The organism is Gilliamella sp. CG22, from assembly GCF_046635725.1.
Taxonomy (GTDB): Bacteria; Pseudomonadota; Gammaproteobacteria; order Enterobacterales; family Orbaceae; genus Gilliamella; species Gilliamella apicola_I.
Window position 1 is genome coordinate 230,686 of the sequence record NZ_JBIDFK010000003.1, and the last position, 57,671, is coordinate 288,356.

Consider the following 57,671-nt stretch of genomic DNA (forward strand, 5'->3'; position numbering starts at 1 on the left):
GGATCGGATTAGTAAGTTTTAAGTGTTTTTTAAAATCTTTATTACGTGCTTGTTTTGTCATGTTTGCTTTTAAATTTGATAAAATGATGCCGACTTAACGTCGGCAAACACATAGCAAAATGCTGATAGTTAATTAGCATTTTTATTGATGAGTATTATATTATTCGTCTTTGGTTAACGTTGCAACCATTACGGCTTTAATGGTATGTAAACGATTTTCTGCTTCATCAAAAACAATACTGTGTCGAGATTCAAATACATCGTTAGTCACTTCTAAACCATCTGTTAAACCATATTGCGCTGCCATTTGCTTGCCGACGGTGGTATTCATATCGTGAAAAGCGGGCAAACAGTGCATAAATTTCACATCGGGATTATGAGTAAGATTAATCACATTTTGATTAATTTGATAAGGCGCTAACAGTTTGACCCGTTCATCCCAAACGTCTTTAGGTTCTCCCATGGAAACCCACACATCGGTATAGAGAAAATCAACGCCATTTACACCGTCAGCGACATCATCTGTTAAAATGATTTTAGCCCCTGTCGTTTTTGCTATATCTTGGCACTGTTCGACCAGTTCCGATTCGGGTTGGCACGCTTTAGGCGCCACTAAACGAATCTCCATACCCATTAAAGCTGCGCCTTCCATCAACGAATTCCCCATATTATTACGCGCATCACCTAGATAGGCGAATTTGACACTGCTTAATGCCCGATTGCCGATATGTTCTTTCATGGTCATAAAGTCAGCTAAAATCTGTGTAGGGTGTGCCTCGGTGGTTAATCCATTCCACACAGGGACACCGGCATACTTCGCTAAGGTTTCGACAATATCTTGTCCATAACCTCGATACTCAATACCGTCATACATCCGTCCTAATACACGGGCAGTATCTGCAATAGATTCTTTATGGCCTATTTGGCTCCCACTTGGACCTAAATAGGTCACTTGGGCACCCTGATCAAATGCGCCCACTTCAAAAGCACAGCGCGTACGGGTTGAGTCTTTTTCGAAAATTAAGGCAATATTTTTACCCACCAGATGTTTTTTTTCAGTGCCTTGTTGCTTAGCGTGCTTTAATTGAATAGAAAGATCGATTAATTGATTAATTTCGCTTGGGGTGAAATCGAGTAAACGTAAAAAGTGGCGCTGATAAAAACCGTGCATGACAAGCTCCTAATCGAGATTATTATTCACGCCATTCTATTTGAATAATTATTCACTTTCAAGCTAAACATAATAATATCTTTGATAATTTATGTGATTCGTTACAAGTCTCAAAAATGAGACATTATTATTCAATTAATTTTAATAATATTGCTTTTTTTGTATAAAAAAGTGTAATAAAATGGCTAAATATTATCTTATCAAGATTAATAGCAATGAATTTTTATTCATATATAATGATTTTTTATTCTTAAAGGTCTTTTTAATCATGCAAACTTATGCCCTCCTTATATTACAAGACGGTTCACAATTTATCGGTACATCTATCGGCGCTGAAGGTCAAACTGTTGGCGAAGTTGTTTTTAATACCTCAATGACTGGCTATCAAGAAATATTGACCGATCCCTCTTACTGTGAACAATTAGTTACTTTAACTTATCCACATATTGGTAATGTGGGCACTAATGATGCAGATGCTGAATCAAATCAAGTTTACGCAAAAGGACTTATTATTCGTGATTTGCCACTATTAGCCAGTAATTATCGCTGTGAAAAAGATCTCTCCAGTTATCTAAAACAACACAATGTTGTTGCTATTGCCGATATTGATACCCGCCGTTTAACCCGTATTTTACGTGAAAAAGGCGCACAACATGGCGTTATTGTAACGGGCAAAGATAAACAGACTTTACTCGAAAATGCAGAAGCAACCAAACAAATAGCACTCAATTTTAAAGGATTAACCGGACTTGATTTAGCTAAAGAAGTAACGTGTGCTAAAAGTTATTGTTGGACGCAAGGCATTTGGACAAGACAAAATGAGCATCCAACACCAAAACCTGAAAGTGCTTTACCCTATCATGTTGTTGCCTATGATTTTGGTGTTAAACAAACTATTTTACGAATGTTAGTTGAACGGGGTTGCAAATTAACCATTGTGCCGGCTAAAACGAGTGCCGAACAAGTTTTAGCATTACATCCTGATGGTATCTTTTTATCTAATGGGCCTGGCGATCCAGCACCGTGTACGTATGCCATAGATGCCATTAAGCAGTTTTTAACCACCAATATTCCGATATTTGGCATCTGTCTTGGACATCAGCTGTTAGCGCTAGCATGTGGTGCGAAAACCATAAAAATGAAATTTGGTCACCATGGTGGAAATCATCCGGTTAAAGATCTTGAGCATGATCGTGTCATGATTACCGCGCAAAATCATGGTTTTGCCGTTGATGAACACAGTTTACCGGCTCACTTACGTGTTACGCATCAATCCCTATTCGACGGCTCATTACAAGGTATTCATCATAATCAAAAACCCGCTTTTAGTTTTCAAGGACATCCCGAAGCCAGTCCTGGACCACATGATGCCGCCCCGCTTTTTGATCACTTTATAGAGTTAATTAAATTTTACCAGCAGGAGCAATAACATGGCTAAGCGAACAGACATCAACACTATTTTAATTATTGGCGCAGGCCCGATTGTTATTGGTCAAGCATGTGAATTTGATTATTCAGGCGCACAAGCCTGCAAAGCACTACGTGAAGAAGGCTATCGGGTTATTTTAGTGAATTCTAATCCTGCCACCATTATGACCGATCCTGAACTGGCAGATGCAACCTACGTTGAACCTATTCATTGGACAACGGTGAGCAAAATTATCGAACAAGAAAGACCCGATGCGATTTTACCCACAATGGGAGGACAAACTGCCCTTAACTGCGCTCTGGAACTTGAAAAACGCGGTATTTTAAAACAATTTAATGTTGAGATGATCGGTGCCACTGCTGACGCCATTGATAAAGCCGAAGATCGCAAACGTTTTGATCAAGCCATGAAAAAAATTGGTCTTGATACGGCTCGTTCGGGTATCGCCCATTCACTGACAGAAGCTTATACCGTACTTGAACAAGTGGGCTTTCCTTGCATTATTCGTCCTTCATTTACGATGGGCGGTACCGGTGGTGGAATTGCTTATAATACTCAAGAATTTGATGAAATTTGTACTCGAGGATTAGATTTATCACCAACGAAAGAACTATTGATTGATGAGTCATTGATCGGTTGGAAAGAGTACGAAATGGAAGTTGTGCGAGATAAAAATGATAACTGCATAATTGTCTGTTCAATTGAAAATGTTGACCCTATGGGCATTCATACCGGCGATTCCATTACTGTTGCCCCTGCTCAAACCTTGACTGATAAAGAGTATCAAATCATGCGTAATGCCTCGATAGCAGTACTTCGTGAAATTGGGGTAGAAACAGGTGGATCAAATGTTCAATTTTCGGTCGATCCCAAAACAGGACGCTTGATTGTCATTGAAATGAATCCACGGGTATCACGCTCATCCGCATTAGCGTCAAAAGCAACTGGTTTTCCTATCGCCAAAATCGCCGCCAAACTGGCAGTTGGTTATACCCTTGATGAACTTGCCAATGATATTACAGGCGGTAGAACACCGGCATCATTTGAACCTTCGATCGATTATGTCGTTACTAAAATTCCACGTTTTAACTTTGAAAAATTTGCCGGTTGTAATGATCGGTTAACCACACAAATGAAATCAGTAGGCGAAGTTATGGCGATTGGGCGTACTTTTCAAGAATCATTACAAAAAGCACTGCGAGGACTTGAAGTCGGTGCGTGTGGTTTTGATCCGAAAATTGACAATTATGATGATGAAAAAAACCTCAATAAAATACGTTATGAGCTACAAGAAGCCGGTTCTGAACGAATTTGGTACATTGCTGATGCCTTTAGAGCCGGTTTCAGTTTAGACGACGTTTTCACATTAACCAATATCGATCGCTGGTTTTTAGTGCAGATTGAAGAACTTATCAGCCTTGAAAACCAACTAAAATCGCAATCATTCGCTAGCCTTAATTCAGAATCATTACGGCAACTTAAGCGTAAAGGTTTTTCAGATTTACGAATCGCTAAACTGCTGAATGTTAAAGAGCAAGACGTTCGTGATCGACGAAACCAATACCATATTCATCCGGTTTATAAACGGGTTGATACTTGTGCAGCAGAATTCTCAACCGATACGGCTTATCTTTACTCAACCTATGAACAAGAGTGCGAAGCCAAACCACAATTTCATCGCCCCAAAATTATGATATTAGGCGGTGGACCTAATCGGATTGGGCAAGGTATTGAGTTTGATTACTGTTGCGTGCATGCAGCACTAGCATTACGTGAAGATGGTTATGAAACCATTATGGTTAACTGTAATCCTGAAACGGTATCAACTGATTATGATATTTCAGATCGACTCTATTTCGAGCCTGTTACATTGGAAGATGTGCTAGAAATTGCCTACGTTGAAAAGCCAAACGGTGTAATCGTCCAATACGGTGGACAAACACCACTTAAATTGGCTCGAGCACTGGAAGCAGCAGGATTACCAATTATTGGTACTTCACCTGATGCAATCGATCAGGCTGAAGATCGTCAACGCTTTCAAGCCATTGTTGAAAAATTAAAGTTGAAACAGCCGGTTAATGCTACTGTAACTGACATTGAAGAAGCCGTCATTAAAGCCGAACAAATTGGCTATCCATTAGTGGTCAGACCCTCTTACGTGCTTGGCGGTCGGGCAATGGAGATTGTTTATAATGAATCCGATTTAAGGCGATATTTTAAAACCGCTATCAGCGAATCTAACAATGCGCCTGTATTGCTTGATCACTTTCTAGATGACGCAATTGAAGTTGATATTGATGTGATTGCCGACGGCGAACAAATTATGATCGGCGGCATTATGGAGCACATTGAGCAAGCCGGTATTCACTCAGGCGATTCCGCTTGTTCATTACCCACTTATACATTAAGTCCGGACATTTTAGACAAATTGCGCAAACAAGCCAAACAGTTAGCCTTGGAACTTAATGTTAAAGGTTTGATGAATGGGCAATTTGCCGTCAAAGATAATCAAATTTATTTGATTGAAATCAACCCTCGAGCTGCTCGCACCGTGCCATTCGTGTCAAAAGCAACAGGACTGCCACTTGCCAAAATTGCCGCTAGGGTCATGACAGGTCAAACACTTGCTAAACAAAACATGACCAGTGAGCTTATTCCACCTTATTACTCAGTAAAAGAAGTGGTTTTACCATTTAATAAATTTAGTGGCGTTGACCCAATTTTAGGGCCAGAAATGCGATCCACTGGTGAAGTAATGGGAATCGGTAAAACCTTTGCCGAAGCTTTTGCTAAAGCGCAACTAGGTAGCTTATCGAATATGAAAAAATCGGGGAAAGCGCTCTTATCAGTTCGTGATCAAGACAAAACTCGCTTGGTAGCGATCGCTAAACGACTCATTGCGCATGGGTTTAGTATTGATGCCACTTTTGGCACCGCTAAGGCATTACAACAAGCTGGCATACCATGCCAAATGGTCAAAAAAGAAAACGAAGGACGCCCGAATATTCATGACCATATTAAAAATGGCGAATATAGCTATATTCTTAATACTACATCTGGGCGAGCAGCCATTGAAGCATCGAAAATTCTGCGTCGTAGTGCAATACAGTACAAAGTTCACTATGATACAACGATGAACGCCGCTTATGCCACAACGGTTGCATTAGACTGCGATCCAGCACAATATGTTGTTTCATTGCAAACACTTTACGCATAAATATTGGGTAAAAAGTAAGCCTGTAAAAAAATAGTGGCTAACAGATGTGCTGAGAACAAGAACCTTAATACTATTAAAATATAGTATTAAGGGTATTTTTAAATGGTAGCGTTAATTTAACCTTTCCACATAAACATGATCCATGATATTGATTAGACATTTTTTCCTTTCTTGCTTGAATAAATAACAATTACTCTAATATGCAATAAATAGTAGCCTAGCTTTTAATCAAAAAACAAAATGATTTTTGTCTAAAAAATTTAAGAAAAGGCGTACATTTTAGTAAAGAAAGTGTCTATTTATAGATAATGTGTTCAAAAATGGGGCAGTTACGCGAAAAAGGTATTGCTTTATTATTTTAATACTATAATATAGCGACCTCTTTGACGCGGGGTGGAGCAGCTTGGTAGCTCGTCGGGCTCATAACCCGAAGGTCGTTGGTTCAAATCCAGCCCCCGCAACCAACTCTTCAATATTTCAGCTTTTTCTATTAGTTACACATTATGCCGATTTAGGTACTGCAAGTAACGTTGATACTGCCTCACTGATTCTTCTGGCAATATAGCTATTATTCATCGTATACAAATGGATACCATCAACATCTTGTGAAACAAGATCAACAATCTGATCAATAGCATAAGCAATCCCTGCATCACGGAATGCATCAGGATGATGTTCATATTTTTCCATCATCTGTTTAAACTTCTTCGGAAGATTAACCCCACACATCGATACCATGCGCTCAATTTGGTTTTTATTGGTCACCGGCATAATACCTGCTTCTATCGGTACGTTAATTCCCATATCATGTGCTTTATCTAAAAAAGTATAAAAATAGTCATTATCAAAAAAGAGCTGTGATATAAGTTGATCCGTTCCGGCATTGACCTTTTCTTTTAAATGTATCAAATCTTGTTTTAGGGTTGAGGTTTCAAGATGCCCTTCCGGATAACAAGCACCTATTACATTAAAATCCCCATTTTCTTTAATATATGAGACCAATTCACTGGCATAACGAAAATCATCTTTAGGCGCAATATTAGGATTAATATCGCCTCGTAAGGCAAGCACATTATCAATACCAGCACATTTAAGATCATGAAGAATTTTTTGCATTTCTGCTTTATCAAAATTAATACCGGGTAAATGAGCGACACTTTCAATACCATAAGTGTGTTTGACCGAGTGGGCAATATCAATAGTGGTTTGGCCATTCAAACTGCCACCAGCCCCATAAGTTACACTGATAAAATCAGGCTTAAAATAGCCAAGTTCGCGTAATGTGCTATAGATAGTCTCTAAAGGCGACGTTTTTTTAGGTGGAAACACTTCAAAAGAGAACACCGTTTTTTTATTAAAAAGTAAATTTGTTTTCATTTGTTTCATCCATTCGTGTGCCAACGATTGTCCTTACTGACATTTCCGCCGCTCAAAATCGGCGGCGGAATAATAAGGCTTAACAACGTTATTTAGCGTCAAAAAAGCTTATCAATTGAGTGTTTTTCGAACTTCTAATGTTGCTTGAACTAAATGTTCTAAGCTTTCAACAACTTCTTTTTCGCCACGCGTTTTTAAACCACAATCTGGATTAATCCATAATTTTTGCTTTTCAATTTTAGCCAGTAACTTCTCAATCGTGGCTTTAATTTCGGCAACCGGTGGGACACGAGGTGAATGGATATCATAAACACCTGGCCCAACTTCTGTTTTAAAGTGATTAGCTTTAAGTACGTCAATCAATTGCAGATTTGAACGAGAAGCTTCAAACGAAATCACATCAGCATCCATTGCATCAATATCTTTGATGATGTCCGCAAATTCGCTGTAACACATATGTGTATGAATTTGTGTATCAGCTTGTACTTTGCTGTGAACTAATCTAAATGCTGGAATAGCCCAATCTAAATATTCACTATTCCAATCCGCTTTACGTAGTGGTAATTTCTCTTTTAGCGCCGCCTCATCAATTTGGATAACTTTAATACCCGCCGCTTCAAGATCTAACACTTCATCACTGATTGCTAAACCAATTTGGAAGACTGATTCTTTTTGTGAAATATCTTCACGAGGGAACGACCAGTTAAGGATCGTGACTGGGCCAGTTAACATGCCTTTAACAGGTTTATCAGTGAGGCTTTGTGCGTATTGTGAATACTCAACGGTAATGGGTTTAGAGCGTGAAATATCACCCCAAACAATAGGTGGTTTAACACAACGAGTACCGTATGATTGCACCCATGCTTTTTCAGTAAAGACAAAACCATTTAAACTTTCGCCAAAATACTCGACCATATCATTACGTTCAAATTCACCATGAACTAACACATCAATACCAATCTTTTCTTGGAGCTTAATGCATTCTGCAATTTTTTGCTTATTAAACTCAGTATATTCATTCAAACAAATTTCACCTTTTTTGAATTTTGCTCGATTTAAACGAACATCAGGAGTTTGTGGAAATGAACCAATCGTTGTTGTTGGTAGAAGTGGCAAATTGAAGGCTTTTTTCTGCGTCGCTTCACGAACTGAAAACGCTGGCAAACGGGTAAAATCGGATTCTTTTAATGCAGCGACTTTCTGACGTACTGCTTGATTGGCGCCTTCACGTTCACGCGTAAATAACGTTTGATTAGCTTTATACGCTGCATGATTTTCAGGTTGAGACTCGTTAACTAAAAGCCCCAATTCAGCAAGTTCTTGAAGTTTTTCTTGGGCAAAAGCAAAATAAGCACGTTGTTGAATCGTTAACTTTGTTTCATTTTGCAATGTGTAAGGCACATGGAGTAAAGAACATGACGTATTGATCACCACTTTACCCGCTTTTTGTTTAATTTTAGTCACTAATGCCAATGTTTTTTGATAATTATTTTTCCAAATATTTTTACCATTAACCACACCAGCAAATAACACTTTATCAGACGGGAATCCATGATTTTCAAGTAATGCTAATGATTGCTTGCCTTCAACAAAATCCAGTCCAATACCATCTAATGGTAGCGCCACCAATTCTTTGTAGCAATCACGAACATCACCAAAATAGGTCTGTAACACGACTTTAGTTGTCCCTTTAACCGATAAGATCGCCTGATAAAGTTCAGTAAATAAAGCAATATCATCTTTATTTAAATCAGTCACCAAAATTGGTTCATCAATTTGAATCCACTGTGCGCCAAGTGTCGTAAATTTTTGAATGATATCTTGATAAGCTTTAATAATATCAGCTTTAAAATCAACCAGTTTTTTATTTCCTAAATACTGGGCAAGTTTGAAAAATGTTAACGCACCAATAACAACTGGTTTAGTTTGTATACCAAGTGCTTTCGCTTCTTGATATTCATCAAAAGGCTTTGTGCCAGCTAATTTAATCTGTACTGAATCTTCAATTTCAGGTACTAAGTAGTGATAGTTGGTGTTAAACCACTTTTTCATTGCCAATGCACGAACATCACCTTTTTCACCTTGATAACCCCGTGCCATTGCAAAATAACGATCCAATTCCGGTAAACTTAAATCTTGGTAACGTTTTGGAATAACATTGAGTAAACAAGCGGTATCTAATACTGCATCATAAAACGAAAAATCATTTGAGGAGATAAAAGCAATGTTATGTGATGCTTGTTGTTGCAAATGCTCAGCACGTAATGCTTCAGCGTCATTTAATAATTCAGTCTGGCTTTTATTGCCTTTAAAATAAGCTTCGGTAGCAAATTTAAGTTCACGAAGTTTACCAACACGAGGATATCCAATTACAGCAGTATTCATTTTTTGTTTTCCTTTCATCACATTTCTTAAGTAACAAAAAAGATAACAAAAAAAACTGTTATTGAATAATTCTAGTTTTTTATTGATTGATATAGTTTTTTTCTATATCTAAACATCAAAAAAAATCCCTCTAACGTTATATTGTCAGAAGGATTTTAGTTAATTTTTTAGAAAAATGGACTATTTACGCCATTCACCACGAATAGGTCTTGAAAAATAAGCAAGTACGGCAATCATACAAATTTCAATCGACACACCCCAGTAGATATGTCCTAAAAATTCACTCCAAAGTTCATAACCATTTAAATTCCATAACCAACCTACTGTACCCTCTGGATCGTAAGCAGGATGACGGAAACCAAGCAGTGGAATTAAAAAGCCATGCATGGTGACGGTAATGATAATGCCGTAGAATGCACCATACCATAATCGGATTTTATTCCAAAAGTAGGCAATAAACACATAGACAAAAGCAAATGCAAAACTAAATAGCCAGTGATAAAGTGTCACTGCACCTGAAACGATAGCCGTTTGATAAGCATAATCAAGCGAGTGAGAATTAATACCTAACCAACCAAGCCATGCATCAATATGTGCTGCAGGAGGAGAAACTTCACCGGGTACACGTGGAGGCATGTTGACTTCTGAGCCCCATTTAACTAACGCACTAATGAATCCACCAATCAGAGTTGTCCAAATAATAATTTGACGATTTGTTTTATTTCCAAACATGTTAAATGTCCTTAATTATTGTTAAAATTTTCCAAATTATATTGCATAATAATTTAGGTTGAAAGAGGGTATAATAAGATTAATTCACAAGAAAATCTATTATAATAATTGGTAAAACTTGATCTAAAACTCATTTTACAAAGAAAAATATTCAATTTTTTCATATTTCATCGTAAATTCACGGGATTTTCGTTATTTAACTTTTATAAAAAACAAATGACAGTGGATATTCAAATCATCAATAAACACGAGTTTTCTCACAAAACACCATTAAACTGTATTTATTTACAGTATTTTTGTTGCTATACTGCTCATATTATCACTAGCCTTACTGATTAATTTTTTATGATAACTCAACTTACTATCAATAATTTTGCTATCGTCGATCACCTGTTAGTTGACTTTACAACCGGGATGACTGCTATAACCGGTGAAACCGGAGCAGGGAAATCGATCGCGATCGATGCTTTAGGGCTCTGTTTAGGCAATCGTTCCGATGCTTCATCTATCCGTTTAGGTGCTGAACGTGTCGATATTTCAGCCTGCTTTGTACTTGATGACACACCAGCCGCCTTTTCTTGGCTAACCGAAAATCAACTAGACGAAGGTAATGAATGTATATTACGACGAGTTATCAATCAAGATGGACGTTCAAAAGCCTTTATTAATGGTCGTGCTGTGCCCATATCCCAACTCAAAGATTTAGGACAAATGTTAATCCAAATTCATGGACAACATGAACCCCAACGTCTTTTACGAGGTGAATATCAGCAGTTATTACTCAATCATTATATGAATGAGCCATCACTGCTCAATCAAATGCAGCAAGCTTATAAGCAATGGAAAGTAGCACGCCAGACTTATGAACAGTATCAAGCATCACGACAAGAACGTGAAGCACATGTTCAGTTATTACAATATCAACTTAAAGAGCTAAATGAATTTTCGCCTATTGAAGGGGAATACCAACAAATTGATGAAGAATACAAACGTTTATCGAATAGTGAACAGTTAATTCAGCTTAGCCAACAATCGGTGATGCTTTTAGATGAAGCTGATGAATACAATGTCAGTAATCTACTTGGTAGTGTTAAAAACAGTGTGCAGGAGTTATCCGAACTCGATCCAAATTTAAGTAACGTGTTTAACATGCTGGAAGAAGCCACTATCCAGATCAAAGAAGCCAGTTATGAACTGCGCCATTACAGCGAAAGTTTAGAGCTTGATCCAGCGCGTGTCATGCAACTTGAACAACGGCTATCAAAGCAAATAGCGCTTGCCCGTAAACACCATGTTGCACCAGAGGCACTTCCTGAATTGCATCAGAATTTGCTTACCGAATTCAAACAGATTAATCAACAAGATGAACAAAGTGAACAACTAAAGGCAGATATTACCAAATATCATCAATTTGCACTTGAACTTGCCCAAAAATTACATCAAAAACGCTTGACGAGCAGTAAAGCACTCGCCAAAAAAGTCACGGCTATTATGCATGAATTATCTATGCCTAATGGACAATTTAGCATTGATATAACCTTTGATGAAACGCGTTTAAATGAAGACGGCGCCGACCAAGTTACTTTTTTAGTTACGACCAATGTCGGACAGCATGCCTTGCCCCTTGCCAAAGTGGCATCTGGCGGTGAATTATCACGTATTGCGCTAGCAATACAGGTTTTGACAGCTCAAAAAATGGATACACCGGCACTGATATTTGATGAAATCGATGTGGGCATTAGCGGCCCTACTGCTTCTAAAGTTGGGCAATTATTAAGACAGCTTGGACAATCTACCCAAGTTATTACTGTTACCCACTTACCACAAGTTGCGGGACAAGCTAATCAACACTATTTTGTCAGTAAGCAAACTAACAGCAAACAGACATCAACTGATATGCAAAAATTAGACAATAATGGACGTTTAAATGAATTAGCCCGACTTTTAGGCGGAGATAAAATTACTGATGCAACATTAGCCAATGCGAAAGAGTTACTTATTATCTAAATGAATTGTGGTAATATAGTGATTTTGATTTGAAGGTGAAGGAAACTTGATCATGAATCTTTCTGGTAAACATATTTTATTAGGAATTACAGGAGGCATAGCTGCTTATAAATGCCCAGATCTTGTTCGCCATTTAAAAAAAGCGGGAGCGGACGTAAGAGTAATCGTCACTGACTCGGCTAGCCATTTTGTCACAACAATGACGTTACAAGCCGTTTCAGGTAATCCTGTTTCAACTGATTTATTTGATCCTTCTGCTGAACTCTCTATGAGCCATATTGAACTGGCAAAATGGGCGGATTTAGTATTAATCGCCCCTGCAACAGCGAATATTATTGCTAAAATAGCCAATGGCATTGCCGATGACCTGTTATCAACGGTTTGTTTAGCAACATCAGCAAATATTGCGTTAGCACCAGCCATGAATCAACAGATGTATAAAGCAGCAGCAACCCAACATAATCTATCTGTACTAAGTAACCGAAATACATTCATTTTAGGCCCTGACGATGGTTTTCAAGCTTGCGGTGATTACGGCCCAGGACGAATGGTTGAACCTCAAGCAATTGTCGATCAAATTGAACGTTGTTTTTCAACTTCATCTGCATTATCAGGCATATCGCTAACCATCACGGCTGGCCCAACGATTGAAGAGTTAGATCCTGTTCGATATATTAGTAATTATAGTTCAGGAAAGATGGGATTTGCTATTGCTAAAGTTGCCGCTGATATGGGTGCAAAGGTAACCCTAATAAGTGGTCCGGTAAATTTAGATACGCCCAAAAATGTGAATCGAATTGATGTAAAAAGTGCAAATGAGATGTATAACGAAGCGTTAAAATTTGCTAAACAATCAACTATTTTTATTGGGTGTGCCGCCGTTGCCGACTATCGAGCTGAAACTATCGCCGAAAATAAAATTAAAAAGACAGATAATAGTAATGAATTATTGATTAAGTTAGTCAAAAATCCTGACATTATTGCGCATATTGCAGCGTTAAAAGAACAGCGCCCTTTTGTGGTTGGTTTTGCGGCTGAAACCGAAAATGTTAAAAATTATGCCTTAAAAAAATTAACAGCTAAAAACCTAGATTTGATTTGCGCTAATGATGTTTCTGATAAAAAAATTGGCTTTAATTCTGAGCAAAATGCATTAACACTTTATTGGCAAAATGGTGAACAAACATTACCATTAAGTAGTAAACAACAATTAGCAACACAGTTACTTGAAGTTGTTATAACACGATATAAAGCGAGTCATGATGAAAAGAAAAATTGATATTAAAATATTAGATAAACGTTTAGGTAATGATTTTCCGCTTCCAACCTATGCAACCGAAGGATCGGCTGGCATTGATCTACGAGCAATGTTTGATAAAACAACCGAGATAAAACCCGGTGAAACCATTTTAACGCCAACAGGTTTATCCATGCATATTGCAGATCCGACTTTAGCGGCATTAGTTTTACCTCGATCAGGGTTAGGATCTAAAAATGGGATTGTACTTGGTAATTTAGTGGGTCTCATTGATTCAGATTACCAAGGTCAGTTATTTGTACCGGTATGGAACCGTAGTCAAACTCCATTTGTGATTGAAGCAGGTGATCGCATTGCCCAGTTAATTATTGTTCCTGTCATACAAGCAGAATTTAATATTGTTGATGAATTTACAGCGTCAGCACGCGGCGAAGGTGGATTTGGGCATTCGGGTAAAAAATGATTGTGAGCAGCAAAAATAAAAATAGGAAAGAAGATATACTGCAAGCTTTAGCCACCATGCTTGAATCTAATGAAGGTACCCAACGCATTACTACAGCAAAGTTAGCAGCAAGTGTTGGTGTATCAGAAGCTGCACTTTATCGACATTTTCCGAGTAAAACTAAAATGTTTGAAAGTTTAATTGTCTACATTGAAGATATTTTACTTTCTCGCATTAATGTCATTATGCAAGATGAGCTAAATACCTTTGTCCGTTTACAGTTAATTCTTGCATTAATATTGGGTTTTTCTGAAAAAAATCCCGGATTAACCAGAATTATGACTGGGCATGCCTTAATGTTTGAACAAGAGCAACTTCAAGAACGTATTAGTCAGCTATTTGAACGAATTGAAACTCAAATTAAGCAAGTATTACGTGAACGAAAAATTCGTGAAGGCGTTGCATTTACCACCGATGAGCGAATTTTATCCAGCCAATTATTAGCATTTTGTGAAGGGATGATGGTTCGCTATTCTCGTTCCGGCTTTAAATATTTACCAACCACCAATTTTGATACACGTTGGGCATTATTAGCGAAACAATTAATTTAAACATATAAAATAATCTTTAACTAACTGCTCTATAATCTTTATTGAGGATAATATATGGATTTTGAAAATATTTTAAAGCAGATAGTCTCACTTATTGATAAATATGACGGCGTAGTAATTGGTTATATTCTTCATTTCTGCTTTGCTATTATCATTTTTATCATTGGTCGAATTATTGCCAAGTTCATTAGCCGTCAGCTAAAACGCATATTAACCATTCGCCAAGTTGATCCTACCGTTGTAAAATTTGTTAGTGCTTTATCTTATTACGCCATTATCATAATGACATTAGTTGCCGTATTAGGGCAATTAGGTGTACAAACTGCATCAATTGTTGCTGTCATTGGTGCTGCCGGTTTAGCGGTCGGTTTAGCATTACAAGGTTCATTATCGAATTTCGCTGCCGGAGTAATTTTGATCATTTTCCGTCCGTTTAAAGTCGGCGAGACAGTGGTGATTAACAATCAAAGAGGAGTAATTGATTCAATTCAAATTTTCTCAACCTCAATTGTCACACCGACTAATGAAGTGGTTGTCATCCCGAATGGGCAAGTGGTAAGTGCCAATATTATTAATTATAGTCGTCTACCTGAAAGACGTTTAGATCTAGTGATTAATGTTGGTTATAACTCCGATATCCAGAAAGTTTATCAGGTACTTAATCAAGCGGTTAATCAAACCAGCAATATATTAACCACTAAAAAACCAATTATTCGTTTAGATGTACTTGATGCATCATCAATGAATTTTAATGTTTTAGTTTGGACATTAAACGAAAATTATGGCGCTTTAAAAGCAGAGTTACTCGAAAATATTAAAAACGCATTAACTGAGAATAATATTAATATTCCTTATCCAACAATGGATGTCAATGTCACCACCAACCACTAATGAGTGAGTTGTTTTCTTTTACTTCCGTCGATCAACGTCGACGGAAATTGAAACAACCTCTTTTTCATATAAAATATCTTGATTCATATTTAAGGCTGGTTTGTCACAATCAGGGCATCCAACCACTTTCGCTGGCACACCAGCAACCGTTGTATGCTCAGGAACAGGCTCTAACACGACCGAACCAGCACCAATTTTTGCCCCTTTTCCGATTTCAATATTGCCTAATATCGTAGAGTGAGCCCCAATCATTACCCCTTCACGAATTTTAGGATGCCGATCACCGTTTTCTTTACCTGTACCACCTAAGGTCACAGATTGCAAAATCGATACATCATTTTCAATAACGACCGTTTCACCAATTACAATACCGGTTGCATGGTCAAACATTACACCACAGCCAATTTGGGCTGCTGGATGAATATCAACACCAAAAACAATGGCGATTTGACTTTGTAAAAAAATAGCCAGCGACTTACGATCTTGTTTCCAAAGCCAATGGGCAATTCGATAAGCCTGTAACGATAAAAAGCCTTTGTAATAAAGTAACGGGGTCGAATAGTAGTTTGTTGCTGGATCGCGTACATAAACCGCTAAGATATCTGTCACAGCTGATTGAATAATCGTGGTATCTGCCTCATAAGCTTGCCTTGCAATTTCACGAATTTCAATTGCCGGCATTACTTGGGTAACAAGTTTATTCGCTAAAATATAACTTAATGCACTACCCAAGTTTTTATGATTGAGTAAAGTTGCATGGAAATAACTCGCTAACATTGGCTCACTTTCAACTAATTGAGAAGCTTCTTGCCGAATGGTATGCCACAACATATCTGCTTCAACCACTTTTTTCGTAATGTTCACAATGACGACCTATAAATATTAATCACAATAATCAACATTGTTTCGCAAACTTATCAAGTAAGCAAGTGTTGTATTTTATTATCATCATTTAAATAGCAAAATGGAAACAATCTGTTTCCATATTTTTGACGATTTTTACGATGATAATGAAGATTCTAGCTTAGCTTTTTTTTCATCACACAAGGTAAATATAGCAATGACCAAAATCAATAGAACAATACCGGCAAGGGCATAAAATGTGGTTGAATATCCGGTAGTATCAAATAGTTTTCCGACTAACCATGAAAGCACAATAACCCCAATATTTGATGAGATATTAAAGCCAACTAAATATAATGTCGAAGACAATCTTTCATCAAAATTCGCAACAACATATTTAAACACGGCTAAAATAAATAACGGGGTTTCAATAGCATGAAAAAGTTTCACTAATGAAATTAAATATACATTATCTAATGTTGCTGATAATGCAATTCGGCAAATCATCACTAACGCCGCCACTAATAACGCTCTTTTAGCGCCAATTTTATAAATAATGTATGGAGCTAAAATCATACAGATAGCTTCTAAAAAAACTTGGAAAGAGTTCAAATAACCATATACTTTGTAACCCCATTCTTGTTGAGTAAAAAAAGTGGTATAGAAATTAGGAAATAATTGCTGATCGTAAATGGTATAAAAACTATTGGTTCCAATAATAAAGAAAACAAATAACCAAAACTTTTTCATGCCAAATAAGGACACTATTTCACTCATCGTTGGAATAGTTGATGTTTTTTCAACAACAAGATTTTTATCATTTCCCGATGAGGACTCCGAATAATGTTTAGGTTTAAATAGGATATTAATGGTAAAAAAGATTGCGGCAACAGCCGATGCCATCCAAAAGTTAATATGCGGGTTTATACCAAATAAAATACCGGCAACAAAGGTTGCTGCGGCATAACCAAATGATCCCCAAAAACGAGCAGGACCAAATTCAAAACCAAATAATCGACTTATTCGCTCAATAAAAGAATCAACTAAAGCACATCCAGAGATAAACCCAGCGCTTAATACCGGCGCACCAATGCAAGCACCAAGAATAAAATCGTGTTTTAATAAGGGTTCATAGACATAAATCATAAATGGACCAATCAGCAACATCATAATACTTTGAAACGTAATAACTGCTTTACCGATTTGTAATTTATCTTGAATAATGCCATAAAAGATCATAAAAAACATAGCGGCGGCAGAGTTGGCTGCGTAAACAATTCCTAACTGCTCGCCAGATAATCCAATTGTACTTTTAAGCCATATGGCGTAAAAAGACCACCAAAGAGACCATGCTGCATAAAAGGTTATAAGATAACCTGATGAGAACCAATAATTTTTATTTTCTACCGTTTCTATCGTTTTCATATTTTAGTACTCTTATATTATGGAAGTTTAACGTTAACATGTTAATGTTAACATTATTGTCATAAATGAAACTAAATAGATAGAATCAGATATCATAAATGTTACATTCCTCACACTTTTTATCATTTTTATTTGTGGTATCATCACATTAAGTAATTACTAATTATTAACCTTTTAATGCTGAGCAAAAGGATTTAACTATGGCTTCACTTAAGGATGTCGCAAAGTTAGCATCGGTTTCATTGATGACTGTTTCGCGTGCAATCAATAATCCTGAAAAATTAAATAAAGAAACATATAAACGGGTAAAAAAAGCAATTGAACAACTCAATTATGTTCCCGATTTATCTGCACGAAAAATACGTGGTGATCATTCTGGTCCACATGCTATCGGTGTCTTAGCATTAGAAACCGCCACGACACCGTTTTCAGTTGAACTGCTACAAGCTATTGAACGAACAGCCCAGCAACATGGCTGGAATACGTTTATTGTCAATTTATTTGACGATAAAGATGCGAATCATGCCATTAACACGCTATTGTCTTATCGCCCTAATGGCATTATTTACACCACCATGGGACTAAGAAAAGTTGAGCTTCCTGAAAGATTACTTGGTAAAAATGTGGTGCTCGCCAACTGTATTAGTGATTCCGAACAATTAGCTTGTTATATTCCTGATGACTACTCTGGTCAATACCAAGCAATGCAGCAAGTCATTAATAAAGGTTATCAAAAACCGCTTTGTATCTATTTATCCGAACATACTTTAGCCGGTAGCATTAGACGTCAGGCAGCAGAACAAGCTTGGCTTGATGCAGGTAAAAATTTAGATGACCTAATTAGTTATCATACATCCACATCTCAAGGTAATCTTGCGCAAGAATATATGATGACAGTTGAAATATTAAAACAACACTGTGCTAGAAAACCTGAATTTGATGTATTAATTTGTGGTAATGATCGGATCGCTTTTGTTGCTTATCAATATTTACTAAGTAATGGTTTCCATATTCCTAACGATGTTGCTATTTTAGGCTATGATAATATGGTGGGTACTGGCGAGCTTTTTTATCCCCCTTTAACAACAGTACAGCTTCCCCATTATGAAATAGGCGAACAAGCAGCTTTACATATCATCACAGGTCAAACCCAAAAAACGGTAACACAAGTTGCATCAGCATTTTTACAACGCCAATCTTTATAGACACAGTGACAAACCCACCAGACGAGATGGTGGGTTAATGACTCATTATTGATAGATTGATTTTAATTGCCAGCTTTCTAATTTAATGATTTTAGCCTGCCCATTTTCTGCAAATAAATTCACCTTTCTTGTCGCAGGTAATTTAGGGTAAATACGGCTAGACAAGCTATATAAATCCTTATTCACAAAAACTTCTACGGATGATGCATCAACATAAATATGTAAGCTTAACTTATCGGTTTTTGGTAATGGTACACTACGGTAACCTTTAAGCTCTAAACCAGAAAGACTTCTATCAAGTACAATGCGATTAGATTGTAAATCAATAAATAACAACGTTGCTTGTTTACCATCTTCAGTTGCTGCCAGTTGCAAGCCAAAACGTTCTGCATTACTTTCAGAGAGATCAATTTCGACATTAAGTTCACAACTAATTGATTCAATCGACGTATTTTTCAATTCACTACTCAACAATATATTGGTTAATGATTGAGGTTTTTCACGTAATACTTCAAGTTCTTTAATCGGTCTGTTGCGAACATTATTGTCTGCATCTAAGATCAATTCACGGGGTAAAGTAAATGCCCCCATCCATTTATCTTTTTTGCTCGGCATGACTGATTCCCACATATCCATCCAAGCAAAAATAATTCGACGTCCATCTGCTGCAAGAAACGATTGAGGGGCATAAAAATCATGACCAAAATCCATTTCTTGAAAAGGTTTAATAACAGAAAATTTTTGTCCTGGTTGCCAATCACCAACAATATAACCTGATTGAAACCGATTACGATACTGGTAACCTTTAGCTTTCATACCTTGCGGAGAAAACATTAAAATCCATTTGTCACCTAACGGAAAAAAATCAGGGCATTCAAGCATATAAACATCAGGATCGATATCACTTATCACAACATGATCAAATTGCCATTTTTTAAGATCTTGTGAGCGATACAGTAAAACTTTGCCCACATCGTTGCGATCTCGCTGGCCGACAACCATCCACCATATCCCATCTTGTTGCCAAACCTTCGGATCGCGAAAATGCATGATGCCATCTTCTGGCGTTAAAATCGTTCCTTGTTTTTCAAAATGAATACCGTCTTTACTGATAGCAAGGCATTGGGTTTGCCGAATTTGCTCATCGTTACCTTGACCATTTAACCAAATATGCCCCGTATAAATTAAATATAATTCGCCATCTTTTTCGACTGCCGAACCGGAAAAACAGCCACTTTTATCAAACTCTTGATCGGGTGCAATGGCTATGGGTAATCTTCGCCATGTCACTAAATCATCACTAACAGCGTGCCCCCAATGCATCGGTCCCCAGTTTTCATCATAAGGATGATGTTGATAAAAGGCATGATACTGCCCTTTAAAGTAAATCAAACCATTTGGATCGTTCATCCATCCCGATTGTGGTGCTAAATGAAAATGTGGGTAATACTGTTTATTCATGGTCGTTTCTAATTGCAAAACAGCTTGATTTGCTTTATCAATAGCAGTAGACATAAAATCCCCTTTGTTCATCCGATATCAGATTTATCTGATTATATGGTATATTAATTTAATTGTTAACGTTAACTATAGATAAATTAAGCGATAAAATATGTGATGAAAGTCACACATTTTTAACGTTAACAATGAATTTTTTTTGAAATGATTTAGTCTATGGCGAATGACTAATTATTAAACTTGGTTTAATCTGTATGTAGCAGACGATATCAATAAGAAATATCGTCAACCTATTTACAGACCTTAAACCCTATTAACCATATATTTTATCGAGTAATCAAATGAATAATACTAAAGTCTGGTCTCTTGGCGATGCGGTTATTGATTTATTGCCATTTGGCGAAATGAATTATCAAGCTTGTGCAGGGGGTGCACCTGCAAATGTTGCTATTGGCGTGGCTAAGTTAGGTCTTCCTTCGGCGTTTATCGGCCGTGTCGGTAATGATCCGTTTGGTCACTTTATGGAAAAAACATTCAAAGAATATCATGTTGACTGCCAAAGCCTTGAAAAAGATGATCTTCATCGAACCAGTACTGTCGTTGTCGATTTAGGTAAAAACGGCGAACGCAGCTTTACTTTTTTAGTCTCACCGTCAGCCGATCAATTCCTTTCAAAACAAGCAATACCCCATTTTAATCAAGACATTTTACATTTTTGTTCTTTGGCATTAGTTGGACAAACTTGTCGACAAACACTTAAAACCGCTATTGAAGATCTGACCGCTAAACAGGGGTTAATTAGTTTTGACATTAATTTACGGGAGCAAATGTGGAAAGATAAAGACGAAATGCGCACCATTATTACGCAGTTTTGTCACGATGCAGATATTCTTAAACTGTCTGATGAAGAACTGTTTTGGTTGACAGAAAGTCAAGATTGGCATGAAGCATTAAATAAACTTCAGCAGCACTATAATGCTCCACTAAAATTGGTGACCAAAGGTCGAGATGGCAGTATTGTCGTATGGCAAGGTAAAACCTTTTCGTTTGATTCCTACCATGTGAATAGTGTTGACACAACCGGAGCTGGCGATGCTTTTGTCGCAGGTTTGTTAAGTAGCATAGCGTCATCAGGAATGCCAGAAGATAAACTCATGCTTGAAAGTATGATGACCATTGCCAGTGCCTGTGGTGCTTTAGCCACAACTCAAAAAGGAGCTTTAACGGCACTTCCGGACAGCGCATTTTTACAATCATTTATTAGCGATAATCCCGCATTAACCGCTAAACAAATGGCGTAATTCAATGACAGAAAAAGAAAAAATGTTAGCTGGGTTATTGTATGATCCTAGTATCCATTTACTGGCTAACGATCGGCTTTACGCTCAAGATCTCTGCTTTCAACTCAATCAATTATCTCCTCTTGCCGAAAAACAGCGATATCAGCTGTTTCAAACGCTACTGGGAAAAACAGGAGAGCAGTTTACGATAATGCCGGGATTCCAATGTGATTACGGTTATAATATTGAAATTGGTGAAAACTTTTTCGCCAATTTTAATTGCATCATGCTTGATGCGGCTAAAATTACATTTGGTGATAATGTGCTTGTTGCACCTAATTGCGGCTTTTACACTTCAGGGCATCCACTGGATAGCCAAACACGATGCCGTGGTCTTGAGTTTGCAAAACCAATTACTATTGGTCACAACGTTTGGATTGGCGGTAATGTAATTATACTGCCAAATGTAACTATCGGTGATAATACCGTTATCGCAGCCGGAAGCATTGTTGATCGTGATATCCCTTCAAATGTGGTCGCCATGGGCGCACCCTGTCGAGAGTATAAAACGCTTTAATTCACCTTGACTGACTGTGCTCTAGCCCAAGTATCGATTGCCACAACGTCCTCAATAGTAGTTGGTTCAGGTAAAACAAGTTTATCTAATGTTGCCGATACGTGTTTGGCAATATCCATAAAACCAATTTTATTTTGCAAAAATGCTTCAACCGCCACTTCGTTGGCCGCATTAAGGGTCGTGGTTGCAGCTTGCCCTCGACAAGAAGCCTCAATGGCTAATTTTAAGCAAGGATAACGATTAAAATCAGGTGTATTAAACGTCAGTGATGACATCTGAGTAAAATCTAAATCAGGCACACCAGATGTGATACGTAATGGATAAGACATAGAATAAGCGATCGGTGTCCGCATATCAGGCACACCTAATTGAGCAATAACACTGCCATCTTGATAACGAACCATTGAATGAATAATTGATTGTGGATGGACAATGATTTCCATTTGCTCGGCACTGGCATTAAATAACCAACGTGCTTCAATATATTCTAAACCTTTATTCATCATCGTAGCGGAATCAACGGAAATCTTTTTTCCCATTGACCAATTAGGATGAGCAATCGCTTGTGCAGGTGACACCGAAGATAATTGATTGACTGCCCAATCTCGAAAAGGCCCCCCAGAGCCGGTTAACACGATTTTGGTCACACCATGATCAACCAAATTAGCAAACCCGAGATCATGCTGAACGGCGGTAGGCAGACTTTGAAAAATCGCATTATGTTCACTATCAACCGGTAACAGTTCAGCGCCATATCGCTTTACGGCTTGCATAAACAGATGTCCACAAGTAACCAAAGACTCTTTGTTAGCCAGTAAAATACGTTTTCCTTTTTCAATTGCAGCAAGCGTCGGTTTTAATCCTGCTGCGCCCACAATGGCAGCCATGACTTGGTGAACTTCGGGCAACTGTGCTAAATCACAAATAGCTTGTTCACCACTTAATACTTCAATATCCAATTTTAGATCAACAAGATTTGCTTTAAGCTGTTGTGCAGCTTGTTCACTTGCCATTGCCACATAATGGGGTTTAAATTCTTGGCATTGTTCAGTCATTTTTTTTACATTACTGCCACCCACTAGCACATAAGCGTTAAATAATGTTGGATTTTGCCGAATGACCGCCAAAGTGCTACAGCCTATTGATCCTGTTGAACCTAAAATTGCGATGTTTTTCATAATTAATAAATTAAACCAATGTTATTTTCTTTAAAATATGAAACATATTCTAAATCAGGTACTTTGTCTGTCATTACCAAATTAAATTCATCAAGGTTACAAATAAAAGCTGGCTTAACTTGGTTAAACTTAGTGTGATCGACAATTAATATATTTTGATTAGATTTTTTCATGGCTTTATGTTTCATATTTAACTCATCAAAATGGTAACAAGTGGTACCTTGAGTTAGATCGATACCCGCTGCCGAAATAAAGGCTTTATTTGGACAAATAACATCGAGCTGATTATTTGAACAAATACTGGTAAAAATTGCATTATTAAGTTGATAATGCCCACCACATAAAATGATTTTACACTTTGGCTTTTTTTGTAATGCCAGAAAGGAATTGAGCGAGTAGCAGATGGCAGTGAAAGAAATATCATCACTAATTTCATCAATGATAAATTGCATAGTCGTACCACAATCAAAAAAAATTGTATCGTTTTCATCAACAAATTGACTAACCAACTTACCAATATAACGTTTTTCAATTACTTGCTTATCTTGCTGATCAGACACAAAATATTGCGATATGGTATGACGTGCCTGATTAACCACATAACCGCCTAAAACAGCCAAACATGAGGAGTGATTATTAAGATCACGACGAATTGTCATTTCAGAAACACCAAGCATTTGTGCTGCTTGTTTTAAATGAATTTTATCGATTATTTTTAAATGTTCAATAAGTGCATTGACTCTTTTTTTGGGTTGTGTTTCCATTGCTATTCCATCTATAGCCATAAGCTACTGTATCAGTAGCTTATGAAGGATGAATTAATAACCGCTAGAGGAAGTTTTATCGCCTGATACAATCGCAATACCCGCGCTAGCGCCTAATCGATTTGCACCAGCATAAACCATTTTTTCAGCCGTTTGACGATCTCTAATGCCACCTGATGCTTTAACACCCATTTTATCACCGACTGTTTCACGCATCAATTTTACATCTTCAACCGTCGCACCAGATACACTAAAACCAGTCGATGTTTTTACAAAAGCAACACCAATTTCCTTGCAAATAGCACAAACTTTCACAATTTCTTCTTTAGTTAACAAGCAAGTTTCTAAAATGACTTTTAACGGAACTGCACCGCATGCTTTAAAAACAGCTTCAATATCCTTTTTCACTGCTTCCCAATCATTGCTTTTTAGCCAACCGACATTGATAACCATATCGATTTCTTCAGCACCTGATTTGACAGCCATTTCGGTTTCAAATGCTTTAGCCGATGTTAACATCGCACCAAGCGGAAAACCAACAACCGAACAAACCTTTACATCACTACCTTTTAATAAGCTAGCGACTAAAGGAACATAACCTGAATTAACACATACAGAATAAAAATGGTACTGCTTAGCTTCTTCGCATAATTTACGTATTTGATCTTCAGTCGCATTCATTGCGAGTAAAGTATGATCAATATACTTTGCATAACCCATAAAATGTCCTTTAATTATTGTTAATGATATCTAGTAAATATTGTTAGTAATGTTAGGATAATAACATTATATGACTATAGATGTTATTATCCTAACATTATATACTTAAATTATGATAATTAAAAACAAAACTCTGTGCTAACTACAGACAATTTAAACAGAAAAATTATTTAATAAAGACCCAGCTTTAATGAATCGTGATTTCTCCATATCATTATTGACAGGTATTTTTCAAATGCATTCCAATATTTTGTTAGCAATAAAAATACTTGGTTAACACTTCAGTAGTTTCCAACAGGTTAATAATCTTAAAGTAAAGTTCATCAGCAGTAATTGCTTTGTTTTCAAACTGACCAGAACAATAATTAACAAATTGCTCATAATACAAATCTGGATACTGCCCGATTGCCGTCTAATACAATGAATGCAATTTTATTGCCTAAAAAATTTAACAGGCGTAGTAACACTAATTTTTAACAAGTTGATAGGATAGGTAAGAAATTGGGTAAGTAATGCGCACTCTAACATTACCCATTGATTTAGAATATTTAAGCATTATTCACTAAATGCAAATCAAAACTTTAAAAGCTAATGATATAAATAAAATGAAAAAAGCCTAGTTAAATCAACTAAGCTTTTCAAACAAAGAATTAAAATTCCATTAACTCTTTTTCTTTGTCAACAAGTACAGCATCTAATTTTTTAATGGCTGCGTCAGTTGCTTTTTGAATAAAATCTTGTGATTTACGTTCATCATCTTCTGATATTTGCTTATCTTTTAATAATGCTTTGACTTGATCATTCGCATCACGACGAATATTACGAATTGACACACGACCTTGTTCTGCTTCGTTACGAACAATTTTCGTTAAATCACGACGACGTTCTTCTGTTAGTGGTGGCAATGGTACTCGAATAACCGTACCTGCCGACGCTGGATTGAGCCCTAAATCAGAAGATAAAATTGCTTTTTCAATCATTGGTGTTAATGATTTATCAAATACGGTGATAGCCAATGTTCTTGCATCTTCAGCCACCACATTTGCTAATTGACGAAGCGGCGTTGGGCTACCATAGTATTCAACCATAATACCGTCTAATAAGTTTGGCGATGCCCGTCCTGTTCTAATCTTAGAAATATGAGTTTGAAACGCATCTATACTTTTTTCCATGCGCACTTGCGCTTCTTTTTGAATCTCATTTAGCATAATAAAAACCTTATATTGAATAAATAAGACTAACAGCTTACTGTTGCCTGATTATTAATTAATGTCCCTTCGGGTTCACCTAAAATCACTCGACGTAATGCACCTGGTTTATTCATGTTAAAGACACAAATCGGCAGGTTATGATCACGTGCTAACGTAAACGCAGCTAAATCCATTACTTTTAATTCATCATCAAGCACTTTTTCATAATTTAATGTTTTATAAAGTGTTGCATTTGGATCTTTAACAGGATCGGCCGAATAAACACCATCAACTTTTGTTGCTTTTAACACCACATCTGCTTCAATTTCGATACCACGTAAACACGCTGCTGAGTCAGTTGTAAAAAAAGGATTACCTGTTCCTGCTGAAAGAATAACCACTTTACCATGACGAAGCAAGCTAATTGCTTCTGTCCAGCGGTAATCGTCACATACTCCATTAAGTGGAATAGCTGACATTAAACGCGCATTAACCTCAATTCGATGCAACGCATCACGCATTGCAAGACCATTCATTACTGTTGCTAGCATCCCCATATGATCGCCAACAACACGATTCATACCGGCTTTTGCAAGACCAGCTCCACGAAATAGATTACCGCCCCCAATAACAACAGCAACTTGAACATTCATTTCAATAAGTTCTTTAATTTCTTGCGCCATGCGGTCAAGAACGGTGGGATCAATACCAAAACCTTCATCGCCTTGTAGTGCTTCACCACTGAGTTTAAGAAGAATACGTTTATAGAAAGGGGTTACCATATGAAGTCTCACTATTTCGTTATTTAATTACCTGACAAGCTAAAAATGGCTAGCTAGCAATAATTTAAAAAAATTTGTAGATAAACAAAACCGCCTTGACGGCGGTTTTTTACGAAACAATTAAGATTGTTTCGACATCGCAGCAACTTCGGCTGCAAAATCAACTTCCACTTTTTCAATGCCTTCACCCACTTCAAAACGGATGAAAGAAGCAACAGTCGCTTTTTTCTCAGCCAGTAAATCACCAACAGTCTTACTTGGATCCATAACAAATGGTTGACCAGTAAGTGAAACTTCACCAGTAAATTTACGCATACGGCCTTCAACCATTTTTTCAGCGATTTCACGTGGTTTACCTGATTGCATTGCAATTTCGATTTGAATATTGCGCTCATGTTCAACAACATCAGCTGGAACATCGCTTGGGCTAACATATTCTGGTTTGCTTGCAGCAATGTGCATTGCAATATGTTTAACTAATTCTTCATCACAACCACTGTTTGCAGCAACTAATACACCGATACGTGCACCATGTTGGTAACTACCAACTACATCACCTGAAATTTGTTGAATACGACGAATACCGATGTTTTCGCCGATTTTTGCAACTAGTGCTGTACGTTCTTCTTCAAATTTTGCTTGTAACGCAGCAAGATCAGTCATGTTATCGTTCAATGCTGCAGTAGCAACTTTTTCGCTAAACTCTAAGAAACCTGCATCTTTAGCAACAAAGTCTGTTTCGCAGTTGATTTCTAAAATTACACCCGATTTTTTATCCGCAGAAATCTTAGAAATAATCACACCTTCAGCCGCTACACGACCTGCTTTTTTAGCCGCTTTTGCTTGACCTGATTTACGCATATTGTCGATAGCAACTTCGATATCACCATTTGCTTCAACTAATGCTTTTTTACATTCCATCATACCTGCGCCAGTTCTTTCACGCAGTTCTTTTACCATAGAAGCGGTAACTTCAGCCATTTTTAAATCCTCTATTTAACCATTGTGATGATTTTCATTAGAATGGGTCGATTATTTATATTATCGACCCTGAAAATATTTGAGTTTATTACTCTGCTGCTGGAGCTTCTTCAACAAAGCTTTCTTCAGATACTGGAGATTGATTTTGTTCACGACCAGCACGAACGGCTTCCGCAACTGCATTTGCATATAATTGAATTGCACGAATTGCGTCATCATTACCTGGAACGATGTAATCAATACCATCTGGATCTGAGTTGGTATCAACAACAGCAACGACTGGAATACCTAAATTGTTAGCTTCTTTGATAGCGATATGTTCATGGTCTGCGCCAATAACAAAAATCACATCGGGTAAGCCACCCATATTTTTAATTCCACCCAAGCTATTTTCTAATTTAGCCATTTCACGAGCACGCATTAGTGCTTCTTTTTTGGTTAATTTGTCAAATGTACCATCACTAGCTTGTGTTTCTAAATCTTTAAGACGTTTGATTGATTGACGTACTGTTTTCCAGTTAGTCAACATACCACCTAACCAACGGTGATTAACGTAGTATTGTCCACAGCTTTCAGCGGCTTGTTTAATCGCTTCGCTTGCTGCTCGTTTTGTACCAACAAATAAAATTTTACCTTTACGTGCAGCCACTTTATTTAATTCAGCTAACGCTTCGTTAAACATTGGTACTGTTTTTTCAAGGTTGATAATGTGAACTTTGTTACGCGCACCAAAAATAAATGGTTTCATTTTTGGGTTCCAATAACGGGTTTGGTGTCCAAAGTGTACACCTGCTTGTAACATATCGCGCATTGATACTGTAGTCATGATTTCCTCATTTTGACGTTGGGGTTATGCCTCCACATACCCGCTTTAACCGACCTTATTGCATAAAACAAAAGGCACCCCGGAAAAGAGTAATGATATGTGTGTGTTATAACGTTAATTAAAGTTTAAAATTTGTGCTGACTCTCACAACGATTTTTTTGAAAAATGAATGTGGAAAGTAGCGCGCGTTTTATACCATATTTAGATAAATATTGCTAGTTTTATTTATATCGATGTGATTTTTATTGGCAAAAAAAGATTTACAGTCATAATAAATGAGGATTAAGTTATCGATTAACGCCTTAAATATAATTTTTAGATACCATCAATTTCATTTCATAATTTAATAATGCATAATCCACATTTTTTATTACGCTATTTTTATTAAAAAATGATTTTTTTTGAATCGTTTTTTTATTTTAAAGTGGCTCAATTCGACCCGTACCGGCAAATCACTCAGCTCAACATTAATCATATTTTACTCTGTCTATTCACCAGGATAGCGTTGTTCAAAAACGTCTAATGTTTCTGAGACTAGCTTTATATCACAATGCAATTTTAACTGTAGCGAATTTAACCATGCCCACAATGTCTGATTACGCGCGTTACACTGTTGTGCCAGTTCCACTTCTGATGGCTTTTCATCAAAAATATTCGCAATATCTTCTTCAAGACATATTTTTTTTAAATGCGTCAGCCCAATCAGCTTGTCCAATAAAGCAACCGGAAATCTTCGTTGACGTAAACGCAAATCCACTATTTTATCGTTCGGTAACAGATCTAATAAATAACTAAAATCATGTTGATTCACATCCATCATTAGTTCACCTTGAGTATCAATATAGCGAAACATAATACCCGAACTGGCATTTAACTGAATTTCACCATGATATTTAGCCTGTATTGCTAACAACAACGTGATAAGTGCATGGTTACGCGTATCACACTCCTTTTGTTTAATCAATCGCTCATCTTCTGGCAATTCTTCTAGCCGATATTTACTGCAACCACTTTCATCAAAAAATAACCAGGTTAACTGTGGCAAGTCCATATATTTTGTTAACAAGGCTAATGACAAATGTTCTGTTGCTATTTGTAATCGTTTAACGGGCTGAAAATCAGTGTGTGCAGCAAAATATTCAAAGTTTTCATCACTAAAAATACTAAGACTTACTTCTTCAGCCAAAGAGTAATAAGCCAGTAATCCCGATAAACTATTAGCAGGTAACGGAAGATCATTATATGGAACCAGTTTTTCTAAGCTTGCTGTATCCTTAGTATCTAAATAAAAGGAATTAATCTGATTTTGCTCATTTACACTTATAGAGAAATTTGATCGGCTGTTAATATCTTGTTTACGACAATCAACGCTAATTAGTCGTTTATAATCCCACTTAAATACACTTCTAGACTCTTCGTAATTAGCCTGATATTCGCGCACTAATCCTGACCCATCGACATACCAATTAATCCATTCAACGTCATAACCATCAATCCACAATGCCTCGACACACACAAAACCGTCATAGTATTTATAAGTTACCCCGTTTAACAACTCACCTTGATAATAGACAGGATCATCAAATTCATAATCCACATCATCTTCTATCACCGCAAAATCGATTTTTACTCCACTGCTGTGCTGATAAAACCCAAATTCTTGTTCCCCCGTAATTTTACCTTCGGTCATTTGGTACACTTTATGCAATTTTTGTTCTCGATGGTCATAAGCCAGTCCACTAAATAACACATCATTTAAAAAATAAAAGCCTTGAATAACCTGTAAATGGCTCAATTCGACCCGTACCGGCAAATCACTCAACTCAACATTAATCATGTTTTACTCTGTCTATTCACCTTGATAGTCTTCTTTAAATACTTCGGATGTTTCTGAAATAAGCTCTATATCACAATGCAATTTTAATTGCAGATTTTTTAACAATCCCCATAATGCTTGATTACGTGCATTACTCCGTAGTGCCAATTCCGCTTCGGATGGATTATCACCGTCAAAACGCGAAACACCTTCTTCAAGGCATAATCTTTTTAAATGCGTCAGCCGACTAAGCTTTTCTAATAAAACAATCGGAAATTTTCGTTGACGCAAATGCAAATCCACTATTTTATCGTTCGGTAACAGATCTAATAAATAACTAAAATCATGTTGATTCACATCCATCATTAGTTCACCTTGAGTATCAATATAGCGAAACATAATACCCGAATTGGCATTTAACTTAATTTCACCATGATATTTAGCCTGTATTGCTAACAATAATGTGATAAGTGCATGGTTACGTGTATCACACTCCTTTTGTTTAATTAATCGCTCATCTTCTGGCAAGCTTTCTATGCTATAATCGCTAATACCATATTCGTCAAAAAATAACCAAGTTAACTGCGGCAGATCCATCGATTTTGTTAACAAGGCTAATGACAAATGTTCTGTTACTATTCGTAATCGTTTAACGGGCTGAAAATTAGTGTGCGCAGCAAAATATATAAAGTTTTCATCACTAAAAATGTTAAGACTTACTTTTTCCGCCAAAGGGTAATAAGCCAGTAATCCTGATAAACTATTAGCCGGTAACGGAAGATCATCATACTGAACCAGTTTTTCTAAGCTTGCTGTATCTTTGGTATCTAAAACAAAAGAATTAATCTGATTTTGCTCATTTACACTTATAGTGAAACTTGATCGGCTGTTAATATCGCCTTTAGTACAATCAACGCTAATTAGCCTTTTATAATCCCACTTAAAATTGCTTCTGTTTTCATCGTAATCTAACTCAAAGCGGCGCACTAACCCTGAACCATCAACATACCAAGTTATCAATTCTACTTCCCAGCCATCAACCCATAATGATTCGCTTAAAACAAAACCATCACAATATTCATAGGTTACCCCGTTTAACAGTTCTCCTTGATAATAGACTAAATTCCTAAATTCATAATCTACATCATCTTCTATCACCGCAAAATCGATTTTTACCCCACTGCTGTGCTTAAAAAAACCAAACGCTTGTTCCCCCGTAATTTTACCTTCGGTCATTTGGTACACTTTATGCAACTTTTGTTCTCGATGGTCATATGCCAGTCCACTAAATAACACATCATTTAAAAAATAAAAGCCTTGAATAACCTGTAAATGGCTCAATTCGACCCGTACCGGCAAATCACTCAACTCAACATTAATCATGTTTTACTCTGTCTATTCACCTTGATAGTCTTCTTTAAATACTTCGGATGTTTCTGAAATAAGCTCTATATCACAATGCAATTTTAATTGCAGATTTTTTAACAATCCCCATAATGCTTGATTACGTGCATTACTCCGTAGTGCCAATTCCGCTTCGGATGGATTATCACCGTCAAAACGCGAAACACCTTCTCTAATGGAGATTTTTTTTAAATGCGTCAGCCGACTAAGCTTTTCTAATAAAACAATTGGGTATTTACATTGACGTAAACGCAAATCCACTATTTTATCGTTCGGTAACAGATCTAATAAATAACTAAAATCATGTTGATTCACATCCATCATTAGTTCACCTTGAGTATCAATATAGCGAAACATAATACCCGAATTGGCATTTAACTGAATTTCGCAATGATATTTAGCCTGTATTGCTAACAATAATGTGATAAGTGCATGGTTACGTGTATCACACTCCTTTTGTTTAATCAATCGCTCATCTTCTGGCAAGCTTTCTAAGCTATAATCGCTAATACCATATTCGTCAAAAAATAACCAAGTTAACTGCGGCAGATCCATCGATTTTGTTAACAAGGCTAATGACAAATGTTCTGTTACTATTCGTAATCGTTTAACGGGCTGAAAATTAGTGCGCGCAGCAAAATATTTAAAGTTTTCATCACTAAAAATGTTAAGACTTACTTCTTCAGCCAAAGGGTAATAAGCCAGTAATCCTGATAAACTATTAGCCGGTAACGGAAGATCATCATACTGAACCAGTTTTTCAAAGCTTGCTGTATCTTTGGTATCTAAAACAAAAGAATTAATCTGATTTTGCTCATTTACACTTATACAGAAACTTGATCGGTTGTTAATATCGCCTTTAGTACAATCAACGCTAATCAGCCGTTTATAATCCCACTTAAATACACTTCTTGACTCTTCGTAATTAGCCTGATATTCGCGCACTAATCCTGAGCCATCGACATACCAATTAATCCATTCAACTTCATAACCATCAATCCACAATGACTCGACACACACAAAACCGTCATAGTATTCATAAGTTACCCCGTTTAACAACTCACCTTGATAATAGACAGGATCATCAAATTCATAATCCACATCATCTTCTATCACCGCAAAATCGATTTTTACCCCACTGCTGTGCTGATAAAAACCAAACGCTTGTTCCCCCGTAATTTTACCTTCGGTCATTTGGTACACTTTATGCAATTTTTGTTCTCGATGGTCATAAGCCAACCCACTAAATAACACATCATTTAAAAAATAAAAGCCTTGAATAAGCTGTAAATGGCTCAATTCGACCCGTACCGGCAAATCAAACGGTTTAATATCGGTTCTGTTACTCATGCTTACTCTCCTTTTCGCTTCGTTACCACGTTAATAAGTGGATCTAATATACCACTACAATTACGACAGGCTACAAATGGTTGTAAAAATTGTTCTTCATTTTTTGGGGTTTTAATGTAGACAGTGTAAACGTCAATCTCGTTGAAAAAATCTTCTGGAGTTAAACCTTTCATGCGCAGTTGTTTAAACACATCATCTACTGCCAATATTTCAGCATGCGCCCCAGGCATTCCATCAAAATTTGACAAATTATCTTTATGCTTTATAAGATATTTTTCAATCAGTCTTTCCGTCGCTTTATCTATATTTTTGTCAGGATAATAATTTTTCAAAGTTGCAATATACCCTTTGATATCAACCACCTTAATTGGCGCCGATTGACCCGTAAATTCGCCTTGTACAACAACCTTTGCTTTTAGCGCATCGTTTAACGTAAAGGGTAAGTTATTAAATTCCTTAGCACTTTCAAAGTCAATGCCATGAATAGTACAAGTTGCCTTTGAAGCAGCAACCTTATTTTTCAAGCCTTTTACTTCATGTATGCGTTCCCTAAGCTCCGCCTGAAAACTTTGTAGATTACTACGTTTATCTTCATATATACGGGTATTAACGACCGTTTTACTGATCTTTTGATCACCATTTCTGGCTAAGATTTGTATTTTGCCTTCTGGGTTTGAATTTAATAATGCGACTCTTGTTGCCTGGAAGGGATCAGTTAAATTAATATGCTTATTAAGTTCATTAGATAAGAAAAATTCTCTTTTAATTTGGCTATTTAATATCCGAAAATAATTAGCAGGAGGAATGACAACATTCGGTAGATTGTTGTTAGCAATTGAGATAGTTGTATTATTCGTTAATGGTAATAAATTTTGCTCTTGCAACTGTTTAACAGAGACACGCATCGGCATATCGGCTAATTCAACTTTTGGTAGCGCAACTCCTGTTGATTTTTTTTCTATTTCTGTTAGTTGATCTATAATGATGCTATTTGGATCGTTTATAAAGGCATCGATTTCTTCTCGACTTAGTTTTTGAACTAAATTCGAATCTTTCTTTATAAAATCAAAATTTGCTTTAGTGTTTTTTAAATTGAGATAAACTAACGCGCCAGTTACCATCCCTGATCCAATTAAACTCATAATTTGAGATAGTTTTTCATCAGCAGGAAGCGATTTATCTTCTATTACTGTGTAAATAGCTGACGCAATATCGGTAGAAATCATTATACCTTGCACACCATTTGCCGTTACTTCACCAATTAACATCGCTTTAATGGCATTCACTTTCATGGTATTCGTACCTACTTGGGATAAAAATTTAAGCGGTCCCCATTTCGCCAAGGCTAGCCCCGCACCAGCGCCTAACATATTGCCAACAATATTTAATGCATCAAAACCATCATCTTTCCAATTACTAAAACCTTTATTATAACGTTGCGTTATATTGATAGCTGATGAGCTAATACCTGCAGTAGCCGATATTACTGCCGCATAACCCCATAATGTTGCTGTTGCTACCTGCCCCAAAGGTACAAACAATGTTATTGCGCCGGCAACAATTAATGCACCAAATGCAAGATAAGTGAGAGCAGTTGAAATACTGTCAAGCCAAGTTTTGCCGTCAGTTGAAAATTGGTATTCTTCAGTAAAATTATGATCTTCTATAGTCCAAACAAGTAACCCTTCACCATCATATTTAGGGATTTCAAGTGTTGGATGACTAACACTTAAATATCGACATTTTAATATGCCCTCTGGATAACGATTATCACTTTCCCATTCATCTAAGGCATCTAGCAGAGCAGCTTGTTCTGTATCTCCCTTACCTTCAAATACACCACACCACCCTTGTTGTACGGGATTAGTCCAATCTAATAAATAAACTGTTTTTTCATGATAAAAATAACATACTTGTAGTAGGATTGAGTTGGTATCAGGATATTCATACGAATAGTGTCTGGCACTCATCATTTTGAAATGATTTCTGTGACTTAATGGTATTTTTTCTAACAAATATTCTAATTTATCGCAAAATTGTTTCCTATTTTCTTTGCGTTCATTATATTTTTCTTGTTGTTCTTCATCCAATTCACTGTATTTTTCTAAAGTCTCAATTATATTATTTTGTTTTTTAATGTTGTGGATAAATTCAAATGGGTTTTCAGTTTCTTCAAATGTCGCTGGGTCATAGCTCAAGCAATCCCCTTGACTCACCACATGTTGTACATACTGATAAGTTTTGACTTTACCACCCAACGATTCACTGACGAAACACATTACAGTATGTACACCAACCCCATTCCATTTTGCATTAAGCCATTCGGGACCACCACGTGGTCCAAAAAAAACACTCTGTTTCCTTTTTTCTCTATTTGTATGATTATTACATACCCAACTAATAAATAAGTCTTTTACATCTTTAGCATTGGGGTTGACTTTTTTTAAATAAAAGGACATTGTCCTATTAGGTGTTACATACCTTAAAGAAGGGCTAGCAACAATGATATAATCCTCTACAGTATCCATTGTTTTAAATCCTAATTGTTTTTATTGATTGAATTAGCTTTAGCTAATAGAAAATTAATGAGATCTTTCCGGTTATTGTAATTACCAATTGATTTTTCTATATTTTTAACCAGATCTTGATGATAGATTTGTTTATAAACTTCAATTGTTTTTGCAACAATTTCTTCCGCAAAACACAAATAATCAATCATTTTTTCTGCGTTTCCGGCTTCTATTGCATTATGTAATCGCTGTGCATTTGCTTTAGCTAAAATATCGTCTTGATCTGGATAGGCATAAGCATATTCCATTCCTTGTGGCACATTTTTTAATACAACTTTTCCTTCACGGTCTAATCTTCCTTGCCTTAATTCGCCATTTTTAAACCGTACAACATACTTGGTCATTGGGATTCGATAGCCATCTTCAGTTTCTAAGATCAACGTTAAACCTTCTTGCATGTCTTGTTCTGTAAATAATGCAGGTACATTTATTGGTTCGTAATTTAATGTTTTTGGTCCCATTTTTTGCATCGCATTACATTTCATGTACACATTATCCGGTGTGCCCAGTACAATGCCTTTTTCGCTAATTTCAATGTATGAACCGCCACACATTAAGGCGATTGTTTTGTCTGCGCTTAATGTCATTTTGCTGTCTACACTGTCAATGTGGACATCTTGTTTAGCCGCCATATTCAGGTTGGCATTTTGGGCTTGTGTTTCAATATCCCCTTGGTTGGCAAAGACCTTCATCCCCGATTTATGAGCAAATAACCCTATCGCATCGCCCGATGTTAGTGTGATGTTTTTTAATGCCGTGATATCAGTCTGCTTTTCAGCGGTGACACTTACGCTGTTACCGGTTGATAACTGGATGTTTTCAGGACTGGTTAACGCAATACCTTGCTGAGCGTAAGCTAATATGCCACTTTGCGCCAGCTCAGTTAAGTTTGCCTTGAGCTGGTCTTGGCTGTCGGTGTCAGCGCCGTGGGCTTCGGCTTGACTGGCGGCATTTTGCAGTGATTTAGCAATCGATAAGGCGTTTTCTAGTTGCGCAATCGCATCTTGCATATCCAGCTGTTTGCCCTGCGCTTTCGGCTCGGTCTGGCTGGTCAGGTATAAGCCTTTTTCAGCCGCTATCGCCCCCCATTCATCAGTGCGCAGTTCAAACCCTTCACCCCGTAACGCTTTTTTTTGGTTGACTAAGTGACCCAGATTAAGTTGCGTTTTGCCGTATTCGGTCGCCAGCTTGATATGCTCTTGTCCCCGTTTGTCATCCATGCGCAATTTGTTATTGGTGGGGGTGCGAATCACATTACGGTGTTTGTTTATTGTCGTGACATGGTCGGGGTGGGCACTGTCATGCAGGGCATGGGCAATATACGGGCGGTCAGGATTGCCGTCCATAAATGCCATGGCGACTTCCGTGCCGTCTATTAGCGGAAAATGAAAGCCATAAGTGCCTCCGGCATAGGGTTTTGCCAGTCTTACCCATAAACTTTCATTGCCGGCTTTCCACGCTTTCAGGTCATAGTTAAATTTCACCCGATACCGACCCTGGGTATCAATATAGCCGTAGGTGTCATTGTCCGGACTGGTCACCCGTGCCGGTAAAGTCCCCCCGATTTGCGGCCAGGCTATCGGTTTGGGGCGGTATGGTTTTAATACCTGATACGGGATAGCGGTAAAATGCAGCTCGTAAGCATCCGTGCGGTTGCCTTGCCCTTCCACACTTAATATTATCACCCCGTCAGCAATATCAACTAACGGACTGCCTTTAATCTGTATACGTTGCCCCGGTGTCAGGTGATAGCGGTTGCTTTTACCGCTAATCACGATTTTTTCACTGATTGCCTGTTCGTGCCGTATTCGGGCATACCATTGTCCGCTTTCTGTTATATTATTCGGGTCGGTTGAGTCTTCGTTATCGTTATCTGCCTCACCTTTTAGCTTATCTGCCTGTCCGTTACTTTTCAGCCCTTTGTAGTGTTCGCCATAACGGTAATCCGTGCCATAGGTGGTGCTGTCTTTTGGCTGGCTGTTCACATCACCTTGTAAATTCGCTTTCGCATCGCGGTAGTTGTAATCCTGCACTTTAACCGATGATTCCACCACCCGACTGCGTAACCGGATATCCCAGATACTTTCTGCGCCGCCATCCAGCGTCCCGCTCGGTAACCGGTAATCAATATCGCTGACCTGCTCATATCCTTGTTCATAATCGCTTATCACCATCACATCACAATTGTGCTCAGCATGCGTTTCAAATCGAAACCAGACACCAATATCTGCCAGCAGACGCTGAATAAAGCTTAAGTCACTTTCCTGCCATTGGGTGATAAATTCACGTTCCGGGTAGCTGCTGTTTAATTCCAGACGGTAATCGATGCCGGTAAAACCATGACTGCGCAGCACTTCTTCTACCACACTAATCACACTTTGGTTTTGGTATATCGCATTATTGCGATTTAAAGCTAATCTGGCTAAACGAGGCGATAACACTATCTGATAATGTGCCTGCTCTTTACTGACCGATAACAAACTAAAACGGGTGATAGCACCATATATTTTGCGTAAGTCACTCTCGACAGGCAGGTCACTTAAGGAACGAATCGCCGTTGCCAGCACATTTTTAACCGCAGGATTAAAGGAAAATGACGCTTTTTGGTTGAGTATATCATCGGGCGATAAGGTTTTATCAGGGCTGGTGAAGTCAATGGTGTAATGCCATGGCTGGTTGAGCTGTTCATCACCTTGTACGTGTAAAACAGAAACCGGCGAAATCAGATTATCAACCGTTAAGGTGTAGCGATTGTGGCTTACCTCGCCCGTTAATTCATTCAGTAAACCTTCACCGACTTGATTGATAAGGGTAGTTATTTTGTTCGCCATGGGTTACTCCTTTCCTGATGTATCAAACTGATTAATCAGCTTTCCAACGTTATTTAGGTAATAATGATTTTGGTTGATTAAGTTGGAGTAATTGGGGACATCGATAATCAGAAAAGAATCAAGAAATTGATGTGATAATGATTGTAAGTTGAGATACAAATCATCATGAAAATGACAGAAATTACCGTAAATAGGTAATCGGTTATCTGATAGCACTAAACAACGAACCACAACTACTCCTTAATATCCATACTATCCCTAATTAACTTTTATTTATGTTATCGATTTTGATAATCTTAATCATTTTACAATGATAAGATCATTCGTTAAGCTAAGCAAGCTTTTGTTAAATAAATTGAAAATATTTTGTTAATAAGGTTAATTTTTTATTGCTATTGATAATGGATACAGTGATGTTAAACGCATTTAAATAAAGTGAATTGACGGCTTTTAATTTTTTTAAATATTGAGGAGGAAGGTGAAACTAGAACGGGAGATATTTTTTCATCAAATCATTAATGAAGGGCTATAAATAGAGCGTTTTGCAAGCAAAGCTTGCAAAACTAAAAAAGGAAGCTATTAATTAAAAATTTTTACAAACTGTAATTCTATCCAATCCCATACAGATCCAAAGAACCCAGTTTCTGCAACATTTTGCAGTGCCACTAATGGTTGTTCATTAATCACTTTGCCATCTAATAAAAATTGTATTTTACCTACTGTTCTTCCTTTCATTATCGGTGCATAAATATAGTTATCAATGACATATTTTATTTGTAGATCAGCTGAACGACCTTTTGGTACAGTAACATAAGCACCGTCTATTGAACCTAGTTGGATTTTATTTTCATCTCCATACCAAATGGATTCAGTAAATAAAGGCATATTCGCTTTTATAGGGTTAGCCGTTTCGAAGAATCGAAAGCCCCAAACTAATAATTTCTTACTTTCTTCTTCCCGACCTTTATAGGTTCTTCCGCCTAATACTGCCGATATTAAACGGGTATTACCCTCGACAGCAGAGGCAACTAAGTTGTAACCGGCTGCTTGGGTATGACCTGTTTTGATTCCGTCTACATTTAATGTAGTATCCCATAGTAAGCCATTACGATTTAATTGCGGTTTAGAAAGATTATAAGTAAATTCTTTTTCTTTATAAATCGCATATTCATCAGGTAAATCACGAATCAATGCGCGACCTAATAACACCATATCTTTGGCTGTGGTATATTGTCCTGGCGCATCAAGTCCATGTACAGTTTCAAAATGGGTATGTTCCAAACCTATTTTTTTGGCATAGTCATTCATTAAATTAACAAAAGCACCTTGGCTACCTGCGATATGTTCAGCCATTGCAATACAAGCGTCGTTACCTGATTGAATGATGATACCTTTGTTAAGATCCGAAACAGAAACGGTTTTACCCACTTCCAAAAACATTAATGATGATCCTTTTAATACAGGGTTACCCGTTGCCCATGCATCTTTACTGACTACAACCATATCATCATTTTTAATTCGACCTGAGTGTAAAGCTTGACCAACTACATAGCTGGTCATCATTTTGGTAAGACTGGCTGGATCACGTTGTTGTTCAGCGTTATATTCCGCTAAAATTTCGCCTGATTTGGCATCCATTAAAATATAAGATTCAGCATTTAATTGGGGAATAGCTGGAATAGGAAAAGGCATATCAGCAGATGCTGATGTGCAAATTGACAGCATCAAGATAGTAAAAGATAATTTAAATTTCTTTTTCATTTATTTGAATTCCGTTAAATATTTTTAGATAACATATATCGATGTGTGTGAATAGACATCATAATGCCAAAACATGCCATTAAAACGACTAATGATGAGCCACCGTAACTTATTAAAGGTAATGGTACACCAACTACCGGTAAGATTCCACTGACCATACCGATATTAATGAACACGTAGACAAAGAAGACTAAAATCAAACCACCGGATAATATCCGACCAAATGTCGTTTGTGCTTGTGATGCAATAATTAACCCACGAACAATTAAACATAAAAAAAGAATTAACAGAACGATAGTACCAATAAAACCAAATTCTTCTGCAATTACAGAAAAAATAAAGTCAGTATGTCTTTCTGGTAGGAATTCTAATTGTGATTGCGTGCCTTCAAGCCATCCTTTACCCCATATCCCTCCAGAACCAATGGCAGTTTTAGATTGAATAATATGATAACCCGTACCATTTGGATCTCGCTCAGGATTAAAAAGTGTTAACACCCGTTCACGTTGATAATCATGCATTAAAAAGAACCACATGATAGGTAAAAAAGCAGCAATTAAGATGACAGCAACAATGATAAATCGCCAATCAATACCAGCCAAAAAGATAATAAATATTCCTGACATGACAATTAATATAGCTGTACCTAAATCCGGTTGCATTGCAACAAGTAAAGTTGGCACACCAATAATAGCCAAGGTTTGTAATGTGGTTTTTAAAGGTGGAGGACAGCCATCACGATGAATAAATTTAGCAACCATTAATGGCACGGCTATTTTTGCAATTTCTGATGGTTGAAATCGCAATACACCTAAGTCTAACCATCTTTGTGCGCCTTTACTGGTGTAACCAAAAATATCAACAAACAGTAAAATGATAATACAAAAAATATAAAGATAGGGAGCCCATTTTTCATAGGTTCGAGGTGAAAATTGAGCTAAAAATATCATGATAAAAAAACCAAGGAGTATTTGTATCACTCGCTTTTGTATCATATCGATATTTTGCCCACTCGCACTCCAAAGAATATATAAGCTATAACAGAGTAGTAGCGTTATAAATAGAAAAAAAAGGGGATCAATATGTATCTTTTGCCAAAAAGATTTTTTGATGTTATTCATAATTAATTTTCATATCCTGTATCTTGAGCTGCGTCATCGAGATCAGTGGAGTGATTGCCTAATAGATAAAAATCAAGAATTTTGCGTGCAACCGCACCACCATTTGAGCTTCCGCCCCCCCCATTTTCAAGTACAATAGCCAATGCTATTTTGGGTTTATCGTAAGGCGCATAAGCAATAAATAATGCATGATCACGTAAATGCTCGGGAATATTGTTCGCATTATAAGTTTCGTTTTCTCTTAAACCATACACTTGTGCTGTTCCTGATTTTCCTGCTGCTTGATATTGAGCGCCAGCATACACTTTACGTGCTGTTCCTCGTGAACCAAACATTACTCTATACATCCCTTCTTTCGCTAAATCCCAATAATTTGTTTTAACTTCTGTTAAATTATTTGACTGTTCAAATTGAACGGGATCAATGTGAAACTGATCTTCATTGGAATTTAAAATATCACTCTTTTTATACAGTAAAAAATGGGGGGTATAAGTTTTTCCATTATTAATTAAGATAGTTAATGCTTTTGCCATTTGCATTGGTGTTGCAGTCCAGTATCCTTGACCAATGCCAACAGGGATAGTGTCTCCTTGTAACCAGGATTTTTTATGACGTTTACTTTTCCATTCTCGACTTGGCATAACAGCGCGTGTCTCTTCACTTGGTGACATATCAATTCCAGTGCGTTGACCATAGCCAAATTTAGTCATCCATAAACTTAAACGATCAATCCCCATATCATAAGCAACTTGATAAAAATAGGTATCTACTGATTCTTCTATCGCTTTTAGTACATCAACCCGACCATGTCCCCATTTTAGCCAGTCTCGGTAACGTCTTTCTGTTCCCGGTAATTGCCACCATCCAGGATCGTTAACCACGCTTTTGGGCGTTACAACCCCTTCACTTAATGCAGCTACAGAGATAAAGGGTTTTACGGTTGAAGCAGGTGGATAAGCCCCCAATAAAGCCCGATTAAATAAAGGTTTGTTCGGATCATTAAGTAATTCATTATATTTTGCACTTGATATCCCTCCAACAAAATCATTTGAATCATAACTAGGGCTTGATACCATCGCTAGGACTTCCCCATTATTGGGATCAATCGCCACCACAGCAGCTTTGCGCCCAGCAAGAAGTTTTTCGATGTAAAGTTGTAATTTGAGATTTATTGATAAATAGATATCTTCGCCTGCTTGCGGTGGATGCTGTTCAAGGAGTCGGACGATACGTCCGCGACTATTAACTTCAACTTTTTCATAACCAGCTGTGCCATGTAATATGTTTTCATAATAGCGTTCAATGCCCATTTTTCCGATATTGAGCGTCGCAACATAATTACTGGTTTTATTTTCTTCTTCTAACCGCTTTTTATCTTGACTATTTATTTTTGAGATATACCCCAGAATGTGAGTTAGTGATGCACCATAAGGGTAATAGCGGTGTTGTATTTTAACAATTGAGGCAAAAGGAAATCTGTGTTGATCGACAACAAATCGTGCAATTTGTTCTTTACTAAGGTTCTCTTTTAGCGGAACGGGTCTGTGAGCGCGATAATTTCGTCTTTCTTTTTGGAAATTTTCAATATCTTCATCTGTCAAATCAACCACTTTTTTTAATTGTTCAAATTGTTCATTCAGATTTTTGGTTTTATCAGGAATAATGTTTAGTTGATAGGTGATATTATTACTGGCTAATGGCGTTCCATTACGGTCATAAATCATGCCGCGACTAGGAGGAATAGGTATAATTTCGATACGATTATTATTTGATTTAGTACTGTAATAACTAAAATTAGCAATTTGAAGATCCGCTAAATTCACTAATAAAATAATAATCAAAAAGATAATTACCACAAAAGCAAACAAAGCTCTACGCAGGAATAAGTTTGTTTCTGCAGAATGATCCCGAATATTAGTTCGCTTTTTTTTTGTTGTAATAGGGATAATAATACTCCTTAAATACTGCTTTTTGATTGATGCTCTTGTTGTTCCCACTGTTCATAAGCGTTGACAATTCTGGCAACTACCGGATGACGAACAACATCTTCACTATTAAAAAAGTTAAAACTAATTTCATCAACTTGGCTTAAAACTTCAATTGCATGACGTAAACCGGATTTTTGGTGACGAGGTAAATCAATTTGAGTGATATCCCCTGTTATAACAGCTTTTGAGTTAAAGCCAATGCGTGTTAGAAACATCTTCATTTGTTCTATTGTGGTGTTTTGGCTTTCATCAAGAATAATAAATGCATCATTTAGGGTACGACCACGCATATACGCTAGTGGCGCAACTTCAATCACGCTTTTTTCAATCAGTTTTTCGACTTTTTCAAAACCCAGCATTTCAAATAGCGCATCATAAAGTGGGCGTAAATACGGGTCGACTTTCTGGCTTAAATCACCTGGTAAGAATCCAAGTTTTTCACCCGCTTCAACAGCGGGTCGAGTCAGTACTATCCGACGAATCAGTTGCTTTTCTAATGCATCAACAGCAGCTGCCACCGCTAAATAGGTTTTACCCGTTCCCGCAGGCCCAATACCAAACGAGATATCATAATCTAAAACATGCGCAATATATTGAGCCTGATTGGGCGTCCTTGGTTTGATTACCCCACGTTTTGTTTTAATCATCACCATTTTACTTCCATGCTGATCAGTATAAGCAGGAAGATGTTCTTTCATTTTTTCAAGCGCACCGGATTCTTTTATCGCTAAATGAATGTGTTCGGGTTCAATATCAATAATGTTGTTTTTGGTTTTAGTTTGTTGATAAAGTGACATTAAAATCTGATCGGCTGCGTTAACACAAATCTGATCACCGGTAATTAAAAATAGATTACCTCGATGATTAATTTCAATACCAAGTCGACGTTCAAGTTGTTTTACGTTGTCATCATGAGGGCCACAAAGACTATTTAATCTTTGATTATCATCTGGTTCAAGCACGGTTTGATGTGTAATAATTTTCAATGATAAGCCCTCTAATCATTCATGTTAATTGCTAAGATATCCTTCACATAAAGGACATTTTTCAACACCTTTTAAAAATTCCTTTTTACAATGATGACAAGTAACAATATTTCCCGATACTATCTGATCAACCAGTTTTGTAGCCTGTTGTTCATCTAATCCTTGCGTTTTTAGTTTATTGATCATCATTGAGATTGGTGTACCACTTTTTAATTCTTGCTCAACATCCTGACCAATTTCTTCTTCTAATGTAGGCGGTACATATTTTAAAACATTTTCATTATATTCTGAATGACAATGATTACATCTAATGTATCTTCCTAATGTTTGAAAACTGAATATTGGTATAAAAAACAATGTAAAATATCTTGCCACTTTAACTTGCGTATATTGTTGTTGTTTTTCATCAGTTTTGATGTTTTGCTGTGTACAACAACTAGGGCAATTAAATTGCCCTGTTTTTTCGTTTACTTCACGACCTCTCGAGCCGAATATAATAAGCATTTTTTTCTTTCCTTTCCATTATGATAAAATATTATTTTTTAATAATTCAATATGTTATTTTTATTATGGTTGGTAGATACCGACACCTAAATCGTTTTCTTTACGGGTTCTTGAGATTACAGACATAGGAGATTCACTCACACGCAGATCCATTTCATCCTCGGTACGCACAACTTTACCTCTTAATGAATTTGGATAAACATCGGTAATTTCAACATCAACAAATTTACCAATCATATTAGGATGACCTTCAAAGTTAACAATACGATTATTCTCAGTTCTGCCCGTTAGTTCCATCAGATCTTTCTTAGATGGTCCTTCGACTAAAATGCGTTGCACGGTATTTAGCATACGACGGCTAAATTGCATTGCTTGTTGATTGATACGTTCTTGTAGGATATAAAGACGTTGTTTTTTCTCGTCTTCAGAAACGTTATCTTCCATTTCTGCCGCTGGTGTACCAGGGCGTGCAGAATAGACAAAGCTATAGCTTAAGTCAAAATTGACATCAGCAATTAATTTCATGGTTTGTTCAAAATCTTCTTGTGTTTCACCCGGGAATCCAACAATAAAATCAGAACTAATTTGAATGTCTGGACGGACTTTGCGTAGTTTTCGGATAATTGATTTGTATTCAAGTGCCGTATGCGTACGTTTCATTAAATTTAAAACACGATCCGATCCACTTTGCACTGGTAGATGTAAAAAGTTAACTAATTCAGGCGTATCACGATAAACATCGATAATATCATCAGTAAACTCAATTGGATGACTGGTTGTAAAACGAATACGATCAATACCATCAATGGCAGCGACTAACCGAAGTAGTTCTGCAAATGAACAAATATCGCCATCGAAGGTTGGTCCTCGATAAGCATTGACATTTTGACCAAGCAGATTAACTTCACGCACACCTTGTTCTGCCAGTTGAGCTATTTCATAAATTACATCGTCACAAGGTCGGCTCACTTCTTCACCACGGGTATAAGGTACCACACAATAGGTACAATATTTATTACAGCCTTCCATAATCGAGACAAACGCTGTCGGACCTTCACTGCGAGGTTCAGGTAAGCGATCAAACTTTTCAATTTCAGGAAAGCTTACATCGACAACATGATTTCCTTTTCCACTTCGAATTTGCTCTATCATTTCCGGTAAACGGTGAAAAGTCTGCGGACCGAAAATAATATCGACAAAAGGTGCACGTTTACGAATATGCGCACCTTCTTGAGAAGCCACACATCCACCAACCCCAATGATAATTTCGGGATTATGTTGTTTTAAATTTTTCCAACGTCCTAATTGATGAAAAACTTTTTCTTGCGCTTTTTCTCGAATCGAGCAAGTATTTAATAATAAAATATCTGCTTCTTCTGCGTTGTCTGTTAATGTTAAACCGTGGGTGGATTCAAGGAGATCTGCCATTTTGGTTGAATCATATTCATTCATTTGGCAGCCCCAAGTTTTGATATGTAATTTTTTGCTCATCAATAACTCAGCTATATTTAATTGTTAAAATGAAAACGGGTTTAAATCCGCGATTTTAGCGTGCCATATTGTAATCCTTTGTGAATGTAGGGTCTATAATAAAATAATAATTGTTATCTAAAAAAAATAATTTCAATTTAACCTTTTTAATTTATGCTTAAAACAGTTAACATAAAATTACTAATTAATTGTTATATTTTTCATTTTTTTGGATTATAGTTACTACTACTGATTTGTATCATTTGGTTCTACCATAGGATTTTTCAGTATTAACATAGTTGTCAGCAGGAACTACACAAAGTTATGCTACCAACTTGAATGACTAACCATTTGTTAGAATTTCTCGTCAGAACTTATTTTAAATATTTCAAAATGATTTGAATAATTCAGAAATATTTAAACAAAATAAATCCATCTAGTGTAGTCGTTTTTAAGACTATTGCTATTTAGATTTTAAATGACATAATGAGGGCGAGTGACTTAGGTTACTCGTCTTTTTGTAACGATAATCTTTATATTTATTTCAGATGCTCTTAATAACTCTATCAATCAATTAAATATTTTTAATTTTTAGTCACTAAATTACCTTTCATATTTTTATTCTAAATGATATACTACTTAGCAGTTACTAAATGCTTTCTTTATTAAATTAAAGATTGACTTTAGTTAACAGTAGGTGCAAATTTGTTGGAGGACTACAACTAACAATACTTTAGCACTGAATTGACTGGCCATTAAGCTAGATTTTCTCGTTAATATTTGTTGGGATAAATTTAACGAGAAGTAACTCGTTATTTATCAGTAGTCCTCCTTTTTAAAGGAATCGATATAACTGCTAAATACAGTTTATAACATACTCTTTTGGTAGTTTTCAAAGTTCTTCCAATTGAGTGAGAGAGTAACTTCTGTTACTCTCTTTTTTTTAATTTTATGAATATGTTTTCGAATTAAAGCAAAAGCTTTTTTTGCAACGATGCAGAACAGTTATAATTCTTGGTAACTTTTACCATTCACAATAATTTATGTTATTATCCGCCTTAATTTAATTATTGAAAGTGCCTAGATATGTCAAAAACGTTCAGTCCAACAAAACGCCTTTTAGTTAAAGGTATTCTTGCGACTTGTTTATTGTCTGTCACTCGTGTTGGTCTTGCTTCAGCAATGGCACAAATGGTCGCTGTTCGTATTTGGCCTTCCTCTACTTACACACGAATTACGTTAGAATCTAATAGTAAGCTTAAATACAAAAGTGCTGCATTATTTAACCCAGATCGATTAGTGATCGATATTGATAATATCAATTCAAATCCTGTTTTAAAAAGTATTTCATCGAAAGTATTAAGTCACGATCCTTACATCAAATCAATTCAAGTTATCCAGCTGGATGCTAAAACGGTCAGAATCATGATCGAAGCTAAGCAAGGAATAGACCCCAATACTTTTACGTTACCCCCTGTAGCCGAATTTAAAAACCGTTTAGTCATCGATCTTTATCCTTCAAAACAATCTTCAATAACAGATGATGATCCTTTATTAGCACTGTTAGAAGAATATACAAAAGGTGATCTAACCCAACAGCAAGCTGAGATCAAACCACCCATTAATAAAAAGAAAAATAGCCCGATTATTGTGATGCTCGATCCCGGTCATGGCGGTGAAGATCCGGGTGCGATTGGCTATAACAAAACCAGAGAAAAGGATATTGTTTTACAAATTGCACGCAGAACTTTTAATTTATTGAAAAAAGAGCCGAATGTTAAAGTCTATATGACCCGTAATGAAGATGTGTTTATCCCATTGAAAGTACGAGTAGCTAAAGCACGATCTTTACATGCCGATCTTTTTATTTCTATCCATGCAGATGCATTTACCAGTCGATCAGTTAGAGGATCTTCTGTATTTTCATTATCCACCCGAGGGGCGACAAGTTCGGCAGCAAATTATTTGGCTCAAACACAAAATAATGCCGATCAAATAGGTGGCGTGAGTCGCAGTGGTGATAAATATTTAGATAATACTATTTTAGATTTAGTCCAAAAAACAACTATTAGCAACGGTGTATTATTAGGTAATGCTATATTAAATCGACTAAAAGGCGTCAATAGTTTACATAAACCTTCACTTGAAAAAGCAGGTTTTGCTGTTTTAAAAGCCCCTGATATTCCTTCTGTTTTGGTGGAAACCGCTTTTATTAGTAATATTAACGAAGAAAAAAAATTAAAAACCGCTTCTTTCCAGAATCAAGTATCAAAAGCGATTGTTAGTGGTATCAAAGATTACCTGAAAAAGCGTAAAAATTAATATTTCTTTCTCAGGTAAGAATTAAAATTATCGTCAATTAACTTTAGTAATAATCGTTAAATATCTATCCGCATTTAATTGTGGAATAGTCAGTTTGATATTCTGTTTAAGTTCGAACCCTTCAGGGATAGGATCTTGTTCACTACCTTTTAAAGCATAAAACGATCCCTGTTGATTTGGTAGATGCTGACACCAAGTGAGCATATCTTGTAATGAAGCAAACGCTCGGCTAATGACACCATCAAACTGTTGTTCGGTATAGTCTTCTATGCGGCTTTGCACCGGATTAATATTATTCAGTTTTAATTCAAATTTTACCTGTTTTAAAAAACGGATACGTTTTCCTAAACTGTCAACTAAATCAAATTGTTTATCCGGATTGATGATCGCTAATGGAATACCAGGTAACCCTGGTCCTGTTCCAACATCAATAAAATGTTCGCCCACTAAATAGGGCGATACCACTAAACTATCCATAATGTGTTTTACTAACATTTCGTTGGGATCACGCACAGCAGTTAAATTATAGGCTTTATTCCACTTATTCAGCATTTCAACATACTCAATAAGCAGATCAATTTGCTGATCTGTGATCAAAAGATCTGTTTGATCAATAAGATTAGTGAGTTTCTTTTTTAACATAATTCTTCTTTTTTAAATAAACTAATAACATTGATATTGCCGCTGGTGTTATGCCTGAAATACGTGAAGCTTGCCCGATCGATACTGGTTTATGCTGTTTCAATTTAGCGACAACTTCGTTTGATAATCCAGAAATTTCAGCATAATCAATATGCTCAGGAATTAATGTTTCTTCGTTACGTTTTTGGCGCTCGATTTCTTCAATTTGAAGTTTAATATATCCATCATATTTAACTTGAATTTCAACTTGTTCTGCAGCACTAGGATCAGTTAATCCAGGCGCAAATAGTGATAATGATTTCAATGTGTTATAGCTCATTTCAGGGCGTTTAAGTAACTCTTCACCATTTGCTTCTTTGGTTAAATTAGCACTTAAAACGGCATTCACTTCATCAATAGTTTCAATATGTGGATGCACCCATATATCGCGTAAACGTGCTCTTTCTTGTTCTATCGCTTCAAATTTTTCGTTAAATTTTTGCCAACGATAATCATCAACCATGCCTAGCTTACGACCAATTTCAGTTAAGCGAATATCAGCGTTATCTTCACGTAACATCAAACGATATTCAGCACGAGAAGTAAACATTCGGTAAGGTTCATTGGTGCCTAACGTACAAAGATCATCAACCAGTACACCTAAATAAGCTTGATCACGCGTTGGATACCATTGATCTTGATCATAAACAAACCGTGCGGCATTTAAACCTGCTAACATGCCTTGAGCTGCTGCCTCTTCATACCCTGTTGTCCCATTAATTTGTCCAGCTAAAAATAGCCCTTTGATCACTTTACTTTCAAGTGTAGGTTTGAGATCACGAGGATCAAAATAATCATATTCGATCGCATACCCGGGTCTGATGATATTAGCATTTTCAAGACCTTTCATACTACGTACAAAAGCAAGTTGCGTATCAAATGGTAAACTGGTTGAGATCCCATTTGGGTATATTTCGTTACTATCTAATCCTTCTGGCTCTAAATAGATCTGATGAGAATTGCGATCTGAAAAACGCATAATTTTGTCTTCAATTGAAGGACAATATCTTGGACCTACGCCTTCAATCACCCCTGTGTACATTGGACTTCGATCTAAGCTATTACGAATGATCTCATGTGTCGTTTCGTTTGTGCTTGTTATATAACATGGGATCTGTTTTGGGTGCTGATTAGCATTACCTAAAAACGAAAATACCGGAACAGGATCATCTCCATATTGTGTACCTAATTTAGAAAAATCAATTGTTTGGGCATCAATACGCGGTGGTGTACCTGTTTTTAATCTTCCCATTCTAAATGGGTATTGATGTAATGATTTAGATAGTCCAATTGAGGCAGGATCCCCTGTTCTTCCTCCACTGTAATTATCTAAACCAATATGGATTTTTCCATTTAGAAAAGTGCCAGCCGTTAAGACGACGGCTTTAGCTTTAAAAGAGACGCCCATTTGCGTTTTAACTCCGGTGATCTGATCGTTTTCAATGATCACATCTTCTACGGATTGTTGAAAGAGCATTAAGTTTTCTTGGTTTTCAAGTGTTGTTCTGATCACTTTTCGATAAAGCGATCGATCCGCTTGTGCACGTGTTGCTCTGACCGCTGGACCTTTACTGCTATTAAGGATCCTAAATTGGATCCCTGCAAGATCAATCGCATGAGCCATTAATCCGCCCATGGCATCGATTTCTTTTACCAAGTGACCTTTACCAATACCACCTATAGCAGGATTACAGGACATTTGTCCTAATGTATTGATATTATGGGTTAAAAGTAGTGTTTTGCGGCCCATTCTTGCTGATGCCATGGCAGCTTCTGTGCCAGCATGACCGCCGCCGACAATAATGACATCAAAAAGATCTGGATAAAACATATAAAGCCTCGTTGTTATTTTCTATGAAGATGATTGTTAGTTCAGACATGTTGTTTTGATCTAAATTAGCGTTAGCGATTTTACTCATCTTTTTGAATACGTCAAATGATCTAATTTGATCGCCATTTAAATTAAATAAGATCTTTTATGTGATCTTTTTATTTTTATTACTACTAGAGTGGATCCTTTCTGTTGATAACTGGATATAGTAATTATTTTATAGGATCTTATTGATCCTGTAACACTGTTAATTGATCGGATCTTTGTTGATCTAAACTTGTTGATAATTAGCTTAGTTATCCACAATTGGTTTTGTCATTTAGGTTATTAATAGCCTTATCACAGCTTATTACTTTCTTTTAGCACAGAGTTATCCACAAAAATATATTTTGATTGCTTATTTTTTGGTCTTTTTGTTGGCTGTTTTTTAATAGTTTACTGATAAAATATATCGAGGGTTTTTTGAATAACGATTTTTTATTTTTTTAAATTGTTCCTTTTTTATAAAATTCTTTTATTTTTACAAAAGCAAATTTATACTTAACTAGATTAATTTTTTAGTGTGAGGTTACTTTATTACTCTTTCACAATTACCGTTGCCTTTTTCATTACCAAATAGTGAAACTTTCGACAGTTTTTATATAGGTGATAATCAATTATTACTTGATTCATTGCAAACTTTATTGGTTAAGCAAGGTTTCAATGTATTTTATATGTGGTCGGCAAGTGCTGCTGGTCGTACTCATCTATTGCATGCCTCAAGTCAAAATAAACTGGCTAGTTATATTCCTTTAAAACAGTATTTCCACCTTGTTCCCGAAATTTTACAAGGGTTGGATAATTATGATTTAGTTTGTTTAGATGATATTGATGCTATTGCAGGCAATCGGGATTGGGAAGAAGCTATTTTTGATTTATTTAACCGTCTGACTGAAAAAAATATTAGTAAATTATTGATTACTGCCAGTGCACCCCCTAAACAGGTTTCTTTTATATTGCCTGATTTGGTATCACGACTTAGTTGGGGGCAAGTTTATCAATTAAAAGAATTAAGTGATGATGATAAGCTTAAGGCGTTACAACTACGAGCCCAATTAAGCGGTTTTGAATTATCGACTGAAGTTGGATTATTTTTATTAAAGCGTGTCCATCGTGATATGCGTACCCTGTTTTCTTTGTTAGAAAAGTTTGAAGTAGCAACATTAGCGGAACAACGTAAGTTAACGATTCCTTTTATTAAAAATATTTTGGATTTGTAATATGAGTAATAAGCCTGAAGCTATCGTTTTTTTTGATTTAGATGGGACTTTATTTAATAGTCAAATAGAGGTTTTAGCAAGTTCAGTTGAGGCAATAAGAAAGCTAAAGCAAAATAATATTATTCCAATGCTTGCAACAGGTCGTACACCTTGTGAAGTGACCGATTTAATGAAAAAATTGTCGATTGATTCTATTATCGGTATGAATGGGCAAATTGTTCTATATAAAGGCGAGAAAGTTTTTACGAATAATATCGATAAAGATTTAATCGCCAGAATGTATCAGTTTTCAAAACAGCAAATGAATATTCCTTTAGCTTTTTATAATGATGAAATAATGCGTATTTCTGAGTGTACTCAAGCCGCAAAAACGTTTTATCACTATCTTAAACAACCTATTCCCCCTGTTGATGATCTGCTTTATCTAAACGAACCGATTCAAATGATGTTATTGTTGTGCGAAGAAGGTGAATCTGTTTATCGTGATGCTTTTCCGGAATTAACGTTTATACGTAACACGCCATATTGCGTTGATGTTTTTAATCATGGTGGATCTAAAGGTAACGGTATTAATCAGTTATTGCAAAAAAAAGGATTCACTGATGTGCCAACTTACGCATTTGGTGATGGGATGAATGATTTTGAGATGTTTACAACCGTTAATCACCCGATAGCAATGGCTAATGCTGTGGACAAATTAAAAGAGCAAGCTGAATTTGTCACTGATTCCAATGATAATGATGGGATTGCAAAAGCCCTAAAAAAATTTGGTTTGATTTAAATATTGTTACTGATAAATCACCCCTAAAGATACAGCTTGGTTTGCACCAGTCACTTCTGGAATATTCGACGGAATATTATTAAGTCGACAATAGGCAAGCCAAGCGAATGCTATTGCTTCCATATCATCACTGTTTATTCCTTTTTCACTAGTAGTTAACACGTTCCAATTAGGCAATAACGCAGATAGTCTTTGCATGATAAGTGGATTTTTTGCGCCTCCACCACACACTAAAAGTTCACATGGCAATTCTGTATTAATGGATAATTTTATTATTTCTTGCACGATAGATAATGCAGTTAATTCAACCAGTGTTGCTTGAATATCTTCAGATTTTAATGTGATACCTGTCAATTTTTGACGTAACCAAGATAGGTTAAACAGTTCTCGTCCTGTGCTTTTAGGGGCGGGTAATTGAAAATAATCTTCATTTAATAATTTAGTGAGAAGTTTGGTATCCATTTTTCCTGTTTTTGCCCATTTAGCATCGTTATCATAATTTTTACCAAGACAAGCCTTTATCCAACCGTCAAGCAATACATTACCCGGTCCGGTATCGTAACCGATGACGGGCTGATGTGGAATAAGTACCGTGATATTGCTTATTCCACCAATATTTAATATCACACGATTAATTGATGGATTTTCAAGTTGTGATTTATGAAAAGCAGGCACTAAAGGTGCGCCTTGTCCACCATAAGCAATATCTTTTCGTCTAAAATCAGCGATGGTAGTAATGCCTGTTAGGGCGGCAATGATATTGGCATCGCCAATTTGCATCGTAAAAGGGTTTGCACCTAATGGTGAATGGTAAATAGTTTGTCCATGACATCCAATTGCTTTAATTTTATTACGTTCTATTTTATGGTGTGTTAAAAATTGATTCACATGATGGGCATAAATTAAGCCTAACTGATGATCCAGTTCACCTAAATCTTGTAATGAAGTCTGTTTGGTTTCACAAAGGGTCAGTAATTGTTGTTTAATATCATCTGGCAGCGAATAACATTTGCTGGCTATTGATTTAACTTTTCCTGCGGTAATATCAACTAAAGCAATATCTACCCCATCCATGCTGGTACCTGACATAATACCAATATATAAATTGTGCATAATACTAACCTTGTCGTATGATTTGGCCGGTTTTTATATCCTTAATTTCAGAAGGTGAAGCCCTGTGTCCGGTTTCACCTTGTAAAATAGGAAACTGTTCACCAAATTGTAATGCAACTTCGTTTGCGGTAAAACAAGGCGGATAATTTGAAAGATTCGCACTTGTTGAAACTAAAGGTTTACCAAATAGGTTGCATAATGTACATACCAATGGATGATCAGTAACACGTACTGCAATCGAATCAAATTGTCCGGTTAAAAATTGTGGGGTATTTTTATTCTTAGGAAAAATCCAAGTAACCGCACCTGGCCAACTGGTAAGAGCTAACTGTTTTTGTTGATAGGTCAAGGCTGACTCATCGATGTAAGGAATAAGTTGATCATAATGGCTGGCAATGAGAATTAAACCTTTTTCAATGGGACGGCGTTTTAAATCAAGCAGTTTCATTACTGCGGTTTGACAATCAGGATCGCATCCTAATCCAAAAACGGATTCGGTTGGATAAGCAACAACTTCGCCTTTTTTTAGCAAGTCATCAATTTCTTTTATTGATAATAAATTTACCATTTACAGTTGGATATAGAATTATAGGATATGAAAATCATATTAAACCGAGGTGTATTGAATTGCAAATTGGCTCTGTCTATTGTGAAATATTGTTGATACACGAAGTAAAAATCAAAGTTAACAAGGTTACTTGATTATTGCCAATTCATTTGAGGAAAATATTGAACGGTTAATTCAACCATCTGTTGCATATTAATGATATGCAATCTTTTATCAATAAACGGATCAAGTCCACGCGCTGTTATATCATTATCTAAAATATAACAATGTTGAGTTTTTTCTAAAATAGCATTAAGAACAGGAGTATTTTGTAACGCAACAAATACGCCATTTTGCCAAAATAAGACCGCATCTTGGGCACAGATAAGTTGTGGATCGATTATTGATTGGTTATCCGTTGAAATAGTATGTAGCATGTTTTTTCACTTATTATGTCAAGACATGATATTAAAGTTAAAATTTACTCAAAAATTGAGTTAATTTTGGTTAGTACATCTTTAAAGGTTATTAGTATATAATAACAACTATTTATTAAGCAAAATATCTGTTATGAAACCTATTATTTTAGCCGACGAACAACAAACCATCTTCTTTGGAAAGCAGTTAGCAAAGCATTGTTTAAGTTATTTATTGAATAATAGTACAATAGTCATTTATTTAATTGGTGAGCTTGGTGCTGGAAAAACAACATTTAGTCGTGGTTTTTTACAACAATTAGGGCATGTTGGTAATGTAAAAAGTCCAACTTATACCTTAGTAGAATCATATCAATTTGATGATTTTTCAGTTTATCATTTCGACTTATATAGGCTTTATGATCCAGAAGAACTTGAGTTTATGGGGATTCGTGAATATTTTGCTTCGCGATCTATTTCTTTAATAGAGTGGCCACAGCAAGCACAAGGTATTTTGCCAATTGCAGATATCGAAGTTCATTTAAACTATTTAAAACTTGAACGCACAGCGACTTTATTGGCAAAAACGGAAAAAGGTCAAGCTATTATTAATCAACTACACTTAGCGAATACATGATGAAAAAATTATTTACTTTTGTGATGTTATTGTTGCTTTGCAGTTCTGCTTATGCTGCTAAAGTGGTGATTGCTGTTGATGCAGGACATGGTGGCAAAGATTCAGGTGCGATAGGTAAAAATAAATTATATGAAAAGACCGTAACCCTTTCTATTGCTAAAAAACTGACAACTTTACTCAATAACGATCCAAAATTTAAAGGTGTATTAACTCGAACCAGTGATAATTTTATTTCGGTATCCAAACGTTCAGAGATTGCGCGTAATAGTAAAGCTAATTTGCTTATATCAATCCATGCTGATGCAGCGCCGAATCGTAGTGCTACTGGTGCTTCAGTGTGGGTATTATCAACTAAGCGAGCTGATACTGAACTTGGGCGTTGGATTGAGCAAGAGGAAAAACAGTCACAATTATTAGGTGGCGCAGGCGATGCACTGAGCGATGGTCATGATGCTCATTTAAGTCAAGCGGTACTCGATTTGCAATTTTCTTATTCACAACGTGTAGGCTATGAGTTAGCGACCCAAGTGTTAAAAGCGATGAACGGTACAATCAAATTGCATAAAAATAAACCTGAACATGCAAGTTTAGGTGTATTGCGATCCCCAGATATTCCATCAATTTTAATTGAAGTTGGTTTTATATCAAATGTGGGGGAAGAAAAATTAATTGGTAGTAGTGCGCATCAAGATAAAATTGCCAAAGCAATTTATCTAGGTATAAAAAATTATGTAAAGCAAAATCCTAAGTTTGGAGAAAGACATTAATGGCTATTCATATTCTATCACCTCAGTTAGCAAATCAAATTGCAGCTGGCGAAGTGGTAGAGCGTCCGGCATCGGTTATTAAGGAATTAATTGAAAATAGTTTAGATGCTGGTAGTACGCAAATTGATATTGATTTGGAACAGGGTGGATGTAAATTAATCCGCGTTCGAGATAATGGTTGTGGAATTAATAAGAGTGAATTAGCCTTAGCGTTAGCTCGTCATGCAACAAGTAAAATTAATACTTTAGACGACTTGGAGGCGATTGTAAGTCTGGGATTTAGAGGAGAAGCGCTTGCTAGTATTAGTTCAGTTTCTCGATTAACGTTAACTTCTCGTACTGCTGAACAATCTGAAGCCTGGCAAGTTTATGCTGAAGGTCGTGATATGTCCCCCACCATTAAACCTGCAGCACATCCAGTGGGTTCAACAGTTGAAGTGTTGGATCTATTTTATAATACACCTGCTAGACGTCGCTTTTTGAAAACCGAAAAAACGGAATTTATGCATATTGAAGAGTTTATCAGACGTATTGCGTTGGCGCGTCCTGATGTGACATTTAACTTGCAACATAATGGTAAATTAGTTAAACAATATCGTGCATCTGAGTTAGATAAGCGCGTTGAATCAGTGTGTGGTCGTGCTTTCATTCAAAAAGCAGTAAAGTTAGATTGGCAACATGATGATTTGTTGATTCAAGGATGGGTTGCTAGTAATGAAGTTAGCGATCTACAATATTTTTATGTTAATGGGCGCGTAATTAAAGAT

The 57,671-nt window shown here is 36.5% G+C and carries 46 protein-coding genes, 1 tRNA gene and 1 pseudogene (2 of these 48 only partly in view); 17 read left to right on the forward strand and 31 right to left on the reverse strand.

The window, feature by feature from the left end; all coding sequences use genetic code 11:
* On the reverse strand, window positions 1-61 hold the 5' portion of the coding sequence (locus tag ACGH46_RS04365; RefSeq protein WP_411604330.1) for a phosphatidylglycerophosphatase A. Its footprint begins 443 nt before the window's first position; the window shows 61 of its 504 coding nt (coding positions 1-61); the start codon lies at window positions 59-61; its stop codon lies beyond the left edge, outside the window.
* 99 nt (window positions 62-160) lie between these two features.
* A complete protein-coding gene (gene argF / locus ACGH46_RS04370) occupies window positions 161-1,171 on the reverse strand; it encodes an ornithine carbamoyltransferase (protein WP_411604333.1) in 1,011 nt (336 codons plus the stop codon).
* Between the two features lie 268 nt (window positions 1,172-1,439).
* Here argF and carA point away from each other — a divergent pair, with 268 nt between their 5' ends.
* The 3 genes from carA (at window position 1,440) to ACGH46_RS04385 (ending at window position 6,281) form a co-directional block, all read left to right on the forward strand.
* The gene (gene carA / locus ACGH46_RS04375) at window positions 1,440-2,600 is read left to right on the forward strand and encodes a glutamine-hydrolyzing carbamoyl-phosphate synthase small subunit (RefSeq protein WP_411604336.1); all 1,161 of its coding nucleotides are present in this window, start codon (window positions 1,440-1,442) and stop codon (window positions 2,598-2,600) included.
* Between the two features lies 1 nt (window position 2,601).
* Window positions 2,602-5,817 carry a carbamoyl-phosphate synthase large subunit gene (gene carB, locus ACGH46_RS04380; protein ID WP_411604339.1) on the forward strand — a complete coding sequence of 1,072 codons (3,216 nt, stop codon included), beginning with the start codon at window positions 2,602-2,604 and terminating at the stop codon, window positions 5,815-5,817.
* A gap of 387 nt (window positions 5,818-6,204) precedes the next feature.
* Window positions 6,205-6,281: transfer RNA gene (locus ACGH46_RS04385), tRNA-Met, on the forward strand.
* Window positions 6,282-6,318: 37 nt separating this feature from the next.
* On the opposite strand, the gene metF is transcribed toward ACGH46_RS04385, so the two are convergent.
* The 3 genes from metF to ACGH46_RS04400 all read right to left on the reverse strand — a co-directional run bounded on the left by metF (window position 6,319) and on the right by ACGH46_RS04400 (window position 10,311).
* Window positions 6,319-7,194, reverse strand: a complete 876-nt coding sequence (gene metF / locus ACGH46_RS04390) for a methylenetetrahydrofolate reductase [NAD(P)H] (RefSeq protein WP_267350199.1) — start codon at window positions 7,192-7,194, stop codon at window positions 6,319-6,321.
* Window positions 7,195-7,305: 111 nt separating this feature from the next.
* Entirely contained in the window at window positions 7,306-9,579 is a 2,274-nt protein-coding gene (metE, locus tag ACGH46_RS04395) for a 5-methyltetrahydropteroyltriglutamate--homocysteine S-methyltransferase (RefSeq protein WP_411604342.1), read from the reverse strand.
* Between the two features lie 180 nt (window positions 9,580-9,759).
* The gene (locus ACGH46_RS04400) at window positions 9,760-10,311 is read right to left on the reverse strand and encodes a YagU family protein (RefSeq protein ID WP_065558486.1); all 552 of its coding nucleotides are present in this window, start codon (window positions 10,309-10,311) and stop codon (window positions 9,760-9,762) included.
* A gap of 345 nt (window positions 10,312-10,656) precedes the next feature.
* Here ACGH46_RS04400 and recN point away from each other — a divergent pair, with 345 nt between their 5' ends.
* Genes recN through ACGH46_RS04425 form a run of 5 tightly spaced genes read left to right on the forward strand, consistent with a single transcriptional unit; the run spans window position 10,657 to window position 15,520 of the window.
* On the forward strand, window positions 10,657-12,318 hold the full coding sequence (gene recN / locus ACGH46_RS04405) for a DNA repair protein RecN (RefSeq protein ID WP_411599264.1): 1,662 nt from the start codon (window positions 10,657-10,659) through the stop codon (window positions 12,316-12,318).
* Between the two features lie 49 nt (window positions 12,319-12,367).
* On the forward strand, window positions 12,368-13,597 hold the full coding sequence (gene coaBC / locus ACGH46_RS04410; protein ID WP_411604402.1) for a bifunctional phosphopantothenoylcysteine decarboxylase/phosphopantothenate--cysteine ligase CoaBC: 1,230 nt from the start codon (window positions 12,368-12,370) through the stop codon (window positions 13,595-13,597).
* Window positions 13,581-14,039, forward strand: coding sequence for a dUTP diphosphatase (gene dut / locus ACGH46_RS04415; protein WP_065558484.1), 459 nt, complete (start codon window positions 13,581-13,583; stop codon window positions 14,037-14,039). The genes coaBC and dut overlap by 17 nt, the downstream gene beginning before the upstream one ends.
* Entirely contained in the window at window positions 14,036-14,629 is a 594-nt protein-coding gene (gene slmA / locus ACGH46_RS04420) for a nucleoid occlusion factor SlmA (protein ID WP_065558483.1), read from the forward strand. Before dut ends, slmA begins: the two co-directional genes overlap by 4 nt.
* A gap of 54 nt (window positions 14,630-14,683) precedes the next feature.
* A complete protein-coding gene (locus ACGH46_RS04425; RefSeq protein ID WP_267350191.1) occupies window positions 14,684-15,520 on the forward strand; it encodes a mechanosensitive ion channel domain-containing protein in 837 nt (278 codons plus the stop codon).
* 18 nt (window positions 15,521-15,538) lie between these two features.
* Here ACGH46_RS04425 and cysE read toward each other — a convergent pair whose 3' ends face one another.
* Together cysE and ACGH46_RS04435 are read right to left on the reverse strand one after the other, a co-directional pair.
* Entirely contained in the window at window positions 15,539-16,351 is an 813-nt protein-coding gene (gene cysE, locus ACGH46_RS04430) for a serine O-acetyltransferase (protein ID WP_411589693.1), read from the reverse strand.
* A 168-nt stretch (window positions 16,352-16,519) separates the two neighbouring features.
* Window positions 16,520-17,788 carry an oligosaccharide MFS transporter gene (locus tag ACGH46_RS04435; protein WP_411589529.1) on the reverse strand — a complete coding sequence of 423 codons (1,269 nt, stop codon included), beginning with the start codon at window positions 17,786-17,788 and terminating at the stop codon, window positions 16,520-16,522.
* 200 nt (window positions 17,789-17,988) lie between these two features.
* On the opposite strand from ACGH46_RS04435, the gene ACGH46_RS04440 reads away from it, so the two are divergent.
* Window positions 17,989-18,993 carry a LacI family DNA-binding transcriptional regulator gene (locus ACGH46_RS04440; protein ID WP_411589528.1) on the forward strand — a complete coding sequence of 335 codons (1,005 nt, stop codon included), beginning with the start codon at window positions 17,989-17,991 and terminating at the stop codon, window positions 18,991-18,993.
* 45 nt (window positions 18,994-19,038) lie between these two features.
* Here the strand turns inward: ACGH46_RS04440 and ACGH46_RS04445 are convergent, their stop codons facing one another.
* Complete coding sequence (locus ACGH46_RS04445) at window positions 19,039-20,508, reverse strand: glycoside hydrolase family 32 protein (RefSeq protein WP_411604345.1); 1,470 nt, start codon at window positions 20,506-20,508, stop codon at window positions 19,039-19,041.
* Between the two features lie 284 nt (window positions 20,509-20,792).
* On the opposite strand from ACGH46_RS04445, the gene ACGH46_RS04450 reads away from it, so the two are divergent.
* Window positions 20,793-21,752, forward strand: coding sequence for an aminoimidazole riboside kinase (locus ACGH46_RS04450; RefSeq protein ID WP_220216244.1), 960 nt, complete (start codon window positions 20,793-20,795; stop codon window positions 21,750-21,752).
* A 4-nt stretch (window positions 21,753-21,756) separates the two neighbouring features.
* A complete protein-coding gene (locus tag ACGH46_RS04455) occupies window positions 21,757-22,308 on the forward strand; it encodes a sugar O-acetyltransferase (protein ID WP_411604348.1) in 552 nt (183 codons plus the stop codon).
* On the opposite strand, the gene ispC is transcribed toward ACGH46_RS04455, so the two are convergent.
* From ispC to miaB, 18 genes are all read right to left on the reverse strand, one after another.
* The gene (gene ispC / locus ACGH46_RS04460) at window positions 22,305-23,486 is read right to left on the reverse strand and encodes a 1-deoxy-D-xylulose-5-phosphate reductoisomerase (protein ID WP_411604351.1); all 1,182 of its coding nucleotides are present in this window, start codon (window positions 23,484-23,486) and stop codon (window positions 22,305-22,307) included. The genes ACGH46_RS04455 and ispC overlap by 4 nt on opposite strands.
* A 2-nt stretch (window positions 23,487-23,488) precedes the next feature.
* The gene (gene deoR, locus ACGH46_RS04465; protein WP_267350177.1) at window positions 23,489-24,250 is read right to left on the reverse strand and encodes a DNA-binding transcriptional repressor DeoR; all 762 of its coding nucleotides are present in this window, start codon (window positions 24,248-24,250) and stop codon (window positions 23,489-23,491) included.
* Window positions 24,251-24,304: 54 nt separating this feature from the next.
* Entirely contained in the window at window positions 24,305-24,970 is a 666-nt protein-coding gene (deoC, locus tag ACGH46_RS04470; RefSeq protein WP_220216240.1) for a deoxyribose-phosphate aldolase, read from the reverse strand.
* A 650-nt stretch (window positions 24,971-25,620) separates the two neighbouring features.
* Window positions 25,621-26,178: a ribosome recycling factor gene (gene frr / locus ACGH46_RS04475; protein WP_065558475.1), complete on the reverse strand. Its 558-nt coding sequence runs from the start codon at window positions 26,176-26,178 to the stop codon at window positions 25,621-25,623.
* A gap of 29 nt (window positions 26,179-26,207) precedes the next feature.
* Window positions 26,208-26,942, reverse strand: a complete 735-nt coding sequence (pyrH, locus tag ACGH46_RS04480; protein ID WP_065633747.1) for a UMP kinase — start codon at window positions 26,940-26,942, stop codon at window positions 26,208-26,210.
* Between the two features lie 120 nt (window positions 26,943-27,062).
* Entirely contained in the window at window positions 27,063-27,923 is an 861-nt protein-coding gene (gene tsf, locus ACGH46_RS04485; protein ID WP_411604352.1) for a translation elongation factor Ts, read from the reverse strand.
* An 88-nt stretch (window positions 27,924-28,011) separates the two neighbouring features.
* Window positions 28,012-28,749 (reverse strand): 30S ribosomal protein S2, encoded by a 738-nt coding sequence (gene rpsB / locus ACGH46_RS04490; RefSeq protein ID WP_065558472.1) that lies wholly within the window; start codon window positions 28,747-28,749, stop codon window positions 28,012-28,014.
* Window positions 28,750-29,236: 487 nt separating this feature from the next.
* Window positions 29,237-30,586, reverse strand: coding sequence for a hypothetical protein (locus ACGH46_RS04495; protein WP_411604355.1), 1,350 nt, complete (start codon window positions 30,584-30,586; stop codon window positions 29,237-29,239).
* Between the two features lie 12 nt (window positions 30,587-30,598).
* A complete protein-coding gene (locus ACGH46_RS04500) occupies window positions 30,599-31,948 on the reverse strand; it encodes a hypothetical protein (RefSeq protein WP_411604357.1) in 1,350 nt (449 codons plus the stop codon).
* Between the two features lie 12 nt (window positions 31,949-31,960).
* Window positions 31,961-33,319: a hypothetical protein gene (locus ACGH46_RS04505; RefSeq protein WP_411604360.1), complete on the reverse strand. Its 1,359-nt coding sequence runs from the start codon at window positions 33,317-33,319 to the stop codon at window positions 31,961-31,963.
* Window positions 33,320-33,321: 2 nt separating this feature from the next.
* Window positions 33,322-35,847 (reverse strand): hypothetical protein, encoded by a 2,526-nt coding sequence (locus ACGH46_RS04510; RefSeq protein WP_411604362.1) that lies wholly within the window; start codon window positions 35,845-35,847, stop codon window positions 33,322-33,324.
* An 11-nt stretch (window positions 35,848-35,858) separates the two neighbouring features.
* Window positions 35,859-38,720, reverse strand: a complete 2,862-nt coding sequence (locus tag ACGH46_RS04515) for a type VI secretion system Vgr family protein (protein WP_411604365.1) — start codon at window positions 38,718-38,720, stop codon at window positions 35,859-35,861.
* Between the two features lie 579 nt (window positions 38,721-39,299).
* Window positions 39,300-40,481 carry a serine hydrolase gene (locus ACGH46_RS04520; protein WP_411604368.1) on the reverse strand — a complete coding sequence of 394 codons (1,182 nt, stop codon included), beginning with the start codon at window positions 40,479-40,481 and terminating at the stop codon, window positions 39,300-39,302.
* Window positions 40,482-40,495: 14 nt separating this feature from the next.
* Complete coding sequence (mrdB, locus tag ACGH46_RS04525) at window positions 40,496-41,602, reverse strand: peptidoglycan glycosyltransferase MrdB (RefSeq protein WP_267351159.1); 1,107 nt, start codon at window positions 41,600-41,602, stop codon at window positions 40,496-40,498.
* A 2-nt stretch (window positions 41,603-41,604) separates the two neighbouring features.
* Window positions 41,605-43,542: a penicillin-binding protein 2 gene (mrdA, locus tag ACGH46_RS04530; RefSeq protein ID WP_411604405.1), complete on the reverse strand. Its 1,938-nt coding sequence runs from the start codon at window positions 43,540-43,542 to the stop codon at window positions 41,605-41,607.
* A 17-nt stretch (window positions 43,543-43,559) separates the two neighbouring features.
* Complete coding sequence (locus ACGH46_RS04535; protein ID WP_411604371.1) at window positions 43,560-44,576, reverse strand: PhoH family protein; 1,017 nt, start codon at window positions 44,574-44,576, stop codon at window positions 43,560-43,562.
* A 24-nt stretch (window positions 44,577-44,600) separates the two neighbouring features.
* Window positions 44,601-45,080: a zinc-ribbon domain-containing protein gene (locus ACGH46_RS04540; protein WP_065558468.1), complete on the reverse strand. Its 480-nt coding sequence runs from the start codon at window positions 45,078-45,080 to the stop codon at window positions 44,601-44,603.
* 63 nt (window positions 45,081-45,143) lie between these two features.
* Window positions 45,144-46,571, reverse strand: a complete 1,428-nt coding sequence (gene miaB, locus ACGH46_RS04545; protein ID WP_267351163.1) for a tRNA (N6-isopentenyl adenosine(37)-C2)-methylthiotransferase MiaB — start codon at window positions 46,569-46,571, stop codon at window positions 45,144-45,146.
* A 1,065-nt stretch (window positions 46,572-47,636) separates the two neighbouring features.
* Between miaB and ACGH46_RS04550 the strand changes: the two genes are divergently transcribed.
* Window positions 47,637-48,872 (forward strand): N-acetylmuramoyl-L-alanine amidase, encoded by a 1,236-nt coding sequence (locus ACGH46_RS04550; RefSeq protein WP_411604374.1) that lies wholly within the window; start codon window positions 47,637-47,639, stop codon window positions 48,870-48,872.
* 33 nt (window positions 48,873-48,905) lie between these two features.
* On the opposite strand, the gene rsmG is transcribed toward ACGH46_RS04550, so the two are convergent.
* Together rsmG and mnmG are read right to left on the reverse strand one after the other, a co-directional pair.
* Complete coding sequence (gene rsmG, locus ACGH46_RS04555; RefSeq protein ID WP_411604375.1) at window positions 48,906-49,514, reverse strand: 16S rRNA (guanine(527)-N(7))-methyltransferase RsmG; 609 nt, start codon at window positions 49,512-49,514, stop codon at window positions 48,906-48,908.
* Window positions 49,492-51,384, reverse strand: a complete 1,893-nt coding sequence (mnmG, locus tag ACGH46_RS04560; protein ID WP_411604378.1) for a tRNA uridine-5-carboxymethylaminomethyl(34) synthesis enzyme MnmG — start codon at window positions 51,382-51,384, stop codon at window positions 49,492-49,494. The genes rsmG and mnmG overlap by 23 nt, the downstream gene beginning before the upstream one ends.
* Window positions 51,385-51,959: 575 nt before the next feature.
* Here mnmG and hda point away from each other — a divergent pair.
* On the forward strand, window positions 51,960-52,643 hold the full coding sequence (gene hda / locus ACGH46_RS04565; protein ID WP_081299048.1) for a DnaA inactivator Hda: 684 nt from the start codon (window positions 51,960-51,962) through the stop codon (window positions 52,641-52,643).
* Between the two features lies 1 nt (window position 52,644).
* Complete coding sequence (locus ACGH46_RS04570) at window positions 52,645-53,424, forward strand: Cof-type HAD-IIB family hydrolase (RefSeq protein WP_267351170.1); 780 nt, start codon at window positions 52,645-52,647, stop codon at window positions 53,422-53,424.
* Between the two features lie 6 nt (window positions 53,425-53,430).
* Here ACGH46_RS04570 and ACGH46_RS04575 read toward each other — a convergent pair whose 3' ends face one another.
* The 3 genes from ACGH46_RS04575 to tusB form a co-directional block, all read right to left on the reverse strand.
* Window positions 53,431-54,537, reverse strand: coding sequence for an anhydro-N-acetylmuramic acid kinase (locus ACGH46_RS04575; protein WP_411604381.1), 1,107 nt, complete (start codon window positions 54,535-54,537; stop codon window positions 53,431-53,433).
* Between the two features lie 4 nt (window positions 54,538-54,541).
* The gene (locus tag ACGH46_RS04580) at window positions 54,542-55,105 is read right to left on the reverse strand and encodes a Sua5/YciO/YrdC/YwlC family protein (protein WP_411604384.1); all 564 of its coding nucleotides are present in this window, start codon (window positions 55,103-55,105) and stop codon (window positions 54,542-54,544) included.
* 134 nt (window positions 55,106-55,239) lie between these two features.
* On the reverse strand, window positions 55,240-55,521 hold the full coding sequence (gene tusB / locus ACGH46_RS04585; RefSeq protein WP_065558459.1) for a sulfurtransferase complex subunit TusB: 282 nt from the start codon (window positions 55,519-55,521) through the stop codon (window positions 55,240-55,242).
* Window positions 55,522-55,654: 133 nt separating this feature from the next.
* Here tusB and tsaE point away from each other — a divergent pair, with 133 nt between their 5' ends.
* The 3 genes and pseudogenes from tsaE to mutL all read left to right on the forward strand — a co-directional run.
* Window positions 55,655-56,137 carry a tRNA (adenosine(37)-N6)-threonylcarbamoyltransferase complex ATPase subunit type 1 TsaE gene (gene tsaE / locus ACGH46_RS04590; protein WP_267351176.1) on the forward strand — a complete coding sequence of 161 codons (483 nt, stop codon included), beginning with the start codon at window positions 55,655-55,657 and terminating at the stop codon, window positions 56,135-56,137.
* A 41-nt stretch (window positions 56,138-56,178) separates the two neighbouring features.
* Window positions 56,179-56,883, forward strand: a pseudogene (locus tag ACGH46_RS04595) (N-acetylmuramoyl-L-alanine amidase); the annotation flags it as partial.
* A 20-nt stretch (window positions 56,884-56,903) separates the two neighbouring features.
* On the forward strand, window positions 56,904-57,671 hold the 5' end (the start) of the coding sequence (mutL, locus tag ACGH46_RS04600) for a DNA mismatch repair endonuclease MutL (RefSeq protein ID WP_267351179.1). The gene runs 1,104 nt beyond the window's last position; the window shows 768 of its 1,872 coding nt (coding positions 1-768); its start codon is at window positions 56,904-56,906; the stop codon falls past the right edge of the window.

What these genes read in the sequence shown, in the direction of transcription:
- ACGH46_RS04440 (WP_411589528.1), top strand. Translation starts at nt 17,989, where the DNA reads ATGGCTTCACTTAAGGATGTCGCAAAGTTAGCATCGGTTTCATTGATG.
- rsmG (WP_411604375.1), bottom strand. Translation starts at nt 49,514, where the DNA reads ATGTTAAAAAAGAAACTCACTAATCTTATTGATCAAACAGATCTTTTG.
- ACGH46_RS04515 (WP_411604365.1), bottom strand. Translation starts at nt 38,720, where the DNA reads ATGGCGAACAAAATAACTACCCTTATCAATCAAGTCGGTGAAGGTTTA.
- mnmG (WP_411604378.1), bottom strand. Translation starts at nt 51,384, where the DNA reads ATGTTTTATCCAGATCTTTTTGATGTCATTATTGTCGGCGGCGGTCAT.
- ACGH46_RS04510 (WP_411604362.1), bottom strand. Translation starts at nt 35,847, where the DNA reads ATGGATACTGTAGAGGATTATATCATTGTTGCTAGCCCTTCTTTAAGG.
- rpsB (WP_065558472.1), bottom strand. Translation starts at nt 28,749, where the DNA reads ATGACTACAGTATCAATGCGCGATATGTTACAAGCAGGTGTACACTTT.
- tsaE (WP_267351176.1), top strand. Translation starts at nt 55,655, where the DNA reads ATGAAACCTATTATTTTAGCCGACGAACAACAAACCATCTTCTTTGGA.
- ACGH46_RS04400 (WP_065558486.1), bottom strand. Translation starts at nt 10,311, where the DNA reads ATGTTTGGAAATAAAACAAATCGTCAAATTATTATTTGGACAACTCTG.
- metF (WP_267350199.1), bottom strand. Translation starts at nt 7,194, where the DNA reads ATGAAAACAAATTTACTTTTTAATAAAAAAACGGTGTTCTCTTTTGAA.
- tusB (WP_065558459.1), bottom strand. Translation starts at nt 55,521, where the DNA reads ATGCTACATACTATTTCAACGGATAACCAATCAATAATCGATCCACAA.
- deoR (WP_267350177.1), bottom strand. Translation starts at nt 24,250, where the DNA reads ATGGAAACACAACCCAAAAAAAGAGTCAATGCACTTATTGAACATTTA.
- frr (WP_065558475.1), bottom strand. Translation starts at nt 26,178, where the DNA reads ATGCTAAATGAGATTCAAAAAGAAGCGCAAGTGCGCATGGAAAAAAGT.
- ACGH46_RS04540 (WP_065558468.1), bottom strand. Translation starts at nt 45,080, where the DNA reads ATGCTTATTATATTCGGCTCGAGAGGTCGTGAAGTAAACGAAAAAACA.
- ACGH46_RS04500 (WP_411604357.1), bottom strand. Translation starts at nt 31,948, where the DNA reads ATGATTAATGTTGAGTTGAGTGATTTGCCGGTACGGGTCGAATTGAGC.
- pyrH (WP_065633747.1), bottom strand. Translation starts at nt 26,942, where the DNA reads ATGGTAACCCCTTTCTATAAACGTATTCTTCTTAAACTCAGTGGTGAA.
- miaB (WP_267351163.1), bottom strand. Translation starts at nt 46,571, where the DNA reads ATGAGCAAAAAATTACATATCAAAACTTGGGGCTGCCAAATGAATGAA.
- tsf (WP_411604352.1), bottom strand. Translation starts at nt 27,923, where the DNA reads ATGGCTGAAGTTACCGCTTCTATGGTAAAAGAACTGCGTGAAAGAACT.
- ACGH46_RS04570 (WP_267351170.1), top strand. Translation starts at nt 52,645, where the DNA reads ATGAGTAATAAGCCTGAAGCTATCGTTTTTTTTGATTTAGATGGGACT.
- ACGH46_RS04435 (WP_411589529.1), bottom strand. Translation starts at nt 17,788, where the DNA reads ATGAAAACGATAGAAACGGTAGAAAATAAAAATTATTGGTTCTCATCA.
- ACGH46_RS04505 (WP_411604360.1), bottom strand. Translation starts at nt 33,319, where the DNA reads ATGAGTAACAGAACCGATATTAAACCGTTTGATTTGCCGGTACGGGTC.
- ACGH46_RS04450 (WP_220216244.1), top strand. Translation starts at nt 20,793, where the DNA reads ATGAATAATACTAAAGTCTGGTCTCTTGGCGATGCGGTTATTGATTTA.
- ACGH46_RS04495 (WP_411604355.1), bottom strand. Translation starts at nt 30,586, where the DNA reads ATGATTAATGTTGAGTTGAGTGATTTGCCGGTACGGGTCGAATTGAGC.
- carB (WP_411604339.1), top strand. Translation starts at nt 2,602, where the DNA reads ATGGCTAAGCGAACAGACATCAACACTATTTTAATTATTGGCGCAGGC.
- ACGH46_RS04445 (WP_411604345.1), bottom strand. Translation starts at nt 20,508, where the DNA reads ATGTCTACTGCTATTGATAAAGCAAATCAAGCTGTTTTGCAATTAGAA.
- ACGH46_RS04455 (WP_411604348.1), top strand. Translation starts at nt 21,757, where the DNA reads ATGACAGAAAAAGAAAAAATGTTAGCTGGGTTATTGTATGATCCTAGT.
- ACGH46_RS04550 (WP_411604374.1), top strand. Translation starts at nt 47,637, where the DNA reads ATGTCAAAAACGTTCAGTCCAACAAAACGCCTTTTAGTTAAAGGTATT.
- deoC (WP_220216240.1), bottom strand. Translation starts at nt 24,970, where the DNA reads ATGGGTTATGCAAAGTATATTGATCATACTTTACTCGCAATGAATGCG.
- metE (WP_411604342.1), bottom strand. Translation starts at nt 9,579, where the DNA reads ATGAATACTGCTGTAATTGGATATCCTCGTGTTGGTAAACTTCGTGAA.
- recN (WP_411599264.1), top strand. Translation starts at nt 10,657, where the DNA reads ATGATAACTCAACTTACTATCAATAATTTTGCTATCGTCGATCACCTG.
- slmA (WP_065558483.1), top strand. Translation starts at nt 14,036, where the DNA reads ATGATTGTGAGCAGCAAAAATAAAAATAGGAAAGAAGATATACTGCAA.
- carA (WP_411604336.1), top strand. Translation starts at nt 1,440, where the DNA reads ATGCAAACTTATGCCCTCCTTATATTACAAGACGGTTCACAATTTATC.
- dut (WP_065558484.1), top strand. Translation starts at nt 13,581, where the DNA reads ATGAAAAGAAAAATTGATATTAAAATATTAGATAAACGTTTAGGTAAT.
- mrdB (WP_267351159.1), bottom strand. Translation starts at nt 41,602, where the DNA reads ATGAATAACATCAAAAAATCTTTTTGGCAAAAGATACATATTGATCCC.
- ACGH46_RS04575 (WP_411604381.1), bottom strand. Translation starts at nt 54,537, where the DNA reads ATGCACAATTTATATATTGGTATTATGTCAGGTACCAGCATGGATGGG.
- ACGH46_RS04580 (WP_411604384.1), bottom strand. Translation starts at nt 55,105, where the DNA reads ATGGTAAATTTATTATCAATAAAAGAAATTGATGACTTGCTAAAAAAA.
- ACGH46_RS04520 (WP_411604368.1), bottom strand. Translation starts at nt 40,481, where the DNA reads ATGAAAAAGAAATTTAAATTATCTTTTACTATCTTGATGCTGTCAATT.
- cysE (WP_411589693.1), bottom strand. Translation starts at nt 16,351, where the DNA reads ATGTTGTGGCATACCATTCGGCAAGAAGCTTCTCAATTAGTTGAAAGT.
- argF (WP_411604333.1), bottom strand. Translation starts at nt 1,171, where the DNA reads ATGCACGGTTTTTATCAGCGCCACTTTTTACGTTTACTCGATTTCACC.
- ispC (WP_411604351.1), bottom strand. Translation starts at nt 23,486, where the DNA reads ATGAAAAACATCGCAATTTTAGGTTCAACAGGATCAATAGGCTGTAGC.
- ACGH46_RS04425 (WP_267350191.1), top strand. Translation starts at nt 14,684, where the DNA reads ATGGATTTTGAAAATATTTTAAAGCAGATAGTCTCACTTATTGATAAA.